A 57,671-nucleotide genomic window follows, 5' to 3' on the forward strand; every position below is an offset into this window, starting at 1 on the left:
ACTTTCTTTCCACCTTATACTTTTGAAGATTGGGAAGTTGAATCTTCTATTACAGGAAAGCTAGATGAAAAAAATACGATTCCGCATACATTTTTACATTTAGTTCGTAAAGAAACGGCATAGGAGGATAAGATAATGAAAACAAAAATTGTGACTGATTCAACATCAGATTTATCACATATTTATTTAAAAGATAATGAAATACACGTCATCCCGCTTAATTTAACCATTGACGGTGACACTTTTGTAGATCAAGTAGATATTTCCTCTGAAGCATTTATTCAAAAAATAGAAAATGATGCCGACGTTAAAACAAGTCAACCTGCAATCGGTAAATTCATTGAACTATATGATGAATTAGGTAAAGATGGTTCTGCAATCATTAGTATTCACATGACTTCAGGATTAAGTGGCACGTATCAAACAGCATTACAAGCAAGCCAAATGACCGATAGTAAAGTAACAGTGATTGATTCAAAATCTATTTCATTTGGACTCGGTTACCAAGTTCAACATGTTGTAGATTGGAATAATCAAGGGTTTTCATCAGAAGAAATTGAATCGAAAATTAGTGATTTACAAAAAAATATAAAGTTATACGTTGTGATCGGACAATTAAACCAATTAATTAAAGGCGGTAGAATTAGTAAAACTAAAGGATTAATTGGAAATATGATGAAAATTAAACCAATTGGCACATTAATTGATGGTAATATTGAATTAATTCATAACTCACGTACTCAAAATGGCAGCATTCAATTTTTGAAAAAGGAAATTAGTGCTTTTATCGGGGACAAGAAAATTAAATCCATTGGTATTGCACATGCTAATATTATAGAATTTGTCGATAAAATTAAAAAGCATTTTTCTGAAGAATTTAATTTTTCTCAATTTGATACGAACGTCACGACTCCTATTATATCCACACATACTGGCCAAGGTGCGATAGGCTTAGTTGTATTAAAATCATAAATTCATATATAATAGTATCAAAATAAATTATTTATTTTGATGCTTTTTAAACCTTTAAAACAATTTAATGGCGTATCCCTTAAAATAATGATAACTTTATGACAAGATAGTAAAAAGGAGGTATATCATGGCATATGCAACATTAGCTGGAGGATGTTTCTGGTGTTTGGTAAAACCATTCACTTCTTATCCGGGTATAGAAAATGTTGTTTCAGGTTATAGTGGTGGACATGTCGAAAATCCTACTTATGAAAGTGTGAGCACCGGACAAACCGGACACGTTGAGGCAGTACAAATCACGTATAATCCTGAAATTACTTCCTTCGAAAACATTTTAGATGTTTACTTTAAAACATTTGACCCAACGGATAATGGCGGCCAATTCTTTGATAGAGGCGAACATTATCAACCAGCCATTTTTTATCATAACGAAGACCAAAAAAAAGCTGCAGAAGCAAAAATTCAAGATTTAAACGAACAAGCTATATTTAATAATCCTGTTATTACGCCCGTAAAACCATATAAAAATTTCTATCCAGCTGAATCATATCATCAAGACTATTATAAAAAGAATCCATTACATTATGAACAATATCAACGAGGTTCTGGCAGAAAAGGCTTTATAGAAAAACACTGGGGGAAACAAAATGATTAAAAAAAATAAAAGCGATTTAACAGAAATGGAATATTTAGTTACTCAAGAAGCGGGAACCGAACCACCTTTTCAAAATGAATATTGGAACCACTTTGAAAAAGGTGTATATGTTGATAAAATTTCTGGGAAACCTCTATTTACCTCAGAAGAAAAATTCGAATCAGATTGTGGTTGGCCTAGTTTCTCTAAAGCTTTAGCTGATGACGAAATTATAGAGCTTGTAGATAAAACATTTGGTATGGTGCGTACAGAAGTAAGATCTGAAGATGCTAACAGTCATTTGGGACACGTTTTCAATGATGGACCAAAAGAAAGTGGCGGTCTAAGATATTGCATTAACTCAGCAGCAGTACAATTTATACCATACGAAAAGTTAGAAGAATTGGGTTATGGAGATTTAATACCACATTTTGAAAAATAAGGAGCGAACAAGACATGTTTAAAAAATTATTTGGTAAAGGTAAAGAAGTTAATAAAGAGATTGCTATTTATACACCCATTACTGGTGAATATGTGAAAATAGAAGACATTCCAGACCCTGTTTTCGCACAAAAGATGATGGGAGAAGGCTTTGGTGTCAATCCTACAGAAGGTGAAGTCGTATCTCCAATTAATGGTAAAGTAGATAATATCTTCCCAACTAAACATGCTATTGGGTTACAAGCTGATAACGGGCTTGAATTGCTCGTACACGTAGGTTTAGATACTGTACAGCTTGACGGTGAAGGTTTTGAGGTACTAGTTGAAAGTGGTGACACTGTTAATATCGGAGATCCGTTATTACGTTTTGATTTAAATTATATTAAAGAAAATGCTAAATCAGTTATTTCTCCTATCATTATTACAAATTCAGACAACACATCTGCAATTGCCGTTGCAGAAGATTTAAATTCAGTATCAAAAGGCGAAACTAAAATAGTTGATGTGACAATGAATTAATGAAAGATCATTCATTTTATCAATTTGCATTAACCGCACGTGGTAGAAAAGATGAAAAAGGCGAATTAGCAGAAGAAATATTTGATGATTTGTCTTTTCCAAGACAAGAAAAAGATTTTCACATATTATCAGATTATATTGAAATGCAAGGAAACTATACTGTTTCAATGTCTGTATTTGATAGTTTGTATGAAGAGTATACTGAATGGTTAAAATTTTAATTTTAGTTTATATTTGAGAGTATATATCAAAGTGTATTAAAATAATAAAGTATCATAGAGAGTGCTGGGGTTAATCTTTAATGATTCAATCCCAGCTACTTTTATTTCCAACTAAATGAAATTTTGATATGAATTATACATACGCATTAGGAAGTGATTAAATGTCGGAACGTTCAGACATCCAAAATGAAAATAATAAAGCGCCCGGTAACGAAGAGACAAACACACAATACTTACCAAAAAGAATGAATTTCAAACGTAAACACTTTATCTTAATATTAATAAGCACGATACTTATCACAGTAGTCATAACTGTGTTTGCAACTATAGGTATTAGTCATTGGGCTAGCGGTCTTGATGGAAATCAAAGAACAGAAATGAAAAAAGTTGAAGAAGTTTATAAAATTTTAAATAATGAATATTATAAGAATACCGATTCAGAAAAGCTATCTGAAGCAGCAATTAAAGGTATGGTTAAAGACTTAGACGATCCATACTCAGAGTTTATGACCAAAAAAGAGACTAAATCATTTAATGAGGACGTTTCAGGTGATTTTGTAGGGATTGGTGCAGAAATGCAAAAAAAAGGCGATACCATACAAATTACAAGTCCAATAAAAGATTCTCCTGCTGATAAAGCAGGCATTCAACCAAAGGATACCGTGACTAAAGTAGATGGCAAATCTATTAAAGGCCAGCCTTTAGAAGCTATCGTCAAAAAAGTGCGTGGTAAACAAGGTACGGAAGTAACCCTTACAATCGAAAGAGAGGGTCAAGCACATGAAATTTCAATTAAAAGAGATAAAATACATGTTAAAAGCGTAGAATACGAAAAACAAGGCAATGTAGGTGTATTTACAATAAATAAATTCCAAAATAGTACATCTGGTGAATTAAAATCTTTAATTATCAAAGCACATAAAGATGGCATACGTAAAATTGTTTTAGATTTACGTAATAATCCAGGTGGTTTACTTGATGAAGCTGTGAAAATGGTCAACATTTTTGTAGATAAAGGTAAAACTGCAGTACAACTTGAAAAAGGCGACCATAAAGAACAAATTAAAACTTCAAATGATGCTTCAAAAGAAGCTAAAGACATGGATGTTTCTATTTTAGTAAATAAAGGCTCCGCTAGTGCTTCAGAAGTGTTTACAGGTGCTATGAGAGATTATGACAAAGCAAAAGTATACGGTTCAAAAACGTTTGGCAAAGGGATTGTACAAACTACACATGAATTTAATGATGGTTCCCTGTTGAAATTTACTAATATGAAGTGGCTGACACCTAAATCTCATTACATTCATGGTAAAGGAATCAAACCTGATGTAAAAATTGATGAACCTGAATATCAATCATTAAATGTTATTCCGAATACTAAGACATATCAATTGGATGATCAAGACAAGCATATTAAAACGATAAAAGTAGGGCTTTCAGCTTTAGGTTACCAAACAAATAATAAATCTCAAACTTTTGATGAAAATTTAGCAGATGCTATTAAAACATTCCAAAAAGATAATCGACTAACAGTGAATGGAAAATTTGATAAACAGACAAATAATAAATTCACTCAAGCTTTAGTTGACAAAGCGAATAAAGAAGATACCGTGTTACAAACTTTACTAAAAAAATTAAAATAACATCAAAGAGGTGTAAATTTTATGATTAGACTTGGTACAAAAGCAGACTTACCAGCAATTTTAAACATTGTTAACGAAGCAAAAGCAATCATGAGACAAGATGGCAATCATCAGTGGGATGAACAATATCCCTTAGAAACACATTTCGAAGAAGATATTAAAAAAAAATCACTCTTTGTGCTTGAAGCAAATTCGACTATTTTTGCATTTATAGTTGTCGACCAACAGCAACCTGAATGGTATGATGAACTAGCGTGGCCAATTGATAGAAATAGCGCGTATGTTATTCACAGATTAGCGGCTTCTTCAAAGTTAAAAGGTGCTGCAACAAAGTTATTTAATTATGCAGTTAATCTTGCACTAAATAACGATATTCATGTAATATTAACAGATACTTTTGCATTAAATAAACGCGCACAAGGTTTATTCAAAAAATTTGACTTTACCAAAGTAGGTGAAGTCAATATTGATTACCCTCCTTTTGATAAAGGAGAACCATTCTATGCCTATTATAAAAATTTAGAAGAATAGAGGTAATATTATGACAAAAATCGCATTCACCGGCGGCGGCACTGTTGGACATGTTTCAGTAAATCTAAGCTTGATACCAACAGCTTTAGAAGAAGGTCATGAAGCTTTTTATATCGGGTCCAAAAAAGGTATGGAGCGTGAAATGATTGAGTCTCAATTACCACAAATAAAATATCATACAATCTCGAGTGGTAAATTAAGACGGTATATCTCTTTTGAAAATATAAAAGATATTTTTAAAGTATTAAAAGGTATTTTCGATGCGCGCCGTATTTTAAAAAAAGAAAAACCTGATTTATTATTTTCAAAAGGTGGTTTCGTATCTGTACCAGTAGTTATTGCCGCTAAATCCTTAAAAATACCAACAATTATCCATGAGTCTGATTTAACACCTGGACTAGCCAATAAAATCGCGCTCAAATTTGCTCAAAAGATTTATACAACATTTGAAGATACATTACAATACCTTCCAAAAGACAAAGCAGATTTTGTTGGTGCAACAGTCCGAGAAGATTTAAAATCTGGCGATAAAAATAGAGGGTACCAACTTACAGAATTTAAAGATGATAAAAAAGTGTTGTTAATCATGGGAGGCAGTCTCGGTAGTAAAAAGCTAAATGAGATTATTAGAGATAATTTGGATGCACTACAAAAAGATTACCAGGTTATCCATTTAACTGGTAAAGGGTTATTAGACCAAAATTTGGTAAATAAACCAGGTTACGTTCAATTTGAATTTGTTAAAGATGATTTAACAGACTTACTAGCCATTACAGATACTGTTATTAGTCGTGCTGGTTCTAACGCTATTTATGAATTTTTAGCACTTAGAATCCCTATGCTATTAATTCCTTTAGGCCTTGATCAATCTCGTGGAGATCAGATTGATAACGCGAAAAATTTCGCGTCTAAAGGCTTTGGTAGAACCATTCCAGAAGACACATTAACTGAATATCAACTGATAAATCAGTTAAATGACATTGAAAATAACCGTGATTCAATTATAACTCAAATGCAAACATATAAAGAAAGTTTTACACGTCAAGATTTATTTCATAAAATTATTAAAGATGCAACAAAATGATGAAAGGGAGGTTTTGCAATGAGTCGTTGGAAAAGAATAAGCTTACTTATCATTTTCACCTTAATATTTGGTATCATTGCATCCTTTCATGAATCTAGATTAGGAAAATGGATAGATAATGAAGTCTATGAATTTATATATGCTTCAGAAAGTTTTATCACAACTACTTTTTTTCTAGGAGTAACTAAAATAGGTGAAGTATGGGCGATGGTTTGTTTATCACTTCTATTAATTGCTTATTTAATGCTCAAAAAACTAAACATTGAAGCATTGTTTTTTGCAATTGCTATGAGTTTATCAAGCACATTAAACCCTTTGTTAAAAAATATATTTGATAGAGAACGCCCTACACTCTTACGTCTGATAGATATTTCAGGTTTTAGTTTTCCAAGTGGGCATGCTATGGGTTCTGCAGCGTTCTTTGGTAGCACAATATACATCGCTAATCGTGTCCTGAAAGGAAAAACAAAGGGTGTCATGATAGGTCTTTCAGCGTTATTTATACTCTTGATATCATCATCAAGAGTATATCTAGGCGTTCATTACCCTACAGATATTATTGCTGGTATTATCGGAGGCACTTTTTGTGTGGTATTATCCACGTTGATCCTAAGACATAACTTAAAAATATAAGCATTTATATGCACCCAACTAGAAAACGACATGCGTTTATCATCAATTAAAACGCAATAAAAAATAAGCTAGACGTGAAACCGTCTAGCTTATTTCTATTGTGTCAAAAATTATTACAAAAACCGATTTTACACTGTAAAACCGGTCTTTATATATACGTTGTCTCGCAACGTTAGTCTTTTACGGGCATATAAAAGGGGATATTTGTGAAAATGATCAATCCTATTAAACAAATATGTGTGGGGGGAATGTCTATATAGTATTGATAATCATTTTCAATTACATTATACAACATTGAGAATAATTGTCAATTAGAATCATGAAAAAATTTAACATTAATTTTTTAGTTTTTTTGTATCAATGCCAATCATCATTTTATGCCTTTCACACCTAGATACTTTCTCTATACAGTCATTTCATATATTATATATTTTGAGGTGTAACTAATGACAAAAATTTTAATAGTTGAAGATGAACAAAATCTTGCACGTTTTATTGAATTAGAACTAGAACATGAAAATTATGACGTAGATATTGAATATGATGGAAAACCAGGTTTAGAAAAAGCATTAAATAATGAATACAATTTAATCTTGCTAGATTTAATGTTACCGAATATCAATGGTTTAGAAATTTGTAGACAAATTAGACAAAATAAAACAACCCCCATTATTATTATTACTGCTAAAAGCGACACATACGATAAAGTAGCAGGGTTAGATTATGGTGCTGATGACTATATTGTAAAACCATTTGATATTGAAGAGTTATTAGCTAGAATAAGAGCTATGCTACGCAGGCAACCACAAAAAAACGTGATTGATATGAAAGGCATAATCATAGATAGAGACGGATTTAAAGTCACAGTAGACGGAGAACCTTTAGACTTAACAAAAACAGAATACGATTTATTAACATTACTAGCAGAAAACCGTAATCATGTATTGCAAAGAGAACAAATCATTGCTGATGTATGGGGATATGATTCAGAAGTTGAAACCAACGTTGTTGATGTTTACATTCGTTATTTAAGAAATAAACTTAAACCCTACGGTAAAGATAAGTACATAGAAACCGTTCGAGGAGTAGGTTACGTGGTAAGAAAATGAAACAACGTAAATTAAAAACAAAATGGATGATAATCACAACAACGATTACATTTTCAACAATCTTTATATTCAGTTTAATCATTATTTTCTTTTTAAGTAATGCGCTACGCCATAATGAATTAAACGAAGCAGAAAGGAGTTATACAGATACTTTACAATTATTCGAATCAAAACAACTAAAAGAGATCACCCCATTAGATTTGAATGCATCTTTAGGAAACTTTCAAAAAGTTATACTCTTCAATAAAAAAGGAAAAAAACAAATTGAAACAACAAATGATAATTCAATAACATATTCTCCTAAGTTTAACCCTAAGGATATTAATACTGCTACGATTAAAAAACGTCATAACAGTGATTATCTAATTATTACAAACCAAATTGACACAAGCCATTTCCAAGGATATAGCATTATTGTACATTCTTTAGATCGCTATAATGCACTTGTTAATTCTCTATATTTTATTGCATTGATATTTGGAGTGATTGCCACTTTTATTACTGCAATGGTTAGTTACTTTTTCTCTGCACAAATTACGAAACCTTTGATATTAATGTCTAACAAGATGCAACAAATACGTCGTGATGGTTTCCAAGAAAAAGTGGATTTAGTAACAAATTACGAAGAAACAGATAATTTAATTGTAACTTTCAATGAAATGATGTTCCAATTAGAAGAGTCATTTAATCAACAAAGACAATTTGTTGAAGATGCTTCACACGAGTTACGAACGCCCTTACAAATCATTCAAGGCCATTTAAATTTAATTCAACGTTGGGGAAAAAAGGACGCAGCCATTCTTGAAGAATCACTTGATATCTCATTAGAAGAAATGGAAAGAATTACTAAATTAGTAGAAGAGTTATTATTATTGACTAAAGACAACAATAATAACAGGGAAAATGAAATTGAAAGCGTAGAAATCAATCAAGAAATTACTTCTAGAATTAAATCTTTAAAGCAACTACATCAAGATTATAAATTTGAATTTAGCCCTTATAATAAACCACTTAATATTAAAATGGACCGCTATCAATTCGAACAAGTATTAATTATCTTTATTGATAACGCTATGAAGTATGATCAAGTAAATAAAAACATCCTTATTCAAACTAAACTAAGAAACAAACAAATATCTATAGAAATTACAGATCATGGCGTAGGTATACCCAAAGAAGATATTGAGTTTATATTTGATAGATTCTACAGAGTAGATAAATCACGTTCCAGAAAACTGGGCGGTAATGGATTAGGGCTCTCAATAGCTAAAAAAATTATTGAATTAAATAACGGCACCATCCATGTCGAAAGTGAAGTAGGCAAATATACAACATTCAAAATTACATTTTGACATATGTTACCGGTTACTAATGCATCTAAACTATGTTACGCTATTAAATGAAAATTCAATTAGCAGAGCCAAATTATATGAGGTTCTGCTTTTTTTATATAACCAGTTATTGGTACTTTAATTTGGTTATATTTAATGCTATTATTGATTTGTAAGCGTTTTAACTATTTTGTGGAGGGTGTAATATGAGCAACGAAAGTCAGGTTTCCCAGGCACCTGTAAATTTCGGGGCTAATCTTGGGTATATTTTAGATTTATATGATATGTATCTCAATGATCCAGCTTCAGTTCCTGAAGATTTACAAGTCCTATTTAGCACAATCAAAAACGGTGAAGCAAACATCGCAACAAATACAGCTGAAGGGCAACATAACGTGACCAAAGCTGATAGCACAATCAAACGTGTTATGCGTTTAATTGATAACATACGTCAATACGGGCATTTATTGGCAGATATTTATCCAGTTAACAAACCTGTAAGAGAAAATGTTCCAAAATTAAATATCGAAGACTTTAATTTAGATCAAGAAACACTTGAATCTATTTCTGCAGGTATTGTATCTGAACACTTTAAAGACATTTACGATAATGCTTATGAAGCAATTGTTCGTATGGAAAAACGTTACAAAGGACCTATTGCATTTGAATATACACATATCAATAATAATAGGGAACGCGTATGGTTAAAACGTAGAATAGAAACACCATACAAGGCGACTTTAAATGACAATCAAAAAATAGAATTATTTAAAAATTTAGCGCATGTAGAAGGTTTTGAGAAATATCTACATAAAAATTTTGTAGGAGCAAAACGTTTCTCAATAGAAGGTGTAGATACACTAGTGCCAATGTTACAACAAACGTTAAGATTAGCTAGTGATGAAGGCATTCAAAATATCCAAATAGGCATGGCTCACCGCGGTAGATTGAATGTGCTTACGCATGTATTAGAAAAACCGTATGAAATGATGATTTCAGAATTTATGCATACTGATCCAATGAAATTTTTACCAGAAGATGGCAGCTTAGAATTAACTGCAGGTTGGTCAGGTGACGTAAAATATCATCTAGGCGGTGTGAAAACAACCAATTCATATGGCAGCGAGCAACGCATCTCTCTTGCAAATAACCCGAGCCATTTAGAAATCGTTGCACCAGTTGTTCTAGGTAAAACACGTGCAACACAAGATGATACAAACAAACCAGGAGCTATTCAAACAGACTTCTATAAATCAATGCCTATTTTAATACATGGTGATGCAGCGTATCCTGGTCAAGGCATCAATTTTGAAGCGATGAATTTAGAAAACTTAGATGGCTATTCCACGGGCGGAACGCTTCACATCATTACTAATAATAGAATTGGCTTTACGACAGAGCCTGAAGATGGGCGTTCTACAACGTATTCATCAGACGTGGCTAAAGGTTATGATGTTCCTATTATGCATGTAAATGCAGATAATGTTGAAGCTACTATTGAAGCGATTGAAATAGCGATGGCATTTAGAAAAGAATTCCATAAAGATGTTGTGATTGATTTGGTTGGTTATCGTAGATATGGCCACAATGAAATGGATGAACCTTCAATCACGAATCCATTACCTTACCATAATATTCGTAAACACGACCCAGTAGATATTTTATACGGCAATCAATTAGTTGAAGATGACATCATCTCAGAAGATCAAATGAACAATATATTTGATGAGGTTCAAAAAGAACTACGTGCTGCTCACGATAAAATTGATAAAAATGATAAAATGGATAACCCAGATATGCAAAAACCAGATAGTCTTGCAGAACCTCTTGAAAGCGTCGGTATCGATATAAGTTATGAACAACTTAAAGAAATTAACGATGCCATGTTATCATACCCATCAAACTTCAATGTATTTAAGAAGCTAAATAAAGTACTAGAGAAACGTAGAGAACCTTTTGAAAACGAAGATGGATTAGTTGACTGGGCTCAAGCAGAACAATTAGCGTTCGCAACAATAACACAACAAGGTACACCAATCCGTTTAACAGGTCAAGACAGTGAACGTGGCACATTTAGCCATCGTCACGCGGTATTACATGACCCAGAATCTGGTGAAGAATTTATCCCATTACACCATGTACCTGGCCAAAAAGCGACTTTTGAAGTACGTAACTCACCATTATCAGAGGCAGCAGTTGTTGGTTTTGAATACGGTTATAATGTTCAAAATAAAGATTGTATGACAATTTGGGAAGCACAATATGGAGATTTTTCAAATATGGCTCAAATGATATTTGATAACTTCTTATTTAGCGCTAGAGCTAAATGGGGTGAACGTTCAGGTTTAACTCTATTCTTACCTCATTCGTTTGAAGGACAAGGTCCTGAGCATTCATCAGCTCGATTGGAAAGATTCTTACAATTAGCAGGAGAAAACAACTCAACTGTTGTAAACTTATCAAGTTCAAGCAACTATTTCCATTTGTTAAGAGCACAAGCAGCAAGTTTAGGTACGCAATCTATGAGACCTTTAGTAGTTATGTCTCCTAAGAGTCTATTGCGCAATAAAACAGTAGCTGATCCAATCAATAAATTTATATCTGGACAATTTGAACCAATCTTACCAGAAGATCACAATAAAGAAGCTGTTAAAAAGGTTATTCTTGCTTCAGGTAAAATGTTCATTGATTTAAAAGAATATTTAGAGAAAAATCCAAACGAATCCATTTTATTGGTTGCTGTCGAAAGATTATACCCATTCCCAGCAGAAGAAATCGAAGCACTGCTCAGTACATTACCTAACTTAGAAAATGTCGCTTGGGTACAAGAAGAACCGAAAAACCAAGGCGCATGGTCATTTGTTTATCCATATCTCAAAGAATTGACTACTGATAAATACGATTTAAGTTATCACGGTCGTATCCAACGTTCAGCACCAGCTGAAGGCGATGGTGAAATACACAAACTCGTTCAAAATATGATTATCGAACAAAGCACAAAATTTAACTAGGGGGAAGTTAAGCATGCCAGAGGTAAAAGTTCCAGAATTAGCAGAATCCATTACAGAAGGTACCATTGCAGAATGGTTAAAACAAGTTGGTGATAGTGTAGATAAAGGTGAAGCTATACTAGAATTAGAAACTGACAAAGTCAACGTAGAGGTTGTTTCAGAAGAAGCCGGCGTACTTCAAGAATTACTAGCCAACGAAGGCGATACTGTAGAAGTGGGACAGTCAATTGCAGTGGTTGGTGAAGGAAGCGGTAATAATGCTCCAGAGACGTCAAAACAAGATGACTCTGAAAAGCAATCATCTGCTTCTAGTAATGAAAATGAAGCAAACCAAACAAAATCAGAACCACAAAATGATAGCGCATCTGATAATGCACAAGATAAAGGGGCGCGTGTGAATGCTACACCATCCGCACGAAAATATGCGCGTGAAAAAGGTATAGATTTATCAGAAGTAGCAACACAATCAAATGATATTGTGAGAAAAGAACACGTTAACCAAACTCAAAATAATCAATCTAATTCACAACAAACTGCTCAATCATCAACAAAAGAAGAACCTAAAAAAACAGCTGCACAACAAAATCCAACTAAACCAGTTATCAGAGAAAAAATGTCTCGTCGTAAAAAAACAGCTGCTAAAAAATTATTAGAAGTATCTAATAATACTGCTATGTTAACGACATTTAATGAAATTGATATGACAAATGTTATGAACTTACGTAAACGTAAAAAAGAACAATTCATCAAAGACCATGATGGTACTAAACTTGGTTTTATGTCATTCTTTACAAAAGCAGCGGTAGCAGCATTGAAGAAATACCCTGAAGTAAATGCTGAAATTGATGGCGAAGATATGATTACTAAACAATTTTATGATATCGGCGTTGCTGTATCTACAGAAGATGGTTTATTAGTTCCTTTTGTAAGAGATTGTGATAAGAAAAACTTTGCTGAAATTGAAGATGAAATAGCTAACTTAGCTACAAAAGCACGCGATAAAAAATTAGGTTTAGATGATATGGTAAATGGTTCATTTACTATCACAAACGGTGGTATCTTTGGCTCAATGATGTCCACACCGATCATTAACGGAAGCCAAGCTGCAATACTTGGTATGCATTCTATTATCACGCGTCCAATTGCTATCGATGCAGACACGATTGAAAACCGTCCAATGATGTACATTGCATTAAGCTATGACCACAGAATTATTGACGGTAAAGAAGCTGTAGGTTTCTTAAAAACAATTAAAGAATTGATTGAGAACCCAGAAGATTTACTATTAGAATCTTAATTTACAACACAAAATAGTTTATTAAACCTAACACAACGGCGTTTTGCGTCGTTGTGTTTTTTATGTAAAAAACAATATTCAAAAACTACATAAAAAATGTTATATCACACCTTTTATTCCTGAAATCTCCCGGTAGAATATAGCAACCTTAAGTTATTTATAAGCTAAAAATACTATCAATAGTGTATAACTATATGTAATCGAATAGTTATATCATCTTCATTAGCATAATAGTGAAACATATTCGCATTAAATTGAATTGCCTCATCTTTATGTATCAAAAAGGTTTCTCCATCCAATACGAGCGTTAATGTGCCTTCATATACCGTTATATATTCTATTGCCCCAGAACCATGTGGTGAGCCGTTCATTCTTCCTTCAGGCTCAATGGTAGCCATATAACTTTCAAATTTCTTTTCAATATTAAATTTAAAGAAAGGGTAAACCTTACATTTCGGATCTTCAGACATCAAAGGTTGCATATCATCTAGAGTTACTTTTCTAATAATAGTGCTATTTTCTTGAGTTAATTCTGTAAAAGAAACTTTTAGACCATTTGCTATTTTCCACAACGTAGTAATAGAAGGAATAGATGTTTTACGTTCTAGTTGGCCCAACATCGTTTTACTTACACCAGTGATTTCTGACAAATGTTCAAGTGAATATCCACTTTGTTTTCTGTATAACTTTAAATTTTCAGATATAATATCATTAATTTCTCTCATTATTTATACACCTCTTTTTACAATATAACGTATAAAAAAAAACTTTAAAGTCTGAACTTTATAACGTAATTTTAGACGTTATAAAGATTCTATTGATAGGGTAGGGGATAGGAGACTCTAATAATATTACTTATAAACGCTGTCTTAACAATCTTTATACCTATTTTAAATAAAATCGTAGCATTATTTTTTTAAAATATTGGGGTTGATTTTGAATCTTTATTTTAATATGAGTATCCAGTATATGTAACACTGTCTTACATCATATTGCTAAAATTACATTTATAATGAAAATGCCACCTTTATTTATTCACTACTTTTTAACAGCGAACTCAATGTTTATCTCGTCTTTTTATATTCATTCGTTAGTGCAATTGAACTTCTTTATATTGTTGACTATTGCTGGATTTTAGATAGTTTAAGTTAGGCCGTATTAGACACTTTATTTAAAAACTTCATAATAAAAACAAACACTTATTTGACTTGTTAATGCTATTTGATTATTTTATGTTGTAATAAATATCCTAGTTAATTAAAAAAACGAGCATTGTATGACTTTACTTGCTCGTTTTATATATGTTTAATTGATTTTTCATTTTTTCACTATAACTATACTGCTGCAGATAGTCCCTTGGGCTGCAACCATAAGAATGTTTAAATCTTCTGTAAAAGTTAGAATAGTCTGTAAATCCACAGCATATTGCTACCTGTTGTGGATTCCCCCCATCTTTTAACATTCGTTGTGCGTTCTGTAAACGCAAATTCAATAAATACCGATAAGGTGGATAACCAACTAATTTAGTAAACTGTTGTGTGATTTTATGACGACTTACAAAAAATTTATTTTCAAGATGTTCCAGTGAAATTTCTTTATTATAATGCAATTCCATATAATCTAACACTTGTCTCACTAAATGAGTAGAAGGGTCATCAACATTATCAGATGTATGCTCATTTTCTATAGCAACTCTATTGAGGATAATTAAAAACTGTGTTAGCAACGATTTACCTGCTAAATTTTTGCCAAAAGCATCATTATCTTGCTCGTTGATTAAGCCCTGTAATAAATAATATAATTCTCTTTTCTGCGATTCAGATAATTGTAATAAATTTTTGAATTTCGAAGATCGTTTATTAAAACAAATACTTAAATCACAGTTCTCAACAGAAAGTTCATTTAATATATTTGCATCAAACCTTAATCCAATACGTTCAGCGTGGCCATCCATTTGTTCATCTAAACGATGAAATTCAAACGGTGGAATAATCAGCATCGACCCAACATCTAAATTAAATGATTCTCCTTCTATGGTATAGCGCATATTTCCAGATAATGAAAAAAATATTTCATAATGATCGTGATAATGTAATTCATTCCCAAAATGACCGTCACTAATTTTATGCCATGCAGCATATTCGCCATCAAATGGTAAAGATACCGTATCAAATTGATGCTCAAAATCCCCTCTATTTTTCATTTGAAATTCCTCCTACTCAAAAAACATACTTTTTTCCCTTATTTACAATGTTGTTAATTTTCACTCAAATTATAATTATATTATAGCATTTAAACATTAATATTTTTAAGAAGGAAGGATAAAAATGACAACAAATCAAATTGGCGTTCAAATGATGATGCTCAAACAAAAAGTACAAGAAGAAGGATTATACAATGTGTTAAAGAAAGTTAGCAATTTAGGCTATAATGCTGTAGAAATATCTCAAATTGAAATGAATACTCAGAATATTGAAGAAATGAAACAAGCTATAAATGATTTTGGCATGAATATAGCCGCAATGTCATGTGGCGTAGAGGATATCTCAGAAGATCAAAAATATCCTGGAGATACGTTGAAAAATGACTTTGATAAAATTGTAGCAGATTGTAAAGCTGTAGATTGTTCTATATTAAGAATTGGTATGCTTCCAATCAATTATATGGGGACAAAAGAAAGTACACTTGAATTCGCAGAAATATGTGATTCTTATGCGAAAAGATTAAAAGAAGAGGGCATTGATCTATATTATCATGCACATAATTTGGAATTTGTTCAATATGACGGCCAATTTATGCTTGATTTAATGCGAGACCATACACACTATTTAGGGTTTGAATTAGACGTGCATTGGATTTGGCGTGCAGGGTTAAACCCTATTGAAGTTATACCTAATTATGCAAACCGGATTCGTGCAATACATCTTAAAGATTACCGTATTGGTGAAATAGATATGTCTCAATATCCAGGAGAAGGAAATGAAAAGGTATATTATATGCTACATATGATTACTCAATTCGCTGAATTAGGACAAGGTACATTACCGCTTAAAGAGATTATTGAAGTCGGCCGTGAAAGTGGAAGCGAATATTTCTTTGTAGAGCAAGATGAACTATATGGCGCAGATCCATACGATTGTTTAACTATAAGTCGTGACCACTTAAATGACTTAGGTTATCAATCTTGGTTTTAAAACTTTCAACACAATTTAAAGTTAATTCGTACTTAACACTAACATTAATGTAAGCGCTAACAAACAAAAACAAGGAGTTGATTCCATGCTTGAAAATATAGCAATTTCAGGGTTTTCAGATGAGATATCATCAGATTTGAATACACAATTAAAAACGGTAAACAAGTTAGGGATGCATTATATATCATTAAGAGGTATAGATGATAAAAATATCAGTAAATATTCAGTAGATATGATAAAAAACGACGTATTACCACGCTTAAGTAAATGGGATATAGGTGTATCATCAATCGGTTCTCCTATTGGTAAAATTTATGTGGATGATGAGACAGCGTTTCAAGAGCAATTAGCACAACTGAAAACATTGTGTGAAATAAGCCAATTGCTCAATTGTCGATATATTAGAATCTTTAGCTTTTATATACCGAGAAATGAAGATTTCGATAAATACAAAGATAGTGTTATCGAAAAGTTAAAACAATTTGCGGAAATTGCAGAACAATACAACGTTATCCTGTTACATGAAAATGAAAAAGATATTTTCGGTGATATTGCGCGTCGATGCAAGCTTATTTTTGACGAAGTTGGCTCGACTCATTTCAAAGCCATATTTGATTTTGCAAATTTTGTACAATGTGGAGAAAATACACAAGCATGCTACGAATTACTGTCAGATTATATTGAATACATTCATATAAAAGATGCAGTATACAAAGATAATGTGAATGTATTATGTGGCACAGGAGATGGGCAAATAGAAAGTATTTTAACTCAAATATTTAAAGCTGGTTACAAAGGATTCTTAACGCTTGAACCTCATCTCGTTGTTTTTGATTCAATTAAAGATTTAGAATTAGAACATTCAACTGAAACAATTCAAAATTCTGTCGCAAAAGATGGGGCGGAAGGATATAAAATGCAATACGAAGCTTTATTACAAATATTAGCAAATATTAATAAAAAGGGGAATGTATAATGGAAAAAGTTCGTTTAGGTATCATTGGTTTTGGAGCACAAGGAAGTACTTACGCAGGATTTATAAACGAAGGTAAAATTCCACAATTAGAAATAGGGGCGATTTGTGATATTGATTCTGAAAAGCAAAATATAGTAGAAGAAAACTACCCAAATGTGCCTTTTTATGAAAATTATATTGATATGTTAGAAAGTGGAAGCATTGACGCTGTTGTTACTACTGTCCCTCACTATTTACACACAGAGATAGGTACAGAAGCTTTAGAAAGAGATATCCATGCACTTTTAGAAAAACCAGCTGATATATATGCTGAAAAAGTAAAAGAGGTTAGCGAATTAGCATCCTCAAAACCGCATTTAACATTTGGTATATTTTTTAATCAACGAACAAATCCGCTATATCAAAAAGTGAAAACACTGATTGATACTGGTGAAATAGGTAATATCCGACGTACTAATTGGATCATAACGACTTGGTGGCGCCCGCAAGCTTATTATGATCAAAGTTCATGGAGAGCTACATGGTCAGAAGAAGGTGGCGGTGTATTAGTAAACCAAGCTCCCCACCAAATAGACTTACTCCAATGGTTATGTGGTATGCCAAAATCTGTATTTTCAAATATTAAATATGGTTACCAACGCGATTTGAGTGTAGATGATGATGTTACTACCATTTTAGACTATGGTAATGGGGCAACCGGCGTATTTATTACATGCACCCATGATGTTATTGGTACAGACCGTTTAGAAATTACTGGCGATAAAGGAAAAATTTTAGTAGAAGATAGTAAAAAGATTACTTTAACGCGTTTAAAAGAATCCGAAACAGAAATGAATCAAAATATGACATGGCAAGAAGCATCTAAAATATTCCAAGGCAGTGGATTCGAAAATATTTACGACCAAGAAATATTTGAATTTGATAGTGTATGGGGTGAACAACATATAAATGTATTAGAAAATTTCGCTGCAAACATTAAGGATAATACACCATTGATTGCGCCAGGTAGCGATGGTATCAACGGCGTCAATTTAGTAAATGCCATTTATTTATCTAGTTGGACAGGTCAAGAAGTAGCCGTCCCCGTAGATCCTGAAGCGTTTAAAAATGCGTTACACGCTCAAATTCAAAACGAACAATCAGAACAAAGATAAACATATGGAGCTGGTATTATGTTAAAAATTGGAATAATAGGCTTAGGTGATATTTCAACTGTACACTTAAATGTGATTGAAGCTAATCCTCATGTCGAACTAACTGCTGCATGTGATATAGATACAACTTTACAAGTTAAAGTTCCAAATGCGCATTTCTACACAGATTTATATCAAATGTTAGAGCAAGAAAATTTAGATTGTGTACATATTTGTTTACCTCATTATTTGCATTTGCCTGTGACAACAGCTTGTGTAGAAAAAGGGATACATGTATTGCAAGAAAAGCCATTATCCCTCAACGCAAAAGAAGGTTTAGAATTAATACAATTAGAACAAAAAAATCCTGATACGAAAATATGTGTATGTTTTCAAAATCGATATAACGAGACTTTCCAAACTTTACAGAGAATTGTTCAAAGCAAAACATATGGTGAGATAATCGGCATTAAAGGGTTAGTTACATGGTTTCGTCCTGAGTCTTATTATACTGACAAACCATGGCGAGGTAGTATGAAAACTGCTGGCGGGGGAGTATTGATTAATCAGGCGATACACACGTTGGATTTAATGCAATTACTCTGTGGCAAAGTTAAATCAATTAAAGGCAGCACATCACAATTATTGGATTATAATATAGAAGTGGAAGATACTGCTTCTGCTCATATTAAGTTTGAAAACAACGCAAACGGCATGTTTTTTGCTACCAATGCTAATGTCGGTAACTCAAGCATTGAACTCCAAGTTATTTTTGAAAATGAAAAATGCACTATTAAAGATAATATACTAACACGTGTAAATGAAGCAGGTTATAAAACTCAAATCATTGAAGATAAAAAAGCATCGGGTACAAAATCCTATTACGGACCAAGTCATGACACTTTAATTAATCAATTCTATGATTGTATTTTCGAGAATACGCAAAATTATATAAACGTTAAAGATGCATTACCGTCTATTGCAATCATCGATGCGATACAAAAATCTTCTCAAACAAATGAAACAATACAATTCGAAAGTGTATAAACGTTATATAAATAAAGATAAGCAAAAAGTGAGATAGAATTCATTAGAACTTCTATCTCACTTTTTATACAAAATTTAAACGACTAATGCGATTCAGTTAATACATCATAAAAACAAAAATAGAAATAAGCACTATAAATTTGTTCATTACTTCTATTTTTGTTAAATATACCGTATATAATAATTTAAAATGATGCACCGCTACTTCTATTAAATCTAACTATGCAATAAATACAAATAATTCAATGATTGCTAGAACTAAAAATACTAGGAAAACGACACCGTAAATATTATTTTTCTTAATACTTTCTTTACTTGCTTTTTGCTGTTTTGCTTTATTATTTATATTTGAAAAGAAAGTAATTCCAGAATACACTGCAATGAGCACTGTGATACCAAATAAAATCCATGTACCAACCATATTAAAACCTCCTTATTTGTAAAATAATATTATATTATTTGCGAATAAAAATAATAATTCCTAATATATATCCATATTAATACATTTCTTCTATTCCTCCAATGTCTAAAAATTACAATTTTGTAAATAGTTATGCCATCAAATACTTCATCATACAAATAAATCGCAAAATAAGTTATAATATATTGAAAAGATATGAATAAAGGGGTTAATATAATGAATGGTCTTAGAAGTGTTACTACAGGGACAAATGATTTAGTAAAAACCAAAGCATTATTTTCAGGTATACTTGGACTAAACGTGGCAAATAAAGGACAAGCCTTGCGTTTTGGTGATGCCGAATTAAATTCCGGTACACGTATACATTTTGTAGAAGTGCCGAACTATATTAACAGTAATAATCATATTGAAAACATTGGTTTAAGAGTACCCAGCGATGAAGGAATTGAAGAATATCAATCTATTTTAGAAAAAAACCAAATTACTCATGGGGAAACTACAGACTTAAATGGTCACAAGTGTTTCAATTTCCAAGACCAAAATAGTCAAACATTTAATATTTATTCCAATGAACATAATACAGGAACGCCATTAGGTATGCCTGCTTTTGAAAGTAATGTAAATCCGTTGCATCAAATACAAGGTCTAGGGCCAGTTATGATAAAAGTTAATGATTTCGCATTGACACAATCCATTCTGACAAAAGTCTTTGGTTTAGAACATTTTGCTGAATACGTATCTAGTGATAATGCTGAGTTCAATATGCAAGTATTTCGTATAGGAGATGGCGGTCTAGGTGGCGAGTTACATATCCATGCTTCACCAGATGAAATAAAAATGCCTGAACATGGTATATTAGAACAAATTGAATTTGGTACTGAATCTAAGTCTCAATTTCAACACACTATAGAACAACTTGAATCTATAGGGATTCCTTACCAAACGTTAGACCAAGATGGAGAAAGATCGGTACGTATTACTGAAAAAAGTGGTATCACCTTCATCTTAACGTTAGAAATTTCATAATAGTAAAGAGAGGATTTTATATATGTTACACGAAACTTGGAAAGATAATACACCAATCAAAAAAATAGAAGTTATTCATACAGACGCACAAAAATTCACTGTAGCTGATATGCTAACAGTAGGAAAACAATATGATGTAATAAACGAAACTGAAGAATACTATCAAATTGTCGATAATTCTGGTCTTGTTGGCGGCTATTTTAAAACTTATTTTAAAGAAGTTTAATTTAATGTGTTTCACATGTACTAAATATAGAATGAAACTTTAAATATGGATGATTTGAATAGGACTAGGGCGAAAATATAAACCGTTATTTAAGCCCCAGTCTATTTTTAATGATATAAATTTTGATGAATTATTTATTTTTAAAAGGAGTATTAAACCATGACAAATTCACAATATATAAACAGAGATGAAACTGTTTTTAATGATGCAAAATCATTAATGAGATTGAATAAAAACATTCTTTTGAAGGGACCAACAGGTTCAGGTAAGACAAAACTTGCCGAAACTTTAGGAGAAACGCTCAATCGTCCTATGCACCAAGTCAATTGTTCAGTAGATTTAGATGCAGAAAGTTTATTAGGATTTAAAACAATCCAAACAAATGAAAACGGCACACAGGAAATCGTATTTATTGATGGCCCAGTCATTAAAGCTATGAAAGAAGGACATATTCTATATATAGATGAAATAAATATGGCGAAACCAGAGACATTACCCATTTTAAACGGTGTGCTAGACTACCGTAGAAAATTAACAAACCCATTCACTGGAGAAGTCGTAAATGCAGCACCAGGATTTAATGTAATTGCTGCTATCAATGAAGGATATATTGGGACGTTACCAATGAATGAAGCACTCAAAAACCGTTTCGTAGTCATTCAAGTTGATTATATTGACGGTGATATTTTAAGTGATGTAATCAAAAATCAAAGTCAATTATCAGACGATGCTACTATACAAAATATTATTAAATTTAATGCAGATTTACGCACGATGACAAAGCAAGGACAGATTTCTGAGGAAGCGGCTAGTATTCGTGCTTTAATTGATTTAAGTGATTTAGCAACTGTGATGCCTATTGAACGTGCTATTAAACGAACAATTATTGATAAATTAGAAGATGAACGTGAACAACAAGCTATTTTAAACGCAGTTGAATTAAATTTTTAGTGAGGGATATTTATGAGCGATCGTTTTATATTATTTAATGATGAACAGCTAGATGCTAAACAAGTCATGATGCTTCAAGATTTAGCTCGATTATTGTTAAAAAATGAACAGACACAAGTTAAAATTCAAAAATTCCCATATTACGATCCAATCAATAATATGTTAATTACAAGTTCTTTTTGGTCCCATAGAAGTAAAGACATTGAAACTAACGGCCTTAAAACAGATGTAATGCTTGCTGCTTATGGTTACCAAATGATGGATGAATCTATTGTCAACGAAGTAATTCATAATCACACATTTAACCATCCTAAATTTTACCAACAGCTATTTAAATTATTAGAAGATAAACGTGTGTTAAATGAAATAGTTAAACTTCGTCCATCTACTCAATCTGCTATACAATTACGTAACCAAATCAGACTAAACTACACGCACACTCAAATTAATGTCTATAAGACAAAAGCAACATTTACAGATTTACTATTCTTATATTTGGAAGCATCATTTTTAACAGAAAATTTTTACGACATACCTCAAATCAGCCCAGAAATAGATGACATTTTAACAAACATGTACCAATATCTACCCAATTTTTTCTATAACAATTCATCAGAAGATAATATGTATTTAGCTGAACGTATAATGTTCCAAATCGATGATATATTAAAAGAAGACATGTTAAACGAATATTATCATTTACCTAAAAAGGTATACGAATCTATCCATAATCTTAATTTTGAAGATTTAAAACGAACTGACGCGAGTAATACGGATAAAGCTTCTAATGAAAACCCCGAGGATGACGTCGTAAGTGAAGAAATTGAATCAAATTATCAAGATAGTTCGTCGCAAGGTGGTGCTTATTTAGAAATGGAACTACATGAAGGGGAAAATAGTGACGTCCTAGGAGATAATGATACAGCTCGAGAAGGTGATACGAGTGATGATATGACGGATATGCAAACTAAAAAAGGTAAAGGTTCGTCTAATCATATCGAAAGTGATGAAGGTGGTTCCGTAGGGAATAATTCTGCCTTTGTTTTAAAAGGCATTAATGAAAATGTAGAAATTAAATGGAATGTCCCAGATATTTTACCAGAATATAAAGATTTGTATAATAATGTTGAAAAAGAAGTCCAATTTGAGACAAAAGATTTAACACAAATCATAAAAAAAACAATAGATAGAGAATACCAAGATGAACGTCGCAATTTAACTAAAGGGCGGCTCCAAAAAAACTTATTAAATTGGTTTATCGACGATCAATATAAACTTTTCTATAAAAAACAAGATTTAAGTCAAACCTTTGACGCCACGTTCACACTATTAATTGACGCTTCAGCAAGTATGCAAGATAAAATGTCAGAAACAATTAAAGGCGTTGTATTATTTCACGAAACTTTGAAATCGTTAAATGTGAAACATGAAATTCTAGCTTTTAATGAAGATGCTTTTGACGCCGACGATTCAAAACAACCTAATATTATTGATGAAATTATTTCATATGACCATTCTATAATGACACAAGATGGTCCACGGATTATGGCGTTAGAACCTCAAGATGACAATAGAGATGGTGTGGCTATTAGAATTGGGAGCGAAAGATTAATGCGTAGATCTCATAACCAACGCTTCTTAATTGTATTCTCAGATGGTGAACCATCTGCTTATAACTATAGTCAAGACGGGATACTCGACACTTATGAAGCTGTGGAAACCGCTCGTAAAATGGGTATTGAGGTGTTTAATGTATTTTTAAGCCAAGATCCTATTACTGAAGATATTGAAGAAACAATTCATAATATTTATGGAAACTATGCAATTTTCGTAGAAGGTGTAGAAAACCTACCGAGTCATCTTGCACCATTGCTTAAAAAATTATTATTAAAATCATTTTAAAACGTACTTTTTTTATTATATCGAACATAAATTTAAATATTCTGAATTTTATATAGACTACTTCTCATAAATCGTGATAGAATAGTAAATATTATTTTATAGGCAAGAAGGAGAACAATTTATGAATAAAAATACATGGATTATAGGGTTTACTTTGTTTGCTATGTTCTTTGGTGCTGGTAACCTTATATTCCCACCGAATTTAGGTTTAGATAGCGGTCAATATTTTTGGCCTGCAATTTTAGCATTTGCTTTAACGGGAATTGGTTTACCTCTATTAGGAGTAGTAGTTGGTGCTTTAGACAAACAAGGATATATCGGTTCTTTAAATAAAATTTCACCCAAATTTTCAGTAATATTTTTAATCATTATTTATTTGACGATAGGGCCACTTTTTGCGATACCTCGTACCGCATCAACGTCGTTTGAAATGACTATTACGCCGATTACTCATACAAATAGTGCATTAGCTCTATTGATATTTACAGTTATTTACTTTTTAATCGTATTATATTTATGTATTAATCCAAATAAAATGATTAACCGTATCGGTTCATTACTTACACCATTATTACTAATTACCATATTAGCAATGATTATTAAAGGATTTGTCGATTACGGTAGTAATGCACATAGTCAATCTGCTGAAGCTTTCACTTCTAATTTTTCTGGGTTTTCTCAAGGATTTACAAATGGTTACTTAACTATGGATGCCATTGCAGCAATTGCCTTTTCTATGATTGTAGTTAATGCAGTCAAATCAACTGGTATCTCGCATGCTAACCAAATTTTCAAACAAACACTTTTAGCAGGTATTATCGCTGCAATTGCACTTATGTTTATTTATATTTCCTTAGGCTTTATAGGTAACCACATGGCAGTGCCGCAAGAGAAAATAGCTAGTTTAACTGCGAATGATCAAAATATTGGTACTTATTTATTAACGACAATGGCTAGTACGGGATTTGGAACTTTTGGTAAATACTTATTAGGTATTATCGTCGCACTTGCATGTTTAACAACTGCCTGTGGGTTGATTGTATCTGTTTCAGAGTATTTCAATAGAATATTCCCAAAAATTTCATATAAACTTTATGTAATCATCTTTACGTTAATTAGTTTTATTTTAGCTAACCAAGGATTGAATTCAGTTATTACAATGTCTGTTCCTGTGTTAAGCATTGTATATCCAATTGCAATTACATCCGTGTTATTAATATTGATTGCACGTTTTGTACCAACAAAACCAATTGCGCAACAAATCCCTGTGGCAGTGGTGGCAATCGTTTCAATCTTAAGCGTTATTCACACACAAGGTTGGATTAACATAAGTATTATTGATAGTTTACCATTAAAAGATTATTCATTAGAATGGTTCCCAATAGCTGTTATCACAACAATCATTGGCTATCTCGTATCTTTAATGCTTAAAAACCAACAAACAATAGTTTATGAAAAAGAATAGTTAAATCAAATAGGAGGCCGAGACAAAATAATGTCTTGGCCTCCTTTATAATACAAGCAGTAGAGGGGTTATTTAAAAATATTCTTATGCCAAGTTTTTGATAGAAATACTTTTTCTGAGGTATGTCTTAGAAAAAAGATAATCCCAATCTCGTTTTATTTGTAAGTTGTCTACATATTTATATCACGTTCATTTTTTACGTAATATTTATTTGTTGTTTTTCATATCAAGTAATTGGTTTTTCATTTCTGTTTCTAACTCATTTAACTCAGTTTCAGCTTGTTTGCGTTTGTTACGACCTTGTTCTTGAATTTGTAATGTTTGCTCAATCGTGTCAATAATATCTTGTTGTGTCGTTTTTAATGTTTCAATATCTACGACACCGCGCTCATTTTCTGTAGCTGTAGCAACAGCGTTTTGTTTTAATAACTCTGAATTTTTGAGTAATAAATCATTTGTTGTATCAGTAACTGCTTTTTGTGCTGAAACTGCATTACGTTGTCTCATAAGTGTTAAAGCAATCGACATCTGATTTTTCCATAATGGGATGCTTGTTAAAATTGAACTTTGAATCTTTTCAGCTAGTGCGTGGTTCACGTTTTGTATCATTCGAATTTGTGGTGCAGTTTGAATAGCAATTTGTCTTGATAATTGTAAATCATAAATACGTTTATCTAATCTATCAACGAACTGTTCCATATCTGATACTGCTTGAACATCCATTTGATTATTAGTTGATTCAGCTCGTGACCTTAGTTTAGGTACTTCTTCTTGTTGTAATAAATGTTGTTTTCTTTTAGCTGCTTCAATATATAGGGTTAATTCATCAAAGTAATCTTTATTTAAATTATATAATTCATCGAGCATCTCTATGTCTTTATTTAAATTATTTTTATGCTTATCTAATTCGATAGAGATACGATCAATTTGTGAACCTACTGATTGCATTTTAGAGAATATTTCATTAACCGAAGCTTTAGTGCGTCTAAAAATACGTTTTAACTTAGACTGATTTTCCGGATTTAATTCATCAGGATTAACAGATTTAAGCTTACTCATCAATCCATTTAATGATTCACCTACAGGCCCTACATCCGTTGTCTTCACTTCGTTTAAAATACGATGTGAAAATTGAGACATATTGGATTGTGCAGCTGTACCATAGTTTAATAAAGTATCATTATCCATTGGTTTTATTTGTTCACTCAATTTGTCAATTTTCTGCTGATCTTCTTGAGAGTATTGTTTTGTGCTGTTGATAATCTCTGATTCATTTGTTGTCTGTTCATCAATATATTTATCCAATGGATGCGAATTTAAAAAGTCTTGTTCTCTAACCATTTAATTCCTCTCCATTTCATCGTGTATATTATTTATGTCTTTTTTGTTCAATTTTGTTCAATTCCATTTCTATATCTAATTGACTATAATCTTCTTCGTTGATTCTTTTTAAGTCTGCTACTAAAGTACGTTTAACTTCATCTAGAGTAATACGCGTTTGTGCTAACTTTTGTTTTTCTTCTTCAGACTTTTTTGGTGACTTTGATAATCTCGTATAGGCTTCAATTAAATTCAATGCATTATCGATATGAGAGTAAAAGAAACTCTCTACTTTGAAAAACGTTCGTGGCTGTTGTTTAACTGCATAATATATAGCTCGTGTGATCCGATATATTTCATTGACTTGCTTAAAATCTTTAATTGATCTTACATTAACAAAAGATTTTAAAATTCTTCTTATTTTATCTTGAGCGTTATTTAACTGACTATTGATAAAATGATAATCTCTACGTGATAAGCCAATTTCTTTTAAATATTTTCTAGAAGTTAAACGTTGAGTAGGGAAGTAGAACGCTACAAACGCTACCGCAGAAATAAGAAAATCAAAAATAAAATATACGTCTAATGCAAATACACTAGCAATCCATGCGATAACAGCTATTGGAAAAGCAATAATGGCCCCGTAAATACGCGAAATATTGTATCTCAAACTTCATCTTCCTTTATAATGTTTATAATGTTCTAAAATTTTTCCATGATGGGTTAGTTTCAATTTCTTCAATCTCATAATCTTCTATATGAGAAGCAGGTGAAGCACCCTCAATTACAGCATTGGTAAACGATGTTAACGAATTTTTATCGCCTTGGGCGTAAATGTCTACATAATCAGATACGTTTTGTACAGTACCTACAATATTATATTTTCTAGCTATCTTTTCAGTATAATAGCGAAAACCGACACCTTGCACTATACCAAATACTTTAATATGTTTGCATTGCATATAATCACCTCTTATTATCATTATACGAAATTTTAACTTACAAAACTAATATTTTTGTTTGGATAGTAATTGTCTATCGGCCAAAAGTATGAAACAGATAACTTGATTTTGTTCATGATACATTTAAAATATTATACATAGCTATTAATCAAATATAATAAGCATAACGACAATAAGACTTATTTTTTATATACAATACATATATGTAATGCGTGTGAACAAGTGAGTTCTAATAAAATAAATTTAATCATTCTAAAATAATGATGATACTATAAGTACCGTATACAATACTGGTATTTTTTAAGTTAAAGATGAAAGGGTGTAATTTACATGTGGACAGTTGCAAAGATTCGAGCTGATTATGAAGGCTGGTGGTTATTTAGTGACTGGACTGATCATATCGTCGAACAATATCATTTTGATAATTATGAAGAAATGTTAAGTTACTACCAATCAATAATAGGAAATAGTAAGCAGTTTTACGATAATTATTTAGTTGGCAAATACAATATTCATGCATTTTATAATAATTGTGAATTAGGTTTTTGTGAAGATTGTGATGAAGATTTACAGATTTTTTATAGTTATATTGTTTTAAATAATAATGAAGTTTATTATAAATTACCTATTATTTAAGAAATAGTTTTTTCACAATTGCATTGCATTTTTAGTTAAAATAGCTTATAATATGAGTCAAGCAATTGTTTTATTCCATATTGCAAAGAATATTGTAAAACAGATTTAGACTGTGAAATTGTATTTTTTGTAATATGCGAATAATGCATATTGAATGAATATTAGTCTTGGAGGTTTCACATTTATGAAACAAGGTACAGTAAAATGGTTTAACGCTGAAAAAGGATTCGGTTTTATCGAAGTTGAAGGAGAAAACGACGTATTCGTACACTTCTCAGCTATTAACCAAGAGGGTTACAAATCATTAGAAGAAGGTCAATCAGTTGAATTTGAAGTAGTTGAAGGCGACCGCGGTCCTCAAGCTGCAAACGTTGTAAAACTATAATATAGATTGCAATATTGACTTATCAAAGAACCTTGTTAAAGGTTCTTTTTTTTATAGCCTTCTTGCGATGAGCTAGGGGGCTTAATGTATGTCCTCTTCTATGAATAGCCGTTATATTTAATTACGGTGGCTTATTGTATACATAATACATATTATTTCATATCAGTATAAACTAAATGAAAAGTGGTTCCATCAACCTAAAGTAGGGGATAGAACCACTTTTTTAATTTATTTAGTATCATTTATAATTAATTGTCTTAAAGATTGACGTTTAATGACTTCTCTTGCTTTACTATCTTTCAAGAAGAATACTGAGGGCTTTTGCATTTGGTTATAATTTGAAGCCATTGAGTAGTGGTATGCACCTGTAGATAAGATAGCTAAATAATCCCCACGTTTTACTGTGCTAGGTAATTGGGCATCTTTAATAATAATATCTCCAGATTCACAAAGTTTACCTGCAATGGTTACAGTCTCATCTTTCGGGTCATTTCTATTAATTAACAAAGCTTCATACTGAGCATCGTATAACGCTGTACGAATATGGTCGCTCATACCACCATCTACAGACACATATTTATTAACATCGGGGATGTTTTTAATTGTACCTACTTCATATAGCGTTATACCTGCTTCACCAACAATAGATCTTCCTGGTTCGATTCCAATTTCTGGGAGTGGGTAGTCAAACTGCGTAGAAAATTGTTTAATAGCATCAGTAATCTCAGTTATACCGGTTTCAATAGGGAAACTTACATCTCCTTCAACATACTTAATGCTAAACCCTCCACCTAAGTTAATCAGTTCAACTTTTATATCATTTTCTTTCAACCATTGAATTACAATTTTAGCAGTTTCAATCATAGCTTCTGTACCTTCAATTTGTGAACCTACATGGAAATGGACACCTTTTAACTTCAAGTGTTTTGAGTTTATTACTTTTTCAACGCCTTGAATCGCTAAACCATGTTTGATTGATAAACCAAATTTACTATCTTCTTGCCCAGTTTGAATAAATTCATGTGTATGTGCTTCAACACCTGGGTTTAACCGTAATACTACATTTACTGTTTCACTTGCATATTTATCAATCAGTTCAATTTCTTCTAAAGCGTCAATCACAATATATCCTACTTTACTTTCTAACGCGTATTGAATTTCATGCTTTGTCTTATTATTACCATGAAAATGAATATGCTGGGGATCGAAACCAGCCTCTAAAGCTGTATATAACTCTCCCTCAGAAACTACATCAAGTTCAAGGCCTTCTTCTTGGACTAATTTCACCATTTGTAAACAAGTAAACGCTTTAGAAGCATATGAAATACTGTATTTTAAATTACTTTTTTGAAAGGCTTGATGAAATCGTTGCATTTGTGCCCTAATTTGATTTTCATCATAAACGATAGTGGGGGTGCCAAAACTCTGTGCTATTGTTTTAAGACTAGTGCCTCCCATTGTAAGCTCGCCATAACTATTATATTCTACTGCCATAATTTATCTATACTCCTTTATTAGTGAGTCATGATTCATTGCGCTTAACTGTTCAGAATTCGCGCCAACACCTTTAAACGTAAATTCATCAATGCGAATATCATTATTATATAATAATACTTCATCCTGTGCATGAACATGATGATCTACTTCAACAAACATATGACTCATCATCAGTGCACGAATGGGATAACGTTTGCCATTGATAAGCGCCTCATGTTTGGCCCTCGATTTAAGGATACCATCTCCATAGCCAATATCAACTACTGCTAATTGTGTATGATTGTGCGTAGCTTCAAATGCAAAGCTGTAACCACAATAATCACCTTCATTTACTTCACGTACTTGAATGACATTGCCTTTTACAGTCAAAGCTTGTTCAATGGATTTTTCATCAATTGTAGCATAAGGTCTTGAACCGTATAATGCTATACCCACACGAGCGTGTGTATGATTTTCAAAAACACCATGTTCTCTATAATAACTTGCACTATTTTGCGCATGTATCATATCAAATTGATAACCTTCATCTAACAAGTTTTTAACAACCTTTAACCACGCTTTACGTTCTATATCATATTCAGGCACGTCAAATTCATCTGCATAACCAAAATGCGTCCATAAACCTGTAATGTGCACTTTCTCATTACTTTTATCATTACGATGGTGAATGAGTACTTCTCTTATTTCATCAATGGTTTTCAAACCAGAGCGATGTAATAAATTTTCATATTCTAAATGAACTTCAATACCTTTTAAATCTTCTAAATGCTGATAATAAAATGCTAAAGATGGCAATGTCATTTGAATTTGGTTATCACGTACTTTATCAAATTCATATACAGCATTCATTAAAAATATAGTTGCGTTTGGCGCTAATTGTCGTATACGTATAGCTTCTCTTAAAGAAGTTGTACTAAACGTATTGATGCCTGCTTCTAAAAATTGATTAACTGCAAATTCCAATCCATAATGATAAGCATTGTTTTTTACAACTGCCATAAGTTGATTATTTTGAATTACTTTTAGCGCATTATTATAAAATCTTTCAGTGTCTACAGACCAAATTGCTGTCATTATGCTTCCACCTCGCCATAAGATTTTAAAATAGCTTCATAATAATCTGCAATCTTAATCAACATATATTCATTAAAGTTTAAATGAGCGGTATGCAACCCAGTTACATATCCTTTCGACACGTCTCGCACACCAACAAATACAAAATAACTTGGAGCAAGTTGACTATAAAAACTAAAATCTTCACCAAATAAATACGGTGTCGGTTTATCAATAATTGTAAAACCAGCATTTTCTAAGCCATGTTCAACATGCTTGCGTAGTTTTGGCGCATTATATGTAGGTGGATAGCCTTCTTCAAACTTCACTTCACAATCTACATTAAACAATAATTTGACACTTTCAGCAATCGTCTTCATTTGTTGTTTAACTGATTCTAAATCATTGATATCATAAGTTCTTATCGTACCTTCTAAATATCCGTTACTTGGCACTGTATTGATCGCTTCTCCAGCTACAAAGTGTCCCATATGCACAATATTTCTCTTTAATCCATTTAAATGGAATTGCTGTATTTGACCGACTTGACTTAATACATGTTGTAAGGCTTCTCCAGCTGAATAACCTTGCTCTTTATCCGCTACGTGGCTAGACAGGCCAGTTAAGTAAAAGCGATATTCGGTCGCACTTGCCGTAATTTCTTCATCTCGAATTACAACATGGCCTTCGTCTTCAAACGGCATAACATGGATACCAAACACTGCTTCTATAGGGTAATTTTCAAACGCACCTGCACGAATTAAACGGTTTGCGCCGCCGCCAGTTTCTTCAGCTGGCTGGAAAATAAAAACGATATTTTGAGGCAATGTCCCTTGATCTGCCATAGCTTTACATCGTTTAACAAATAACATTAACACAGTTGTATGTCCATCATGGCCGCACGCGTGCATCACATTATCAGTTAAACTTCGATAGGGAACATCATTTTCTTCAAAAATAGGTAACGCATCTATATCTGCGCGATAAGCAATTGTATGTTTTCCATTACCTGGAAGATATGCAATTAATCCCGTATCAAGAGGGCGCTTATACTCAACGCTAAGATTATCTAAAAATGCTGCGATATAGTCTGTCGTTTCAAATTCTTGTAGGCTTAATTCTGGATGTTGATGCAAATGACGTCTATGTGTTGTTACAAATTCTAACTCATTCATTAAAATCAAATCCTTCTAGTTTATTAATTTGTTTAAACATAAAACTAAATCAACGTCTAAACTTTTATGTATAAAAAAGAGGAGGTTAGACGAACATCATAAATTGATATATACATATAAATTAATGCGTTTATCAATCATTAGATGTTATTTCGTCATAAACCTCCTATATAAATATTTTAATTTCAGCTTCTATTTATCATTTAAATCAATTATTAATCATTTAATTTTCTTAAAGCTGAAACAATTTCACGTTTTGAATCTTCTACTTCACTTGTTTGTTTAATGACTTTAGCTGGTGTGCCTGCAACTACCGAACCAGCTGGTACTTCTTGGGTCACAATTGCACCGGCTGCAACGATTGATCCTTTACCAACACGAACACCTTCCAAAATAACTGCATTCGCACCGATAAGCACATCATCTTCAATTATAACTGGTGAGGCACTTGGTGGTTCAATTACACCAGCTAATACTGCACCAGCACCAACATGAACATTTTTACCAGTAGTAGCACGACCACCAAGTGTAGCATTCATATCTACCATAGTACCTTCGCCAACAACTGCGCCAATATTGATAGTCGCACCCATCATAATAACTGCACCATCTTCAATAATAGCTTGTTCACGGATAAATGCACCGGGTTCTATACGTGCATTCGTATTTGTTAAGTCTTTCAATGGGATAGCTGAGTTACGACGATCCATTTCAATTTCTAATTCATCAATACTCGATTGATTATTTTCATAAAACTGTTTCCAATCATCCGCTTCACAAAAGATAACCTTTGAATCAGAACCGCCAAAAACTTTAAAACTTTCAGGGAAGGTTACATTGTCAAACTGCCCATTCACATAAACTTTAAGAGGTGTCGATTTCTTTGCATCACTTATATATTGAATAATCTCTTCTGCCGTTAAATGTTGTACCATAATTTAATTCTCTCCTTAGTGATTATAAATTATCAAATGTGTAAAAATCATTTGATTTATGAATTAATTTTTCTGCTGCGCCTATTGATCCATTAGCAAATATATCTTTTGATTGAGCACGATGCGTAATTTCAATTGTTTCATCCGTTCCCGCAAATAAAACATCATGTTGCCCCACAATAGTTCCACCCCGGACCGAATGTATACCAATTTCATCTTGTGTACGTTTTGCATTTGTTTTATGTCTATCATACACAGGCGTCGTTTTATCGCGTAATGACTCGATCACATCATATAATTTCACTAATGTGCCACTAGGTGCATCTACTTTCTTATTGTGGTGTGCTTCTGTAAGTTCAATGTCGAAATCTTGAAGTAGTGGGACAGCCGCTTCTAAAATTTTAGTTAGCGCATGGACACCGTAACTCATATTCGCACTGAAAAATACTGGCATTTTACTGCTAAGTTCTTTTAATTTTTCAACGATTTCCTCTTTTTCCCCGGTTGTTGCAATTACCAATGGTAGTTTAAATTCATCATCTAATAATGGTAACAATAACTCTGGATTTGAGAAATCAATTGCAACATCTGCATCCTTAGCGTCTGAAATACGTTCAAAAGTCGGGTAAGGATACGTTTTTGATGAATCACGTACAATTACACCTACGACTTCATGTCCCTTTTCTTCGGCTAATCTGGCCACGCGTTGATTCATGGCACCATAACCTATTAAAATGATTTTCATGCTTGGTCACCTGCTTTAAATTGTTCATATGCTTGTTCTAATGTTTCACGCTCAGCATCTTGTAATTTCACTAGCGGAAGGCGTACTTCATAATTACCAAAACCTTCAACTGCAGTGAGCGCCTTAATTGGAATAGGGTTAACATCAATTGCTAAAGCGTCTAATAATGTTTGAATAGGGTGAAATTGTACTTCAATATCTTCTCCCTTTTGCTTAGCATTATATAATGATTGGAATGCGTTTGGTATTACATTTGAAGCTACTGAAATAACACCGTGACCACCTTTATCAAAATAGTCAACGACATTATCGTCATTTCCACTATATAAAGCAAAATGATTTAGATCTAAACGTTTTTTTAGTTCGTCCATATATTCAAAATCATTAGTAGCGTCTTTTAAGGCTACAATATATTCATTATCACTCAAAGTTTCAACCGTTTCAGGATTAATCGTCATATTTGTACGTGATGGTACATTATATAAAATGACTGGTAATTTCACTGCATTAGCAATAGTAGTAAAGTGTTCAATTAAACCGCGTTGATTCGTTTTATTATAGTATGGCGTGATAAGCATAATACCATCTGCACCAATTTCTCTAGCACGTACTGAAGCTTGTATAGACTTTTCAGTATTGTTTGTACCTGTACCAGCAATAACTGGTACTTGGCCATTTACATAATTCACAACTACTTCTAAGACTTGGTCTTTTTCTTCGTCTGTTAACGTTGGATTCTCAGCTGTAGTGCCATTAACCACAATACATTTTGCATCGTTTTCTAATAAATATTTTAAATGTCTTCTCAGTGCATTTAAGTCTATTTCATTATGTGTAAATGGTGTTGTTAAAGCGACACCTACACCTTCAAATATATGTCCCATATTATTTTACTCCTTTCAAGCTCATAACTTGGTCAAGCACTTGTACTGCATTTAAAGCCGCGCCTTTCAATAAGTTGTCAGAAGTACACCAAACATGGAAAGTATTGTCTAATGAATCGTCGCGACGAATTCTACCAACAAATATCTCATCTTTACCTGTAGAGTGAATCGCTAATGGGTATTCATTCTGTTCTGGATTATCAATAAGTACTACACGTTGATCATTTTCAAAGAGTTGTTGAATTGCTTGTACTGAAGCTTCTTTTTCTAGCGTAACGCTCATATGCACACTGTGACTATCTTGAACAGGCACACGGACGCAAGTCGCTGTTACTTTTAAATCATCATCTTTTAAAATTTTTCTTGTTTCATCAATCATTTTTTGTTCTTCTTTTGTATACCCGTCTTCAAGAAAAGTATCAATATGTGGTAACACATTATTATAAATAGGATGCGGATATGCTTCTGGTTCTTTACCATTTGCACCTTCAGATAAATCTTGTCTTCCTTTAACTCCTGAACCTGAAACTGCTTGATAAGTTGTATATGCTACGCGTTGTAATCCAAATGCTTCTTGTAATAATTTCAAAGGTACAACAGATTGAATCGTTGAACAGTTTGGATTTGCTATAATTTTTCTATTTAAGATTGGCTCATTAACTTCAGGTACAATTAAATCAATATCTTCTACCATTCTCCAATGACTAGAGTTATCAATAACAATTGCACCAGCTTTTTCAAAAATAGGGGAGAAATGCGCACTTGTACTACCACCAGCGCTCATTAACACATAATCATAATGTTCTGTTGCAGCTTCTTCTGTTAATTCTCTAACTGTATATGTGCTGCCTTGAAATTCAATTTTCTCACCAGCAGAACGCGCAGATGAAAATAGTACTAATTCATCAAATGAAATGCCTTTGCGATTGATTGTTTCTAACATTTTTCTTCCTACTAAACCAGTTGCGCCCGCGATTGCTAATTTTGTCATATCTCATACACTCCATTTTCATTATTTTATTAAATTTGATTATATTAAGAAAATTCAGATATCAAATGTTTCGTATAGTGCTTGAACGGCACGTTCACCATTTTCAGAATCTATAACACATGAAATACTAATTTCTGATGTTGTCGTTTGATAAAAGGTAATACCGTTTTCGATCAGTGTGATAAACGCTTTTGAAGCAACACCAGACATATCACGCATACCAGAACCAATTAATGAAAGTTTAACGTATGCTTCATTAATCTTGAAGTCTAACGCATTAAATTTTTCTTTTAATGATTCTAAAATACGTGTGATTTGAATTGCATCTGTGTCTTTAATCGTAAACGACATTTGCAATCCTTCCAAATTTATTATTTGAGAAATCATATCAACATTAACAGATTCATTCTCTAAATGATTAAATAAATCTGTTAATAGTCTGTTATCTGGCAGGGGATGGCTAATAGTAACGTGCATCATATGTGTATCTAAGGCAACACCCGTAACTGCTTTTTTTTCTAATAATTCTGCTTGTGACATAATCCATGTTCCTTTCACATTTGATAAAGTTCTTCCTAAATATAGGGGGATATTATAATTGTTTGCTAGTTCAACACTTCTTGTTTCAAGTACACCAGCACCTAAAGCACTCATTTCCATCATTTCTTCATACGAAACGTATTCAAGTCGCCTTGCGTCTCTGTAGACTCTAGGATCAGTAGCGTATACGCCGTCTACGTCTGTATATATTTCACAGGTTGTTTGATTACTAGCAGCTAAAGCGACAGCCGTGGTATCTGATCCCCCGCGACCTAATGTCGTTACTTCAAACTCATCATTGATACCTTGGAACCCTGCGATTACTAATACATCATTACTTTCAAAAGCATGTTCAAATGTGATGGGATCAATTTCTGCAATACGACTTTTTAAATGATGGCCAACTGTTTTAATACCAGCTTGGTAACCTGTCATCGCTTTAGCATTGACGCCAATATCATTTAATACCATTGATAAATATGATACGGTTTGCTGTTCACCAGTAGTTAGTAACAATGCGAGTTCTTGATCTTTTGGTGTAGTTGTAAGCGTTGAAACATTAGCCATGAGTTCATCAGTGGTTTTACCCATTGCGCTAACTACAACAATGAGTTGTTCACCATTTTCAACTCTCGTTTGTAACATTCCGGCTATATTTTTTATTTTTGTAAAATCACTTACCGAAGAACCTCCAAATTTCAAAACACTTCTTCCCAATTCTATATCCTCCTCATTTAATAGGGGAGAATCACAATGATATAAAAAAGAACAAGTCCGGAATGCGAACCTGTTCTATAATTTATATACAAGTGATGCACTCCATTATTTTAAAATAATGACAGACTCTTAGCTCTTAACCATAAAGTCCAACTTGTTATAAGCTGCTATTATAACTGTTTCGGCATCTCACCCTTTCAAAATTAGCTGCTAGCAGACAGGTTCTTCTAAAATTTACTAATGATTGATGCGCCTCATCAAAACTTATTTAATTTTTGTTTATGACTCATATTATACATACGGTTATATGTACTGTAAACCGCTTTTACAAAGTTTTTATAATTTACTGAAAAATTAAACTATTTTACACACGTTTTACTTTATAAGTGTAAATGTATCTATTTTTTAATATGAAGTTTTTATACGTTAATAATATAAAGATTAAGCAAAAACTTAAAATTCCTCATATACAGCAGGATCTTGGTCTTTACGTCTACCATCTTCTCGCGTAAGCGTATCTATTTTCTCTAAATCATCGCTATCTAAATAAAAATCAAAAATATCAATATTTTGAAATTGTCTGGCTACCGAGGTAGATTTTGGAATAGGGACCACGCCGTTTTGTATATGCCATTTTAATATAACCTGAGGTATGGTTTTATTATGTTTATCAGCAATTTCGGTAATCTTTTCATCATTGATAACATTCGACGCACGGCCCAACGGACTCCACGCTTGAGTGACAATGCCTTTTGATGCATTATACTTAACCATTTCTCGTTGATTGAAATAAGGATGTAACTCAATTTGATTTATGACTGGTAAAACGCCAGTTTCCTTTTCTAGTGTTTCAATATGTTCAGGTAAAAAGTTACAGACACCAATTGATTTGACTAAACCAGCTTTTTGGGCATCAATCATAGCTTGCCAAGCTTCAATATATTTACCTTGTTTCGGATTTGGCCAATGGATTAAATATAAATCCAAATACTCGACGCCCAAACGGTATATTGACTCCTGTATTGCAGTAAGCGAAGCATCATAATCTTGATAACGACCTGGTAATTTGGAAGTTATAATGATTTGATCTCGCGGTACATTACTCATTTCAATAGCCTTACCAACAGTGCCTTCATTTTCATAATTATATGCTGTATCTAATAAACGGTAACCTTGGTCTAACGCACTTACAATCGCATGCGCGCCTTGCATACCGTTCAGTTTATATGTACCGAAACCTATTTGAGGAATAATTTGCCCATCAAGCATATTTAACTGTTCCATTTATAAATACCTCCATCATTGTATAGTTATTTTGAATTATATAATTCAAAATAACTTATTCATAGTAATCAGCCTGAGCATAGAAGCTTATCTTGCATCATAAAACATAAAGGGGAAGGGTGTTTGCGTTTTTCCAAGCAGCGTTTATTGGCGCTCTCGTTAAGATGGATAGTAAAAATACAAAAAACAAGGATATTGCATAAGCACTATTAGGTTTAAGTCAATTACTTGAAGTAAGGACTATGTATAAGTGTTAGTAAATTCAAAAGAAGGCTTATAATGTCTACTCATCTTCATAAATTGAATAAAGTCGTAGCTCTCTGAAGCGTTGACGCTTTACAAGTTCAATTCAAATAGCTATTGCCAATATGATATTAAATAGGCTGAAACATCAATAGATATCTCAGCCTCTAATCTTTATAAACGCTATTTATTATTTACTTAAAATGCCTGTTTCTTGTAGATAAGCTTCATATGAGATTTCTTTAGACAATCCACCAGCAGGGTTTAAGTCAATCACACGGTTAGCAATTGTATTGATAAACTCAAAGTCATAAGATGTGAATATCATAGAACCTTTGAAATTTTTCAAACCATCATTTACCGCTGTAATACTTTCTAAGTCTAAGTGGTTAGTAGGCTCATCGAGCAATAACACGTTAGCACTTGATAACATCATTTTACTTAACATGCAGCGCACTTTTTCGCCACCTGATAAAACACTCGCTTTTTTCTTAACTTCTTCACCGCTAAATAACATGCGTCCTAAAAAGCCACGTAGGAATGTTTCAGTTTGTTCGTCTTCAGGCGCATATTGACGTAACCAGTCAACAAGATTCATGTCTACACCTTCGAAGTATTCAGAATTATCTTTAGGGAAATAACTACGTGAAGTCGTCACTCCCCATTTAACTGTACCTTCATCTGGTTCCATTTCACCAGCTAAGATTTTAAGCAACGTTGTTTTAGCAAATTCACTATCTCCAATTAATACGGCTTTATCATTAGGGTACATTGTAAATGAAATGTTATCTAACACTTTTACACCGTCAATTGTTTTCGACACATTCTCAACAAACAATAAATCATTACCAATTTCACGTTCCGGCGTAAATTTTACGTATGGATAACGACGTGAGGAAGGTTGAATATCATCTAGTTCAATTTTTTCTAATTGTTTTTTACGACTTGTTGCTTGTTTAGATTTAGATGCGTTCGCAGAGAAACGAGCAACGAAATCTTGCAATTCTTTAATTTTTTCTTCTTTTTTCTTGTTTTGTTCTTGAGCCATTCTCATAGCTAATTGACTTGATTGATACCAAAAATCATAGTTACCAACGTAAACTTTTATTTTTCCATAATCTAAGTCAGCAATATGCGTACACACATTATTTAAGAAGTGTCTATCGTGTGATACTACGATAACTGTATTTTCAAAGTTGATTAAGAAATCTTCTAACCAACTAATAGCTGGAATATCTAAACCGTTTGTAGGCTCATCAAGTAGAAGGACGTCTGGCTTACCAAATAAACTTTGGGCCAAAAGGACTTTTACTTTTTGATTGTTTTCTAATTCAGACATCTTTTTATCTTGTAAATCTGCAGAGACGCCTAAACCAGATAGCAGGGAGCCCGCGTCTGCTTCAGCGTTCCAACCATCCATTTCAGCAAATTCGCCTTCTAATTCCGCTGCTCTAATTCCGTCTTCATCACTGAAATCTGGTTTCATATAAATTTCATCTTTTTCTTTCATAACTTCGTATAAACGTTCATGACCTTTAATTACCACATCAATAACACGTTCATTTTCGTATGCAAAGTGATCCTGTTTTAAAATTGCTAAACGTTCATTTTTCCCCATAGAAACATGACCAGATTGCGCATCCAATTCACCAGATAAAATTTTTAGAAACGTTGATTTCCCAGAACCGTTCGCTCCAATCAAACCATAACAATTGCCTTCTGTAAATTTAATATTTACATCTTCGAATAGTTTACGATCGCCAAATCGTAAACTCACATCAGTAACTTGTAACATGCATTTGCTCCTTTTTCGATAATCTAACGGACAAATTATAACACAATTATCCAGGAGTTTCGACCATTCTCAATGTGATGATGCTTGTTTCTTTATACCATGTTATAATAAATAAGAATAAATTTAAGTACGAAGGAGAACAGTATGGCCCAAGACGAGAAAAATATTGTAGGTTCCATAGAGTTTCTTGAAGTTATTGGATTAGAAGGATCTACTTACAAGTTACAAGGACCGAATAAAGAAGAAGTTAAACTCAATCAATCCGAAGTGAATGAAGAAGATGAATTAATCGTAGGCGAAGAATATAGTTTCTTTATTTATCCAAATAGATCAGGGGCATTATTTGCTACACAAAATATGCCTGATATTACCACTAGTAAATATGACTTTGTAAAAGTATTAAAAACAGATCGCGATGGTGCACATGTTGATGTCGGTTTGCCTAGAGAAGTATTAATACCTTGGATTGACCTGCCAAAAGTAAAAGATGTATGGCCCATTCAAGGTGACGAGGTGTTAGTAACGTTGCGTATTGACAGTGAAAATAATATGTTCGCACGTTTAGCAACAGAAACGATTGTAGAATCAATGTACACACCCGTATACAACGATGAAATGCAAAATAAAGTGATTGAAGCTCGACCATATAGAGTATTAAGAATTGGGAGTTTTTTACTTTCAAAAGATGGCTACAAAATATTCGTACACGAATCTGAACGTAAATCAGAACCGCGTTTGGGTGAAAACGTAGAAGTCCGAATCATTGGTCATAATGAAAAAGGTGAACTTAATGGATCATTTTTACCACTCGCACACGAGAGACTTGACGAAGATGGCCAACACATCTTTAACCTATTAGTTGAATATGAAGGAGAGCTGCCGTTTTGGGATAAATCAAGCCCTGAAGCAATAAAAGAAGTATTTAACATGAGTAAAGCTGCATTTAAACGCGCCATTGGCCATTTATATAAAAATCAAATTATTACAATTGAAACTGGTAAAATAGCATTAACTAAAAAAGGATGGAGCAGAGTCGAAGACGAGTTTTCTCTATAGTTAAAAAATAATATTTGAGCACTTTTTATATCTTCCCATATAACACAAATATTTGTGTTATATGGGATTTTTTCATATTACGAATTCTAATTAATTTATCACATGCAAGAATGCAGTTGTATTAATGTTTATAGGAAAAGCACTATTGATCATAAAAGGGTATGTGAATTTTGTAAATGAAGTCAATAAATTCTTAACATAACTTTTACACTAAATCCACTTGTATTTAACAAACAACCTGTAGTATTAGCAGTGTAATAAATACATATAACTTTTGGGTTATTTATTAGGAGGATGTTTCAATGAAAAAATGGCAATTATTTGGTACTACAGTAGTTGGTGCTTCACTTTTATTAGGTGCTTGTGGCGGTGGAAATAGCGGTTCAGGCGAAGAAGGCGGAGAAGTCAAAGGCGACGGTTCATCAACAGTAGGTCCAATCATTGAAAAATTAAATGAAAAGTTCGCAAAAGATAATTCAGATGTTACAGTTTCAAACGGTACTTCAGGAACTGGCGGCGGATTTGAAAAATTCATCGCAGGTAACACTGATTTCTCAAATGCGTCTAGACCTATAAAAGATGAAGAAAAGAAAAAATTAGACGACAAAGGTATTAAATATGATGAATTCAAAATTGCGCAAGATGGCGTAACAATCGCAGTCAATAAAGAAAATGACTTTGTAGACGAACTGACTAAAGAACAATTAAAAGACATTTACTCTGGTGAAGCTAAAACTTGGGAAGATGTAAACTCAGAGTGGCCAGACAAAGAAATTAAAGCATTTTCTCCTGACCAGTCTCACGGAACATATGATTTCTTTAGCGAAGAAATTATGGATAAAGGAGATATTAAAGCTGAGAAAAATGCTGATACAAACGTGATCGTTCAATCTGTGGAGAAAAACAACGAAGGTATCGGTTACTTTGGTTATAATTTCTATACACAAAATAAAGACAAACTAAAAGAAGTTAAAATCAAAGATGAAGACGATAATCTTACTGAGCCAACTAAGAAAACAATACAAGATGGCTCATATGCATTAAGTAGACCACTTTACATCTACACAAACGAGAAAAAATTAAAAGATAATAAAGGATTCCAAGACTTCATGAAATTTATAATTGAAGATAAAGGTAAATCAGCTGAGAGTGCAGGATTTGTTGCATTACCTGATAAAGATTACAAAGATCAAGAAAGCAAGTTAAACGACATTATTGGTAAAGATAGCGACAAAAAAGAAGAATAAACTTATTAACAATTTTTAAGGTTGGGATTCAGAAAGTGGGGAACAAAGTGATAGCAACTGCATCATTTTGTCACTCACCTTCAAGTTCAATTCATCATATTTAATCATCTAGTGAAATGCCCCTGATGTTTAAGATGAAGAACAATCCTAACCTTTGTTTTAATATTGCGAGTCTATAAGAAAGAAGGGTATTAAAATGACTAATCAGAAAATCTCTGTTAGTGAAATGATTGCTCAAAATAACGCTAAGAAAAAAGGGATTAGCGATAAAATTGTGCCAATCATTTTAGGCATCATCGCTATTTTTTCAATATTAGCGACAGTTGGTATTATTGTCACATTATTAACTGAAACAATAACATTTTTTACACGCGTACCTATAACTGAATTTTTATTTACTAAAGATTGGAACCCATTCTCTTCAACGCCACAATATGGGATATGGGCATTAATCTTAGGCACACTTAAAATTACGGCTATTGCCACATTTGTTGCGGTACCAATCGGTTTAGGCGCAGCATTATATCTAAGTGAATATGCATCTACTAGGGTTAGAAAAATAATCAAACCTATTTTAGAAATCTTATCAGGAATTCCAACAATTGTATTTGGTTTCTTTGCACTTACATTTGTTACACCTGTACTAAGAAGTATCTTCCCTGAATTAGGCAGTTTCAACTCTGTCAGCCCTGGGATTGTAGTCGGTGTTATGATTATCCCTTTAATTTCTAGTATGAGTGAGGATGCGATGTCATCTGTTCCAAACAAAATGAGAGAAGGCGCACTTGGTTTAGGCGCAACAAAGTTTGAAGTTGCAATAAAAGTAGTCTTACCAGCAGCAACTTCAGGTATTATGGCATCTATTGTCTTAGCCATTTCTCGTGCAATAGGTGAAACAATGATTGTATCACTAGCCGCAGGTAGTACACCGACTTCTTCATTAGATTTAACCGGTTCAATTCAAACAATGACTGGATATATCGTACAAGTTGCTACAGGCGATGCTACATTCGGCTCAGATATTTATTACAGTATCTACGCTGTTGGTTTTACTTTATTCCTATTCACCCTCGTGATGAACTTAATCTCACAATGGATCACGAAACGCTTTAGAGAGGAGTATTAAAATGGCTGAGACAAAAACGAAAACACTTGTTAATCAACAGACAATTGAAAAGAAACTTTCTAGTCGATTAACTACAAATAAATTAAATAAATGGGCATTTTTCGCATGTACGATGATTGGTTTACTATTTTTAGCTGCGTTAATTATAGATACTTTAATTAAAGGTGCTGGTCATTTAACACCTTCATTTTTCACTAGCTTTTCATCTTCTACGCCATCAATGGCTGGCATAAAAGGTGCATTAATAGGGACGATATGGTTAATGGTTACAATTATTCCTATTTCAATTATTTTAGGCGTTGGCACAGCAATTTATTTAGAAGAATATGCTAAAGATAACGCTTTAACTAGTTTCATTAAAGTATGTATTTCAAATTTAGCTGGTGTGCCTTCTGTCGTATTTGGTTTATTAGGACTAACAATATTCGTTAGGGGCATGGGGATTGAGGCACTTGCTTTAAGTAATTCTGTATTAGCAGCAGCCTTAACCATGTCACTGCTTATATTGCCTGTTATTATCGTTGCGAGCCAAGAAGCAATTAGGTCTGTACCGAGTCCAGTTAGAGAAGCCTCATATGGTTTAGGTGGAAATAAATGGCAAACGATTCGTAGAGTCGTTTTACCAGCAGCAATTCCTGGTATTTTAACAGGTTTTATTTTGGCATTATCACGCGCATTAGGTGAAACAGCACCACTAATATTAATTGGTATACCAACTGTATTATTAAGCTTACCATCCAGTGTTTTCGACCAATTCCAAGCGCTACCAATGGCAATCTATAATTGGGCTAAATTACCTCAAGATGAATTCCAAAATGTGGCATCTGCCGGTATTATTGTCCTACTTGTTATTCTATTATTAATGAATGCAATTGCAATTTTCTTAAGAAATAAATACAGCAAAAAATATTAAAGTTATTTCAAAATTCAATTTAAAGGTAATGACTATTTTTGGGGAAAGATTAATCATATTTAATTTATAAATAGTCAATAAAAGGAGTTTTTAATTATGGCTAAAGAAACAATTAAAAAAGAAAAATCAGAATTAGAAACACATGCAGCTCAAAATGCAACACCTATTACAACACTAGATACAGAGCTAAAAGCTAATAAAACACCTGATAGGGAGAAAAAAATTATTTATTCTACTAAAAATTTAGATTTATGGTATGGCGATAATCATGCTTTAAAAAATATTAACCTGGATATCTTAGAAAATAATGTAACTGCTATTATTGGCCCGTCAGGTTGTGGTAAATCAACTTATATTAAAACATTAAATAGGATGGTCGAACTCGTACCCTCTGTTAAAACAGCAGGTAAAATTATCTACCGTGATCAAAACATCTTTGACGATAAATATTCAGTTGAAAAATTGAGAACGAATGTCGGCATGGTATTCCAACAACCAAATCCTTTTCCAAAATCAATCTATGATAATATCACTTACGGACCAAAAATACACGGTATTAAAAACAAAAAAGTACTTGATGAAATCGTAGAAAAATCTTTACGTGGCGCGGCAATATGGGATGAATTAAAAGATCGGTTAGATACGAACGCTTATAGTTTATCAGGAGGGCAACAACAACGTGTTTGTATAGCACGTACTTTAGCCATCGAACCTGATGTAATATTAATGGATGAGCCAACTTCTGCGTTAGATCCAATTTCAACTTTAAAAGTAGAAGAACTCGTACAAGAGCTCAAAGAAAAATATTCAATTATTATTGTTACACACAATATGCAACAAGCAGCACGTGTTTCTGACAAAACAGCATTCTTCCTTAACGGTTATGTAAATGAATATGACGACACTGATAAAATCTTCTCTAATCCTTCTGATAAACAAACTGAAGATTATATCTCTGGACGCTTCGGGTAATTAATATATGGCGATTAGGCAAAAATACGAAGGCCAATTAGAGGCATTGATTAAGGATTTACGTCGACTTGGCCTCCGTGTATATTATAATATCGAATATGGATTAAAGTCGTTAAGCGAAGAAGATAGAAACTATGCACGACAAACTATAGCTAATGACAAAAATATTAACGCATTAGAAACCGACATAAATGAAAAAGTCATCATGTTGATTACGAAACAACAACCTATTGCGACCGATTTAAGATTGATGATGGCAGCTTTAAAAATCGCTTCTGATTTTGAACGTATTGGTGATAATGCAGCTAACATTGCAGAAATTAGGCTACGTGCTAAGATTATCGATCAGTTTGTACTGACAAGATTAAATACAATGGGCAAACTTGCATTACTTATGCTCAAAGACCTCGATGATGCAATCAAAAAGGATGACGTTACGTTGATTAAAGAAATCATTGAAAGAGATAAAGACATTGATGATTTGTACAAACACATCGTTAATACCACGTATTTAATAGACAACGATCCTTTTGTCGCAGGACAAGCTCATTTAGCTGCCAGACATTTAGAGCGTATCGGTGACCACATCAGTAATATAGCAGAGAGTATTTTTTATTTTATAACAGGCAAACGCTATGAATCATACGATTAAACAAAAAAGCACAATGGCACGGATTAAGTAAGTTCCAATACTTTGTTTGGAAACCCACACTTAAAATCGTCATTGTGCTTTTTGTATATACTGTATCTTTTACATATATTAACAGTTGCTATTCAAATTCTATCTCATCCGTCAGTTGTTCCAAGTCGTCAACTAGCTTACCTATATAGCCAATTGTAGCTTTTAATGGCTGATCAGTGGTTATGTCAATGCCAGCTATTTGAGCTAATTCTACAGGTGATGTACTTCCACCAGCCTTCAATGTATTTAGCCAATCATCAACGGCAGGTTGACCTTCCTTTTGGATACGTTGTGACATGACTGTACCAATCGTTAAGCCTGCTGAATAAGTATATGAATATAATCCCATATAGTAATGCGGCTGTCTCATCCATGTTAATTCTGCACCTTTAGTAAATTTAACACTATCTCCAAAAAATTGTGAATAAACGTCTAACATAATTTGGTTTAGCAATGGAGCAGTTAATGATTCGCCGTCGTCCACTTTTTTATACACTTCACGTTGATACGCAGCTTCTAATAAATGTGTTACCATATTATGATAATATGTTCTAGAGACAATAGAACCAATAACCCATCGTTTAAATTTAGCGTCATTACTATTTTTGAATAGATAGTTAGCCATCAACATTTCGTTCATAGTTGAAGGTGCTTCTACAAAATACATTGATGGTTCTGACTCTAAATAATTTTGATGGCTTTGCGCTAATGTAAAATGCCCAGCGTGTCCTAATTCATGCGCTAAAACAAATGTTTCGGTCATTTTACCAGTCCATGAAATAAATACATATGAATGTGTAGTATATGGGCTTGCACAATAAGCGCCAGTATCTTTACCTTTATTTTGCGCAAAATCTATCCATCTATCTTGATAAGCTGTTTCAACCATTTTTAAATAATCTTTACCTAACACATTTAATGCACCATAAATATATTCTTTAGAATCTTCAATTGAAATATCTGGCTCATAATCAGGGTCTATAGATACTTTTAAATCTTCAAAATGCATGACCTCTAATCCGTGAACACGTTTAATTAATTTCGCATATTTTTGCATGATAGGTGCTAAATCACTCATAATCACATCAATTTGACGATCAAACATATCTCTAGTTACTTCTTGATCTTGCAATAAATAATCTATGACAGAATCATAACCACGTAAATCTGCTTCTATTTTTTCTTGTTGAACTTGCATATTATAAGTAGCAGCAGTGGTATGTTGATACTTATTCAACGCATCGCTAAATTTTTTAAAGCTAATTCTTCGGAATGCTTCATTGGGATGATCTTCATATTCATTCTCAAACGTGGCGTAATCTAATGGATATGTATGACCATTATGTTCAAACGACTCGAAGTCAATATCTAGCATTTTAGTGATACCATATAATTCAAAAGGACGTTCAAATACAGGTGATAAACTGGCTAATGTCTTTTCGACTTCTGGGCTAAGTTGATAAGCTTTTTTCTCTTTTAATTTTTGTAAAAAATGTGGATATTTTGATGTTGCAATATAATCATTTAAAACATCATCAGAAAGTATTAATATTTCTGACTCTACAAAAGATAATTCACTAGCAATTTTGCCGTAAGAATTTGAAAATTTAGAACTTAACGATTGTGCTTGTTCGTTCGTTGTATCTACACTTAATCTCAATTCAGCGTAATTAGCCATTCTATCTAATTGGATAAGTATGTTTGAATAGACGTCTAACGCTTCCTCAATTGTGTCAGGTTGATTTAAACGATATACATAGGTTTCATTAAAGTTTTTCGCTAATGTAATCGTTTCGTTTAAAGTTTGATAAAAAGCTTCATCTGAATTAAATAAAGCTGTAATGTCCCAGGTCTTTTCAGAAGGGACTTCATTTCTAAATGGTAGTATTTCAGCCATTTAATCACTCCTCTTCATATACACTTAATTTAATATTAATTATACATGAAAGCACCTTAGAAAATACAATTGTTAGTTTATAAACAAACCGGAAGTATGTTAATGAATGTAACTGTATTTAAAACATTGACAATTGACGTGACTATGCCAATATTTTAATATAAAGTTATACTACTCAGGACTGAATATAAATAGGTTTTCTTTTAGTATAATTAGATTGTTATGATGACAATATATGTCGAATGATATGAGGAGCGCTATAAATGACGATTTTTGATTTGCCTAATTTTTTGTGGATTTCTTTAGTAGCTGTTGTAGTGGTTACATTATTCTGTACGCTTGTTTTGAACAAATGGTTTTCGGCAGCAATTTTAACATTTATTGTCTTGGCTATTGCTGCATTTTTAATACCTAATTTTGAAAATATTACATATGAACCGTTGTTAGGTTTTGCTGCGTTTATGGCAGTGTTAAGTTTAATTATGAGCTTTTTAATATGGTACTTTACACGTGACTTTAGGCGCAAACGTCGTGAAAAGAAAGCGATAAAAGAAATGCGTAAACGTGGTATTACGCCAGAAAACGATACAGAAGAATATAAAAGTAGATAATTTGTAAAAAGCTGGGGTACCAATTGTTATCTCAGCTTTAAGTATATATTAACGATAAGTGATCGAATTAATGTTTGGAATTATATCCTTTTTTTCGGTTCAAATGTTAACCGCTTATGAATCTCGCGAGATAGAAGCCTTTTAAAACTAAGATTTCTATCTCGCGTTTTACTATTTATTATTGAGAATGCTAATGAATAAAAAGAAAGCATTTCGTATTGACCTTAACGTTACGTAAGACATTATAGTTAAGCTATGAGGAGGTTAAGTAAATGGAAATGACAGTTAAAGGGCTGGCCGATTTAGTTGGTATTAGTGTGCGTACATTACATTACTACGACAGTATTAACTTATTAAATCCTACAAGCATATCTGAATCAGGTTATAGATTATATTCTGAGGGCGATTTAGATAAGCTACAACAAATCTTGTTTTTCAGAGAACTTGATTTTCCTTTAAAAAAGATTAAAACAATGCTCGATAATCCATTATTTGATCAGCAAGCAGCGTTAAAAATGCATAAAAAAATGCTAATAGAAAAAAGAAATGGTATTGACCAAATGATACAAACGATTGATCAAACATTACTACATCTGAAAGGAGAATTATCAATGACAAATGAAGAGAAATTTAAAGGCTTTGACTTTAATAAAACGAAATATGATAAAGAAGCACGTGAAAAATGGGGCGAGAAAATTGTAGATAAAGCTAATAATCGTATTAATTCTTGGTCAGTCAAAGAAAAAAATGCTAAATCGGAAGCAATGAACCAAATTTTTAAAAAGTTTTCAGAACTTAGAACACAATCGCCAGGATCAAAAGAAGTACAAGCAAATGTACAAAAATAGTACAACTATTTAAATTCAAATATCGACTATAATTATACATTGGAAGTATTTAAAAGTTTAGGGGATATGTACGTGGCTGATGCGAGATTCACTAAAAATATCGACCAATTCGGCAAAGGCACTGCCCAATTGATTAAAGAAGCTATAGATATTTATGTAGAAAACTGTCAGTAATAAACAATTTCAAACCAAGTGTACAACCAAGACTTTAGACTGATAAAATAGCGTGCAGCGTTTGCGACAAAAACCAAGTTTTATCTTTAAATGTCATATTGGCTATAGACAACTTGAATCAAAACATAAAGTCCCGCTTCTCAATTGATTGAGTGAGTGGGACTTATATGTGCATTTGATTCAAGTGAGATGCTCCAATCCATTTATCTTTTTCTTGAAAATGTAAAACCAAATAACTAACAACATAGAATATATAAAGCAAACCCTTAAAAAGAGGCTGGTTAAAATATAATTATGTTATAAAGAAAGGCAAATGGTGAATATATAAATAACGATATGGCATTTATATATTAAAAAGGGGGATTTTATGAGTGGAACGCTATTTACGCTTTTTTCTTGCGCTGGGTTTATGGCATTAGTTGCTTGGTATGCTTATTACAAAACAAAAAATAAAGTTAATGATTCTACTGGTTATTTTTTGGCAGGTAGAACGTTAACAGGCAGTTTTATAGCTGGTTCATTAGTACTTACAAATTTATCTGCTGAGCAATTAATTGGGCTGAATGGACAAGCATATAACGCTAATTTAACTAATATGGCGTGGGAAGTGACAGCAGGTTTTTCAGTTATTATTTTATCACTTATACTTTTACCACGCTATTTGAAAGGAGCGTTTACTACACTTCCAGAATTTTTAAACGATCGTTTTGACCAAGGCACAAGACTGCTTGTTGTGATGCTATTTATGCTTGGTTATGGTCTAGTGACGATACCTTCTATTTTATATTCGGGTGCTATCGCTGTATTACAATTTTTTGATATACCTTCTATGTTAGGTATCACCTTTGAACAGTCTATGTGGTTATCCGTTTGGGTAATAGGAATAATAGGATCTATGTATGCAATTTTTGGCGGCTTACGTGCAGTTGCTATTTCCGACACGATTAATGGCATTGGCTTACTTATCGTTGGGTTAATCGTGCCTATATTAGGATTCATCACGTTAGGAAGCGGGGATTTCTTAGTTGGTATAAAGACGGTCATTACAGACCACCCAGAAAAATTAAATTCGATTGGCTCGAAAGAAGACGGCGTCCCTTTTGGAACCATTTTCACGGGTATGATATTTGCAAACCTATTTTATTGGGGTACAAATCAATATGTCATTCAGCGAACGTTAGGGGCTAAAAATCTTGCTGAAGGTCAGAAAGGCGCTTTATTTACTGGTTTTTTGAAAATTTTAGTTCCATTTTTAATGATGGTGCCTGGTGTTATTGCATTTCATTTATACGGTTCTAATTTAAAAACCATGGACTTGGCGTATCCAACATTAATTAATGATGTTTTTCCTAAATTTTTAAATGGATTCTTTTTAGCAGTATTACTAGGTGCAGTATTTTCGAGTTTTAATTCACTATTAAACAGTGCTGCCACTATGTTTACTTATGACATTTACAAAGTTATTTTTAACAAAAAAGCTAATGATCAACAAATGATAAGGGTTAGCCAATGGTTCTGTATTACTTTATCATTGATTACATTCTTTATATCTCCACTTTTAATTTATGCACCTGATGGTTTATGGACAGTAATTAGAGAATTTACAGGTTTCTTTAATATACCAATTATTGCAATTGTGTTAATCGGTATATTTTCTAAACGCGTCCCTGCTATTGGGGCTAAAATAGTTATAATCTCTCATGTATTTATTTATTATTTTTTGATGTGGGGGATGCCAACTTTTCTTAATGTGACGCTTCCCATTAATTTCATTCATATTCAAGGCGCGCTTTTCCTAGCAGAAATTATATTTTTATTAGTTATGGGCAGATTCAAACCACTAAAACAACCCTTTGTTTTTATAAATAAGTCTAGGGTAGATCTTACGCCGTGGAAATATGCAACACCGGTTTCAATTTGTTTAGTAAGCACTATGATTTTTACTTTTACTTTATTTTCTAAAATTGGCTTAGCTATAGAAGATGGCATCGTATCCATCTGGTTTTGGCCTTTTACATTAGTGTTGGTAATCGCTACTTTGATAGCATCTTTAATTGCTGTGCAATCATGGAAAAGAAAATACTTAAGCAAATAAACCCAATTAAAATAAGACAATGTCTTATTTTGTAGTGAACATTTATGAGCATAACATGTAATTATAGTATTGATTACCATACATCTGCAAAATAGCATCTCTCTTAAGATTACAGCCTCAATCCATGTTCATGACAAGAAAGCAAATTGCTACAAAATATTGGCATAAAACGTGCCCCCAAAATTTCTTTAATTAGAAACCTTTTGTGGGCTGAATTTTGAAATTTATACGTTAGACACTTAAATTACTTATCTTGTAAAAAAGCATTATAAATACTTTTTGAATGATCGTCACTATCCTTTTCACAATAATACCAATTCTTGCACTCGTAATCTGCGTTCTCCATTCGGTTTTTAGCATCCTTAATAATACTTGGAGAGGGAGCTAATATTTTATCTCCTGTTTCCCAATTTGCAGGTGTAACATGTTCTGTTTTATCTGTTGTTTTTAAAGCTTTGATTACACGTAGTATTTCATTTATATTACGGCCTATAGTAGCCGGATAATCTATAACTGAACGTACCACAGAATCTTCATCAATAATAAAAATAACTCTTGAAGTTTCTGAACCGTTACTTTCTTTAGATAACATGCCGTAGTCTGTTGATATTTGTTTATTTAAATCAGCGATTAAAGGAAATTCTATTTGTGTATCGAAAGTTTCTTCTATACTATTTAACCACGCTACATGTGAAGTTATATTATCTACGCTAATACCCACAACTTCAACGTTCAGTTCTCTTAATTTTGAAGAAGCAACTTGTAAAGCTACAAATTCTGAAGTAGAAACCGGGTCAAAATCAGAAGGATGTGCAAATAGAATAAACCATTTACCCTTATAATCGTCTAAAGATATATTTCCTTGAGTCGAATTCGCGTTAAAATGAGGCGCTTGTTCACCAACATACGGCATACTGTTCATTTTTTGATAATCGTTCGTTTCAAAAGCCATTGATACCACCTCGTGTATTTATAAAGTTTTAATCAAAAGTGAATAATGTGAAACCTAGATTTAAACAAACTAAATTTCTACTTAAACTAAGGATGAGTGAGTAAACCATTTATTTTTTTCGTAATGAATTTAAAAAATTCTGAAATTCACTTTTTTACTTTTATTCCCAAGCATTATGTCATTAAACATTTAAAAAAATTAACGAAATAGATTTTCTAAATTAAAACGATAAAAAATTTATATTGCCGTGTGTCGCTGTTTTAAATTTACATATAAGGTAATAACAGATGTGGAAAGGGGATATAGAATGAAAAAGATACCTAAAGAGCACGGTTTAGATCACACTTTAAGTTTATTAAATGAAGGTTACTATTTTATAATTAATAGAAGCGAAAGACTAAATACGAATATATTTGAAACAAAATTGTTAGGCGAAACAGTATATTGCCTAAGTGGAAGTAAAGGTGCAGAACTATTTTATGACAGCCACTTATTCAAAAGAAATGATGCTGCGCCTATCAGAATCCAGAAAACACTTTTTGGGCAAGGTGGCGTTCAATGTCTCGATGGAGCAGCGCATCGCCAAAGAAAAAATATGTTTATGCGATTAATGAACGATAACGCGATGCAGGAAATAAGCACCTCAATTCATAAACACTGGAAAAAATATTTTAATCATATTTCAGAATCAGAAAACATTAATATGTATGAAGCTTCAAAAAGTTTTTTTACAAACAGCTTGTGAATGGACAGGAATCCCTTTAAAAGAAAATGAAATCGATAAAAGGGCTGAACAATTATCTGAATTATTCGAAAACGCGGCATCTGTCGGATTACAACATTGGAAAAGTAGAAGGGCGCGAACAAATGCAGAAACATAGATAAAAGATATAATTCATGACACTAGATTAGCTCGTTTAAACCCATGTAAAAACAGTGCTTTATATCAATTTACTTGGCAACTTGGATATAAATAACGAACTACTTGAAAAAGTAGTCGCTGTTGAAATTTTAAACTTATTAAGACCTATGGTAGCTGTGTCTGTTTGGGTGGCTAATATAGGGATAGGGATGCATCAATTTCCTGAAGCAGCAAAGCAATTACAAAATGGGGGTAATCAATATATAGAAATGTTCTTACAAGAAACAAGAAGATATTATCCGTTTTTCCCTTTCGCAGTAGCGAGAGTACAAAAAGATTTTGAATACGAAGGCTTTAAATTAAAAAAAGACACGCTAACGCTTTTGGATTTATATGGAACAAACAGACATCCAAAAGACTGGTCTCAACCAGAAACGTTCCTACCAGAAAGATTCATTAATTGGAAACAAACACCATTTAATTTTATACCGCAAGGTGGAGGTAATTATGATTTTGGACATCGTTGTGCTGGAGAATTTGTCACAATGTCTATGATGAAAGCTACAATTCACTATCTAATTAAATATATTAGTTATGACGTACCTGAACAAAACTTTGATTTTAATTTTAATTTTAATTTTAATGATATTCCAGCTGTACCTAGTGACGGTTTTACGATTAATAACATCCATTATTTATAAAACTTAATTAATTTTTAATAAACGGATACATTGACTGTTCGAAAACGATATATTAACACTACTACTTTAATTTGCAAAAGGAGGAGAACCATGGAAAATGCTCAAAACTCAGTCAAAACTTCAGAAGTAAGAAAAAAAGTAGTTGTAACATCTATGGGGAACGCAATTGAATGGTTTGATTTCGCATTATATGCGCAATTGGCAACTTATATTAGCCATAACTTTTTTGGAGATGTGGCAAGCCAAAATCAATTACTTTTTACTTTTGGAACATTTGCTATTGCTTTCTTAATGCGCCCAATCGGTTCACTCGTCTTTGGATACATTGGGGATAAACAAGGCAGAAAAGTAGTGTTAACCATTACAATTACGATTATGTCTGCCTCTACATTAGCCCTAGGTTTACTACCTACTTCGGATCAGATAGGGATATGGGCCCCTATACTCCTATTAGTGGTAAGGATGGCTCAATCCTTTTCTACAGGGGGCGAATATAGTGGCGCTATGACCTATATTGTTGAAAGTTCTCCAGATAAAAAAAGGGGACGACTTACGAGTGGACTTGAAATGGGGACTATGATAGGAAATGCTTTAGCCGCAATTACCGTAGCTACACTTTTATATTTTTTAACTACAAATCAAATAGAGACATGGGGTTGGAGAATTCCATTTTTACTAGCAGCGCCATTTGGCCTTGTAGTCGTTTACTTAAGATTTAAATTAGATGAAACAACATCGTTTAAAAATAAAACAGAGGACTCAGAAAATAACATTTTAAAAGCTTTTAAAGATTATAAAAAAGAAGCTGCCTTAATGGCTATAGGGGTTATATTTTTAAATGTAAATAATTTTATGTTCTTAACCTATTTACCTTCCTTTTTAAAAAGTAACATCGGCATAGATGCTCAATATTCTACGATTCTCAATGCAATAGCATTAATATTGATGCTGCCATTTATTTTTATGTTTGGTGTATTGAGCGATAAATTTGATAATAAAAAAGTGCTTACATTTGGGCTGTCTAGTTTCGTTTGTTTTTCAATACCCGCATTTCTTCTTATGGACACCGGCCACCATATCTTTGTCATTTTCTTAGGTATAATGCTACTTGCAATCATGTTATCTGTTTTTAATGGTGTTATGCCCTCTACATTGCCTGCAATCACGCATACAAATGTACGAATGAAATTCCTGTCTATTATATACAATCTTGGAACAGCTATATTCGGTGGGATTACGCCATTTATTTTATCAATACTAGGCAATTTAAAAAATGGCGCTTTAGCTCCAGCATTTTATTTAATATTTATTAATTTAATTGGATTAGTTGTTTTTGGTATTTACTTTAAAGCTACTTCTAATAAGCCTCTCAAGGGTTCTAACCCTAACATTGATATAGAAAAATCGTAAACATTATTAAAATAGTAGCGTTATTAAATCGTATATCCCATGTTTAATTTATTAACAAAAAGGAATCCCCATTAATAAGACCAACAAGAATATAAACATTGCAGTAAACACTTAGCATTTAAGTTCAACATCCAAGATAGTGCATAATAAATTTTTAAGAGGATGTGTTGAAAGATGAGAATGCAAGTTAAGCAATATATAAATGGCGAGTGGATTGAAAGTACGAGTGGTGAAACCATCAACGTTATCAATCCAGCAACTGAAGAAAAAATGGGCGAAATTGCTAAAGGTAACAAGCAAGATGTAGATAAAGCAGTAGAAGCTGCACATAATGTTTATCTTAATTTCCGTCATACTTCAGTACAAGAACGTCAAGATTTATTGTCGAAAATTGTTGTAGAATATGAAAATCGTAAGGAAGACTTGATTGAAGCTATGACAGAAGAATTAGGCGCACCTGTCAAAGTATCAGAAAATGTACATTATCAAATGGGCTTGAATCATTTTGCTGCAGCAAGAGATGCACTAGATGACTTTGAATTCGAAGAACGACGTGGCGATAATTTAATCGTAAAAGAAGGTATTGGCGTAGCTGGATTGATTACACCTTGGAATTTCCCAACAAATCAAACTTCACTTAAACTCGCTGCAGCTTTTGCAGCTGGTTGTCCAGTTGTTTTAAAACCCTCTGAAGAAACACCATACGCAGCGATTATCCTAGCAGAAATATTTGAAAAAGTAGGCGTCCCTAAAGGCGTTTTCAATTTAGTAAATGGGGATGGCGAAGGAGTAGGCAATCCCTTAACGGAACATCCTAAAGTACGTATGATGTCATTTACTGGTTCAGGAGGCGTTGGCGCTAAAATTATGGAAAAAGCAAGCGAAGATTTTAAAAAAGTTTCGCTTGAATTGGGCGGAAAATCTCCTTATATTGTTTTAGCTGATGCTGATATAAAAAGCGCAGCAGAAGCAGCTGTGGGCAAAGTAGTAAATAATACAGGGCAAGAATGTACAGCTGGAAGTCGTACAATCATACCGAAACCTATGAAAGAACAATTCTTAGCAGCTGCAAAAGAAAAAATGTCAACGCTAAAAGTGGGTGACCCACAATCCGAAGAAACAGATTTAGGGCCACTGATCAACCAAAAACAATATGACGGTGTACAAAATTATATAGAAAAAGGAATCGATGAAGG

At 32.7% G+C, this 57,671-nt stretch carries 56 protein-coding genes, 1 pseudogene and 1 riboswitch (2 of these 58 running past the window's edge); of the genes and pseudogenes, 39 read left to right on the forward strand and 18 right to left on the reverse strand.

The genetic code is table 11. The features are described from left to right. The 14 genes from IEU88_RS05050 to sucB form a co-directional block, all read left to right on the forward strand. A protein-coding gene (locus IEU88_RS05050) for a dihydrofolate reductase (RefSeq protein ID WP_103372739.1) crosses the window boundary here: on the forward strand, positions 1–123 show its 3' end. 363 nt of this gene lie to the left of the window's left edge; the window shows 123 of its 486 coding nt (coding positions 364–486); its start codon lies off the left edge, out of view; the stop codon is at positions 121–123. A 9-nt stretch (positions 124–132) separates the two neighbouring features. Continuing rightward, positions 133–972 carry a DegV family protein gene (locus IEU88_RS05055; RefSeq protein WP_103372738.1) on the forward strand — a complete coding sequence of 280 codons (840 nt, stop codon included), beginning with the start codon at positions 133–135 and terminating at the stop codon, positions 970–972. 127 nt (positions 973–1,099) lie between these two features. Further along, complete coding sequence (gene msrA / locus IEU88_RS05060; protein ID WP_103372737.1) at positions 1,100–1,627, forward strand: peptide-methionine (S)-S-oxide reductase MsrA; 528 nt, start codon at positions 1,100–1,102, stop codon at positions 1,625–1,627. Continuing rightward, positions 1,620–2,048 (forward strand): peptide-methionine (R)-S-oxide reductase MsrB, encoded by a 429-nt coding sequence (gene msrB / locus IEU88_RS05065; RefSeq protein WP_096809720.1) that lies wholly within the window; start codon positions 1,620–1,622, stop codon positions 2,046–2,048. Before msrA ends, msrB begins: the two co-directional genes overlap by 8 nt. 14 nt (positions 2,049–2,062) lie before the next feature. Continuing rightward, on the forward strand, positions 2,063–2,566 hold the full coding sequence (locus IEU88_RS05070; protein ID WP_103372736.1) for a PTS sugar transporter subunit IIA: 504 nt from the start codon (positions 2,063–2,065) through the stop codon (positions 2,564–2,566). Continuing rightward, positions 2,566–2,787 carry a YozE family protein gene (locus tag IEU88_RS05075; RefSeq protein WP_096809725.1) on the forward strand — a complete coding sequence of 74 codons (222 nt, stop codon included), beginning with the start codon at positions 2,566–2,568 and terminating at the stop codon, positions 2,785–2,787. The genes IEU88_RS05070 and IEU88_RS05075 overlap by 1 nt, the downstream gene beginning before the upstream one ends. A 161-nt stretch (positions 2,788–2,948) precedes the next feature. Then, on the forward strand, positions 2,949–4,430 hold the full coding sequence (locus tag IEU88_RS05080) for a S41 family peptidase (RefSeq protein WP_103372735.1): 1,482 nt from the start codon (positions 2,949–2,951) through the stop codon (positions 4,428–4,430). A 21-nt stretch (positions 4,431–4,451) separates the two neighbouring features. Next, a complete protein-coding gene (locus tag IEU88_RS05085) occupies positions 4,452–4,961 on the forward strand; it encodes a GNAT family N-acetyltransferase (RefSeq protein ID WP_103372734.1) in 510 nt (169 codons plus the stop codon). A gap of 10 nt (positions 4,962–4,971) precedes the next feature. Continuing rightward, a complete protein-coding gene (gene murG / locus IEU88_RS05090) occupies positions 4,972–6,045 on the forward strand; it encodes an undecaprenyldiphospho-muramoylpentapeptide beta-N-acetylglucosaminyltransferase (RefSeq protein ID WP_103372733.1) in 1,074 nt (357 codons plus the stop codon). An 18-nt stretch (positions 6,046–6,063) separates the two neighbouring features. Further along, entirely contained in the window at positions 6,064–6,678 is a 615-nt protein-coding gene (locus IEU88_RS05095; protein ID WP_103372732.1) for a phosphatase PAP2 family protein, read from the forward strand. A 446-nt stretch (positions 6,679–7,124) separates the two neighbouring features. Then, positions 7,125–7,787, forward strand: coding sequence for a response regulator transcription factor (locus tag IEU88_RS05100; protein ID WP_096809734.1), 663 nt, complete (start codon positions 7,125–7,127; stop codon positions 7,785–7,787). Then, positions 7,784–9,139 (forward strand): HAMP domain-containing sensor histidine kinase, encoded by a 1,356-nt coding sequence (locus IEU88_RS05105; protein WP_103373648.1) that lies wholly within the window; start codon positions 7,784–7,786, stop codon positions 9,137–9,139. The genes IEU88_RS05100 and IEU88_RS05105 overlap by 4 nt, the downstream gene beginning before the upstream one ends. A gap of 185 nt (positions 9,140–9,324) precedes the next feature. Continuing rightward, complete coding sequence (locus IEU88_RS05110) at positions 9,325–12,129, forward strand: 2-oxoglutarate dehydrogenase E1 component (RefSeq protein WP_103373649.1); 2,805 nt, start codon at positions 9,325–9,327, stop codon at positions 12,127–12,129. Positions 12,130–12,142: 13 nt separating this feature from the next. Continuing rightward, entirely contained in the window at positions 12,143–13,426 is a 1,284-nt protein-coding gene (gene sucB / locus IEU88_RS05115) for a dihydrolipoyllysine-residue succinyltransferase (RefSeq protein WP_096809738.1), read from the forward strand. A gap of 176 nt (positions 13,427–13,602) precedes the next feature. On the opposite strand, the gene IEU88_RS05120 is transcribed toward sucB, so the two are convergent. Continuing rightward, entirely contained in the window at positions 13,603–14,151 is a 549-nt protein-coding gene (locus tag IEU88_RS05120; RefSeq protein ID WP_103373650.1) for a helix-turn-helix domain-containing protein, read from the reverse strand. Positions 14,152–14,708: 557 nt separating this feature from the next. After that, on the reverse strand, positions 14,709–15,629 hold the full coding sequence (locus tag IEU88_RS05125; RefSeq protein WP_103373383.1) for an AraC family transcriptional regulator: 921 nt from the start codon (positions 15,627–15,629) through the stop codon (positions 14,709–14,711). Positions 15,630–15,753: 124 nt separating this feature from the next. On the opposite strand from IEU88_RS05125, the gene IEU88_RS05130 reads away from it, so the two are divergent. The 4 genes from IEU88_RS05130 (at position 15,754) to IEU88_RS05145 (ending at position 19,776) form a co-directional block, all read left to right on the forward strand. Continuing rightward, positions 15,754–16,620: a sugar phosphate isomerase/epimerase family protein gene (locus tag IEU88_RS05130; RefSeq protein WP_096809742.1), complete on the forward strand. Its 867-nt coding sequence runs from the start codon at positions 15,754–15,756 to the stop codon at positions 16,618–16,620. An 85-nt stretch (positions 16,621–16,705) separates the two neighbouring features. Further along, positions 16,706–17,596 carry a sugar phosphate isomerase/epimerase family protein gene (locus tag IEU88_RS05135; RefSeq protein WP_103373382.1) on the forward strand — a complete coding sequence of 297 codons (891 nt, stop codon included), beginning with the start codon at positions 16,706–16,708 and terminating at the stop codon, positions 17,594–17,596. Beyond that, positions 17,596–18,750, forward strand: a complete 1,155-nt coding sequence (locus IEU88_RS05140; protein WP_103373381.1) for a Gfo/Idh/MocA family protein — start codon at positions 17,596–17,598, stop codon at positions 18,748–18,750. Before IEU88_RS05135 ends, IEU88_RS05140 begins: the two co-directional genes overlap by 1 nt. 18 nt (positions 18,751–18,768) lie before the next feature. Continuing rightward, positions 18,769–19,776, forward strand: coding sequence for a Gfo/Idh/MocA family protein (locus IEU88_RS05145; protein ID WP_096809749.1), 1,008 nt, complete (start codon positions 18,769–18,771; stop codon positions 19,774–19,776). Between the two features lie 220 nt (positions 19,777–19,996). On the opposite strand, the gene IEU88_RS05150 is transcribed toward IEU88_RS05145, so the two are convergent. Beyond that, positions 19,997–20,197 carry a Mid2-like cell wall stress sensor domain protein gene (locus IEU88_RS05150; RefSeq protein ID WP_096809751.1) on the reverse strand — a complete coding sequence of 67 codons (201 nt, stop codon included), beginning with the start codon at positions 20,195–20,197 and terminating at the stop codon, positions 19,997–19,999. A 216-nt stretch (positions 20,198–20,413) separates the two neighbouring features. On the opposite strand from IEU88_RS05150, the gene IEU88_RS05155 reads away from it, so the two are divergent. From IEU88_RS05155 to brnQ3, 5 genes are all read left to right on the forward strand, one after another. After that, positions 20,414–21,223: a VOC family protein gene (locus IEU88_RS05155; RefSeq protein ID WP_096809753.1), complete on the forward strand. Its 810-nt coding sequence runs from the start codon at positions 20,414–20,416 to the stop codon at positions 21,221–21,223. Between the two features lie 22 nt (positions 21,224–21,245). Then, positions 21,246–21,449: a DUF6501 family protein gene (locus IEU88_RS05160; RefSeq protein ID WP_096809755.1), complete on the forward strand. Its 204-nt coding sequence runs from the start codon at positions 21,246–21,248 to the stop codon at positions 21,447–21,449. Between the two features lie 159 nt (positions 21,450–21,608). Then, on the forward strand, positions 21,609–22,400 hold the full coding sequence (locus IEU88_RS05165) for an ATP-binding protein (protein ID WP_096809759.1): 792 nt from the start codon (positions 21,609–21,611) through the stop codon (positions 22,398–22,400). Between the two features lie 12 nt (positions 22,401–22,412). Beyond that, a complete protein-coding gene (locus tag IEU88_RS05170; protein WP_103373647.1) occupies positions 22,413–24,302 on the forward strand; it encodes a vWA domain-containing protein in 1,890 nt (629 codons plus the stop codon). A 121-nt stretch (positions 24,303–24,423) separates the two neighbouring features. After that, the gene (brnQ3, locus tag IEU88_RS05175; protein ID WP_096809763.1) at positions 24,424–25,767 is read left to right on the forward strand and encodes a branched-chain amino acid-like transporter carrier protein BrnQ3; all 1,344 of its coding nucleotides are present in this window, start codon (positions 24,424–24,426) and stop codon (positions 25,765–25,767) included. 207 nt (positions 25,768–25,974) lie between these two features. Here the strand turns inward: brnQ3 and IEU88_RS05180 are convergent, their stop codons facing one another. From IEU88_RS05180 to IEU88_RS05190, 3 genes are read right to left on the reverse strand one after another with little or no spacing between them, the layout of a single operon-like run. Continuing rightward, a complete protein-coding gene (locus tag IEU88_RS05180) occupies positions 25,975–27,108 on the reverse strand; it encodes a toxic anion resistance protein (protein WP_103373466.1) in 1,134 nt (377 codons plus the stop codon). A gap of 28 nt (positions 27,109–27,136) precedes the next feature. Then, on the reverse strand, positions 27,137–27,757 hold the full coding sequence (locus IEU88_RS05185) for a 5-bromo-4-chloroindolyl phosphate hydrolysis family protein (protein ID WP_103373467.1): 621 nt from the start codon (positions 27,755–27,757) through the stop codon (positions 27,137–27,139). A gap of 22 nt (positions 27,758–27,779) precedes the next feature. After that, positions 27,780–28,049 (reverse strand): acylphosphatase, encoded by a 270-nt coding sequence (locus IEU88_RS05190; RefSeq protein ID WP_096809768.1) that lies wholly within the window; start codon positions 28,047–28,049, stop codon positions 27,780–27,782. Between the two features lie 330 nt (positions 28,050–28,379). Here IEU88_RS05190 and msaA point away from each other — a divergent pair, with 330 nt between their 5' ends. Both msaA and cspA read left to right on the forward strand, forming a co-directional pair. Continuing rightward, entirely contained in the window at positions 28,380–28,685 is a 306-nt protein-coding gene (gene msaA / locus IEU88_RS05195) for a regulatory protein MsaA (RefSeq protein ID WP_096809771.1), read from the forward strand. A gap of 184 nt (positions 28,686–28,869) precedes the next feature. Next, positions 28,870–29,070, forward strand: coding sequence for a cold shock protein CspA (gene cspA / locus IEU88_RS05200; RefSeq protein WP_001831260.1), 201 nt, complete (start codon positions 28,870–28,872; stop codon positions 29,068–29,070). A gap of 228 nt (positions 29,071–29,298) precedes the next feature. On the opposite strand, the gene lysA is transcribed toward cspA, so the two are convergent. From lysA to IEU88_RS05250, 10 genes are all read right to left on the reverse strand, one after another. Next, positions 29,299–30,564, reverse strand: a complete 1,266-nt coding sequence (lysA, locus tag IEU88_RS05205; RefSeq protein WP_096809772.1) for a diaminopimelate decarboxylase — start codon at positions 30,562–30,564, stop codon at positions 29,299–29,301. A gap of 3 nt (positions 30,565–30,567) precedes the next feature. Further along, positions 30,568–31,641, reverse strand: coding sequence for an alanine racemase (locus tag IEU88_RS05210; RefSeq protein WP_103373468.1), 1,074 nt, complete (start codon positions 31,639–31,641; stop codon positions 30,568–30,570). After that, positions 31,641–32,795 (reverse strand): amidohydrolase, encoded by a 1,155-nt coding sequence (locus IEU88_RS05215; RefSeq protein ID WP_096809776.1) that lies wholly within the window; start codon positions 32,793–32,795, stop codon positions 31,641–31,643. Before IEU88_RS05215 ends, IEU88_RS05210 begins: the two co-directional genes overlap by 1 nt. 215 nt (positions 32,796–33,010) lie before the next feature. Further along, positions 33,011–33,730 carry a 2,3,4,5-tetrahydropyridine-2,6-dicarboxylate N-acetyltransferase gene (gene dapD, locus IEU88_RS05220; RefSeq protein ID WP_103373469.1) on the reverse strand — a complete coding sequence of 240 codons (720 nt, stop codon included), beginning with the start codon at positions 33,728–33,730 and terminating at the stop codon, positions 33,011–33,013. Positions 33,731–33,752: 22 nt separating this feature from the next. Beyond that, on the reverse strand, positions 33,753–34,475 hold the full coding sequence (gene dapB, locus IEU88_RS05225) for a 4-hydroxy-tetrahydrodipicolinate reductase (protein ID WP_103373470.1): 723 nt from the start codon (positions 34,473–34,475) through the stop codon (positions 33,753–33,755). Next, entirely contained in the window at positions 34,472–35,359 is an 888-nt protein-coding gene (gene dapA / locus IEU88_RS05230; RefSeq protein ID WP_096809784.1) for a 4-hydroxy-tetrahydrodipicolinate synthase, read from the reverse strand. Before dapA ends, dapB begins: the two co-directional genes overlap by 4 nt. Position 35,360: 1 nt before the next feature. After that, positions 35,361–36,350 (reverse strand): aspartate-semialdehyde dehydrogenase, encoded by a 990-nt coding sequence (locus IEU88_RS05235; RefSeq protein WP_096809786.1) that lies wholly within the window; start codon positions 36,348–36,350, stop codon positions 35,361–35,363. Positions 36,351–36,404: 54 nt separating this feature from the next. Beyond that, complete coding sequence (locus IEU88_RS05240) at positions 36,405–37,607, reverse strand: aspartate kinase (RefSeq protein WP_096809788.1); 1,203 nt, start codon at positions 37,605–37,607, stop codon at positions 36,405–36,407. 87 nt (positions 37,608–37,694) lie between these two features. After that, a riboswitch (Lysine riboswitch) is annotated at positions 37,695–37,873 on the reverse strand. Between the two features lie 187 nt (positions 37,874–38,060). Continuing rightward, positions 38,061–38,891, reverse strand: a complete 831-nt coding sequence (locus tag IEU88_RS05245) for an aldo/keto reductase (protein WP_096809790.1) — start codon at positions 38,889–38,891, stop codon at positions 38,061–38,063. Between the two features lie 433 nt (positions 38,892–39,324). Next, entirely contained in the window at positions 39,325–40,929 is a 1,605-nt protein-coding gene (locus tag IEU88_RS05250) for an ABC-F family ATP-binding cassette domain-containing protein (RefSeq protein WP_103373435.1), read from the reverse strand. Between the two features lie 144 nt (positions 40,930–41,073). Between IEU88_RS05250 and IEU88_RS05255 the strand changes: the two genes are divergently transcribed. From IEU88_RS05255 to phoU, 6 genes are all read left to right on the forward strand, one after another. After that, entirely contained in the window at positions 41,074–41,985 is a 912-nt protein-coding gene (locus tag IEU88_RS05255; protein WP_103373434.1) for a CvfB family protein, read from the forward strand. 302 nt (positions 41,986–42,287) lie between these two features. Next, entirely contained in the window at positions 42,288–43,232 is a 945-nt protein-coding gene (locus tag IEU88_RS05260; protein ID WP_096809793.1) for a PstS family phosphate ABC transporter substrate-binding protein, read from the forward strand. A gap of 196 nt (positions 43,233–43,428) precedes the next feature. Continuing rightward, positions 43,429–44,358: a phosphate ABC transporter permease subunit PstC gene (gene pstC / locus IEU88_RS05265; RefSeq protein ID WP_096823805.1), complete on the forward strand. Its 930-nt coding sequence runs from the start codon at positions 43,429–43,431 to the stop codon at positions 44,356–44,358. 1 nt (position 44,359) lies between these two features. Then, positions 44,360–45,271, forward strand: a complete 912-nt coding sequence (pstA, locus tag IEU88_RS05270) for a phosphate ABC transporter permease PstA (RefSeq protein WP_103373433.1) — start codon at positions 44,360–44,362, stop codon at positions 45,269–45,271. A gap of 96 nt (positions 45,272–45,367) precedes the next feature. Beyond that, on the forward strand, positions 45,368–46,243 hold the full coding sequence (gene pstB, locus IEU88_RS05275) for a phosphate ABC transporter ATP-binding protein PstB (RefSeq protein ID WP_096809796.1): 876 nt from the start codon (positions 45,368–45,370) through the stop codon (positions 46,241–46,243). Between the two features lie 7 nt (positions 46,244–46,250). Then, positions 46,251–46,895: a phosphate signaling complex protein PhoU gene (phoU, locus tag IEU88_RS05280; protein WP_096809797.1), complete on the forward strand. Its 645-nt coding sequence runs from the start codon at positions 46,251–46,253 to the stop codon at positions 46,893–46,895. 118 nt (positions 46,896–47,013) lie between these two features. Here the strand turns inward: phoU and pepF are convergent, their stop codons facing one another. Then, positions 47,014–48,822 carry an oligoendopeptidase F gene (gene pepF, locus IEU88_RS05285; RefSeq protein ID WP_103373432.1) on the reverse strand — a complete coding sequence of 603 codons (1,809 nt, stop codon included), beginning with the start codon at positions 48,820–48,822 and terminating at the stop codon, positions 47,014–47,016. 263 nt (positions 48,823–49,085) lie between these two features. Between pepF and IEU88_RS05290 the strand changes: the two genes are divergently transcribed. The 3 genes and pseudogenes from IEU88_RS05290 to IEU88_RS05300 all read left to right on the forward strand — a co-directional run bounded on the left by IEU88_RS05290 (position 49,086) and on the right by IEU88_RS05300 (position 52,550). Beyond that, positions 49,086–49,433, forward strand: a complete 348-nt coding sequence (locus tag IEU88_RS05290) for a hypothetical protein (RefSeq protein ID WP_103373431.1) — start codon at positions 49,086–49,088, stop codon at positions 49,431–49,433. A 278-nt stretch (positions 49,434–49,711) separates the two neighbouring features. Continuing rightward, a pseudogene (locus IEU88_RS05295) lies at positions 49,712–50,455 on the forward strand (MerR family transcriptional regulator). A gap of 367 nt (positions 50,456–50,822) precedes the next feature. Continuing rightward, the gene (locus IEU88_RS05300; RefSeq protein ID WP_103373430.1) at positions 50,823–52,550 is read left to right on the forward strand and encodes a solute:sodium symporter family transporter; all 1,728 of its coding nucleotides are present in this window, start codon (positions 50,823–50,825) and stop codon (positions 52,548–52,550) included. Between the two features lie 244 nt (positions 52,551–52,794). Here IEU88_RS05300 and IEU88_RS05305 read toward each other — a convergent pair whose 3' ends face one another. Further along, positions 52,795–53,502: a peroxiredoxin gene (locus IEU88_RS05305; RefSeq protein ID WP_103373429.1), complete on the reverse strand. Its 708-nt coding sequence runs from the start codon at positions 53,500–53,502 to the stop codon at positions 52,795–52,797. Between the two features lie 307 nt (positions 53,503–53,809). Here IEU88_RS05305 and IEU88_RS05310 point away from each other — a divergent pair, with 307 nt between their 5' ends. The 5 genes from IEU88_RS05310 to IEU88_RS05330 all read left to right on the forward strand — a co-directional run. Continuing rightward, complete coding sequence (locus IEU88_RS05310; protein ID WP_103373428.1) at positions 53,810–54,247, forward strand: cytochrome P450 family protein; 438 nt, start codon at positions 53,810–53,812, stop codon at positions 54,245–54,247. Then, positions 54,210–54,383 (forward strand): hypothetical protein, encoded by a 174-nt coding sequence (locus IEU88_RS05315; RefSeq protein ID WP_160148679.1) that lies wholly within the window; start codon positions 54,210–54,212, stop codon positions 54,381–54,383. The genes IEU88_RS05310 and IEU88_RS05315 overlap by 38 nt, the downstream gene beginning before the upstream one ends. Positions 54,384–54,465: 82 nt before the next feature. Then, positions 54,466–55,065 carry a cytochrome P450 gene (locus tag IEU88_RS05320; protein WP_142383049.1) on the forward strand — a complete coding sequence of 200 codons (600 nt, stop codon included), beginning with the start codon at positions 54,466–54,468 and terminating at the stop codon, positions 55,063–55,065. Positions 55,066–55,155: 90 nt separating this feature from the next. Beyond that, positions 55,156–56,475 (forward strand): MFS transporter, encoded by a 1,320-nt coding sequence (locus tag IEU88_RS05325; RefSeq protein WP_103373426.1) that lies wholly within the window; start codon positions 55,156–55,158, stop codon positions 56,473–56,475. A 174-nt stretch (positions 56,476–56,649) separates the two neighbouring features. Further along, positions 56,650–57,671, forward strand: the 5' portion of a protein-coding gene (locus IEU88_RS05330; RefSeq protein WP_103373425.1) for an aldehyde dehydrogenase family protein. The gene runs 406 nt beyond the window's last position; the window shows 1,022 of its 1,428 coding nt (coding positions 1–1,022); it begins with the start codon at positions 56,650–56,652; its stop codon lies beyond the right edge, outside the window.

The sequence above is a fragment of the Staphylococcus nepalensis genome, assembly GCF_014635045.1.
GTDB lineage: Bacteria > Bacillota > Bacilli > Staphylococcales > Staphylococcaceae > Staphylococcus > Staphylococcus nepalensis.

Excerpts from the sequence above, each read along its gene's own strand:
- IEU88_RS05160 (WP_096809755.1), top strand. The coding sequence starts at position 21,246 with ATGTTACACGAAACTTGGAAAGATAATACACCAATCAAAAAAATAGAA.
- IEU88_RS05190 (WP_096809768.1), bottom strand. The coding sequence starts at position 28,049 with ATGCAATGCAAACATATTAAAGTATTTGGTATAGTGCAAGGTGTCGGT.
- sucB (WP_096809738.1), top strand. The coding sequence starts at position 12,143 with ATGCCAGAGGTAAAAGTTCCAGAATTAGCAGAATCCATTACAGAAGGT.
- lysA (WP_096809772.1), bottom strand. The coding sequence starts at position 30,564 with ATGGCAGTAGAATATAATAGTTATGGCGAGCTTACAATGGGAGGCACT.
- IEU88_RS05290 (WP_103373431.1), top strand. The coding sequence starts at position 49,086 with ATGACGATTTTTGATTTGCCTAATTTTTTGTGGATTTCTTTAGTAGCT.
- IEU88_RS05235 (WP_096809786.1), bottom strand. The coding sequence starts at position 36,350 with ATGACAAAATTAGCAATCGCGGGCGCAACTGGTTTAGTAGGAAGAAAA.
- IEU88_RS05085 (WP_103372734.1), top strand. The coding sequence starts at position 4,452 with ATGATTAGACTTGGTACAAAAGCAGACTTACCAGCAATTTTAAACATT.
- IEU88_RS05105 (WP_103373648.1), top strand. The coding sequence starts at position 7,784 with ATGAAACAACGTAAATTAAAAACAAAATGGATGATAATCACAACAACG.
- phoU (WP_096809797.1), top strand. The coding sequence starts at position 46,251 with ATGGCGATTAGGCAAAAATACGAAGGCCAATTAGAGGCATTGATTAAG.
- msrA (WP_103372737.1), top strand. The coding sequence starts at position 1,100 with ATGGCATATGCAACATTAGCTGGAGGATGTTTCTGGTGTTTGGTAAAA.
- IEU88_RS05110 (WP_103373649.1), top strand. The coding sequence starts at position 9,325 with ATGAGCAACGAAAGTCAGGTTTCCCAGGCACCTGTAAATTTCGGGGCT.
- murG (WP_103372733.1), top strand. The coding sequence starts at position 4,972 with ATGACAAAAATCGCATTCACCGGCGGCGGCACTGTTGGACATGTTTCA.
- IEU88_RS05170 (WP_103373647.1), top strand. The coding sequence starts at position 22,413 with ATGAGCGATCGTTTTATATTATTTAATGATGAACAGCTAGATGCTAAA.
- dapA (WP_096809784.1), bottom strand. The coding sequence starts at position 35,359 with ATGGGACATATATTTGAAGGTGTAGGTGTCGCTTTAACAACACCATTT.
- IEU88_RS05070 (WP_103372736.1), top strand. The coding sequence starts at position 2,063 with ATGTTTAAAAAATTATTTGGTAAAGGTAAAGAAGTTAATAAAGAGATT.
- IEU88_RS05300 (WP_103373430.1), top strand. The coding sequence starts at position 50,823 with ATGAGTGGAACGCTATTTACGCTTTTTTCTTGCGCTGGGTTTATGGCA.
- IEU88_RS05245 (WP_096809790.1), bottom strand. The coding sequence starts at position 38,891 with ATGGAACAGTTAAATATGCTTGATGGGCAAATTATTCCTCAAATAGGT.
- IEU88_RS05140 (WP_103373381.1), top strand. The coding sequence starts at position 17,596 with ATGGAAAAAGTTCGTTTAGGTATCATTGGTTTTGGAGCACAAGGAAGT.
- dapD (WP_103373469.1), bottom strand. The coding sequence starts at position 33,730 with ATGGTACAACATTTAACGGCAGAAGAGATTATTCAATATATAAGTGAT.
- msaA (WP_096809771.1), top strand. The coding sequence starts at position 28,380 with ATGTGGACAGTTGCAAAGATTCGAGCTGATTATGAAGGCTGGTGGTTA.
- IEU88_RS05250 (WP_103373435.1), bottom strand. The coding sequence starts at position 40,929 with ATGTTACAAGTTACTGATGTGAGTTTACGATTTGGCGATCGTAAACTA.
- IEU88_RS05100 (WP_096809734.1), top strand. The coding sequence starts at position 7,125 with ATGACAAAAATTTTAATAGTTGAAGATGAACAAAATCTTGCACGTTTT.
- IEU88_RS05150 (WP_096809751.1), bottom strand. The coding sequence starts at position 20,197 with ATGGTTGGTACATGGATTTTATTTGGTATCACAGTGCTCATTGCAGTG.
- IEU88_RS05120 (WP_103373650.1), bottom strand. The coding sequence starts at position 14,151 with ATGAGAGAAATTAATGATATTATATCTGAAAATTTAAAGTTATACAGA.
- IEU88_RS05075 (WP_096809725.1), top strand. The coding sequence starts at position 2,566 with ATGAAAGATCATTCATTTTATCAATTTGCATTAACCGCACGTGGTAGA.
- IEU88_RS05305 (WP_103373429.1), bottom strand. The coding sequence starts at position 53,502 with ATGGCTTTTGAAACGAACGATTATCAAAAAATGAACAGTATGCCGTAT.
- IEU88_RS05255 (WP_103373434.1), top strand. The coding sequence starts at position 41,074 with ATGGCCCAAGACGAGAAAAATATTGTAGGTTCCATAGAGTTTCTTGAA.
- pstC (WP_096823805.1), top strand. The coding sequence starts at position 43,429 with ATGACTAATCAGAAAATCTCTGTTAGTGAAATGATTGCTCAAAATAAC.
- pepF (WP_103373432.1), bottom strand. The coding sequence starts at position 48,822 with ATGGCTGAAATACTACCATTTAGAAATGAAGTCCCTTCTGAAAAGACC.
- dapB (WP_103373470.1), bottom strand. The coding sequence starts at position 34,475 with ATGAAAATCATTTTAATAGGTTATGGTGCCATGAATCAACGCGTGGCC.
- IEU88_RS05210 (WP_103373468.1), bottom strand. The coding sequence starts at position 31,641 with ATGACAGCAATTTGGTCTGTAGACACTGAAAGATTTTATAATAATGCG.
- IEU88_RS05130 (WP_096809742.1), top strand. The coding sequence starts at position 15,754 with ATGACAACAAATCAAATTGGCGTTCAAATGATGATGCTCAAACAAAAA.
- IEU88_RS05260 (WP_096809793.1), top strand. The coding sequence starts at position 42,288 with ATGAAAAAATGGCAATTATTTGGTACTACAGTAGTTGGTGCTTCACTT.
- IEU88_RS05125 (WP_103373383.1), bottom strand. The coding sequence starts at position 15,629 with ATGAAAAATAGAGGGGATTTTGAGCATCAATTTGATACGGTATCTTTA.
- IEU88_RS05095 (WP_103372732.1), top strand. The coding sequence starts at position 6,064 with ATGAGTCGTTGGAAAAGAATAAGCTTACTTATCATTTTCACCTTAATA.
- pstA (WP_103373433.1), top strand. The coding sequence starts at position 44,360 with ATGGCTGAGACAAAAACGAAAACACTTGTTAATCAACAGACAATTGAA.
- IEU88_RS05155 (WP_096809753.1), top strand. The coding sequence starts at position 20,414 with ATGAATGGTCTTAGAAGTGTTACTACAGGGACAAATGATTTAGTAAAA.
- IEU88_RS05165 (WP_096809759.1), top strand. The coding sequence starts at position 21,609 with ATGACAAATTCACAATATATAAACAGAGATGAAACTGTTTTTAATGAT.
- pstB (WP_096809796.1), top strand. The coding sequence starts at position 45,368 with ATGGCTAAAGAAACAATTAAAAAAGAAAAATCAGAATTAGAAACACAT.
- IEU88_RS05180 (WP_103373466.1), bottom strand. The coding sequence starts at position 27,108 with ATGGTTAGAGAACAAGACTTTTTAAATTCGCATCCATTGGATAAATAT.
- brnQ3 (WP_096809763.1), top strand. The coding sequence starts at position 24,424 with ATGAATAAAAATACATGGATTATAGGGTTTACTTTGTTTGCTATGTTC.
- IEU88_RS05080 (WP_103372735.1), top strand. The coding sequence starts at position 2,949 with ATGTCGGAACGTTCAGACATCCAAAATGAAAATAATAAAGCGCCCGGT.
- IEU88_RS05215 (WP_096809776.1), bottom strand. The coding sequence starts at position 32,795 with ATGAATGAGTTAGAATTTGTAACAACACATAGACGTCATTTGCATCAA.
- IEU88_RS05325 (WP_103373426.1), top strand. The coding sequence starts at position 55,156 with ATGGAAAATGCTCAAAACTCAGTCAAAACTTCAGAAGTAAGAAAAAAA.
- IEU88_RS05145 (WP_096809749.1), top strand. The coding sequence starts at position 18,769 with ATGTTAAAAATTGGAATAATAGGCTTAGGTGATATTTCAACTGTACAC.
- IEU88_RS05315 (WP_160148679.1), top strand. The coding sequence starts at position 54,210 with ATGAAGCTTCAAAAAGTTTTTTTACAAACAGCTTGTGAATGGACAGGA.
- IEU88_RS05310 (WP_103373428.1), top strand. The coding sequence starts at position 53,810 with ATGAAAAAGATACCTAAAGAGCACGGTTTAGATCACACTTTAAGTTTA.
- msrB (WP_096809720.1), top strand. The coding sequence starts at position 1,620 with ATGATTAAAAAAAATAAAAGCGATTTAACAGAAATGGAATATTTAGTT.
- IEU88_RS05135 (WP_103373382.1), top strand. The coding sequence starts at position 16,706 with ATGCTTGAAAATATAGCAATTTCAGGGTTTTCAGATGAGATATCATCA.
- cspA (WP_001831260.1), top strand. The coding sequence starts at position 28,870 with ATGAAACAAGGTACAGTAAAATGGTTTAACGCTGAAAAAGGATTCGGT.